Annotated in this window: 54 protein-coding genes (1 of these 54 only partly in view); 44 read left to right on the plus strand and 10 right to left on the minus strand. The window is 66.2% G+C overall.

Annotation, left to right across the window (positions count from 1 at the left end):
• The 16 genes from CS062_RS12255 to CS062_RS12275 all read left to right on the plus strand — a co-directional run.
• The coding region (locus CS062_RS12255; RefSeq protein WP_233218031.1) for a pre-toxin TG domain-containing protein at positions 1–1,442 on the plus strand (1,442 nt) is incomplete at its 5' end.
• Positions 1,442–1,684, plus strand: a complete 243-nt coding sequence (locus CS062_RS27370; RefSeq protein ID WP_368372854.1) for a DNA/RNA non-specific endonuclease — start codon at positions 1,442–1,444, stop codon at positions 1,682–1,684. The genes CS062_RS12255 and CS062_RS27370, both read left to right, overlap by 1 nt.
• An 8-nt stretch (positions 1,685–1,692) precedes the next feature.
• Entirely contained in the window at positions 1,693–2,559 is an 867-nt protein-coding gene (locus CS062_RS25810; RefSeq protein WP_143742326.1) for a DUF6882 domain-containing protein, read from the plus strand.
• A 369-nt stretch (positions 2,560–2,928) separates the two neighbouring features.
• A complete protein-coding gene (locus tag CS062_RS26180; protein WP_158238763.1) occupies positions 2,929–3,090 on the plus strand; it encodes a hypothetical protein in 162 nt (53 codons plus the stop codon).
• Between the two features lie 225 nt (positions 3,091–3,315).
• The gene (locus CS062_RS25815) at positions 3,316–3,873 is read left to right on the plus strand and encodes a hypothetical protein (RefSeq protein ID WP_143742327.1); all 558 of its coding nucleotides are present in this window, start codon (positions 3,316–3,318) and stop codon (positions 3,871–3,873) included.
• 275 nt (positions 3,874–4,148) lie between these two features.
• Positions 4,149–4,295 (plus strand): hypothetical protein, encoded by a 147-nt coding sequence (locus CS062_RS26185; RefSeq protein ID WP_158238764.1) that lies wholly within the window; start codon positions 4,149–4,151, stop codon positions 4,293–4,295.
• Between the two features lie 60 nt (positions 4,296–4,355).
• Positions 4,356–4,805 (plus strand): DUF6911 family protein, encoded by a 450-nt coding sequence (locus CS062_RS27425; protein WP_438270475.1) that lies wholly within the window; start codon positions 4,356–4,358, stop codon positions 4,803–4,805.
• A 198-nt stretch (positions 4,806–5,003) separates the two neighbouring features.
• Positions 5,004–5,867, plus strand: a complete 864-nt coding sequence (locus CS062_RS12265) for an Imm49 family immunity protein (RefSeq protein WP_099861914.1) — start codon at positions 5,004–5,006, stop codon at positions 5,865–5,867.
• A gap of 378 nt (positions 5,868–6,245) precedes the next feature.
• Entirely contained in the window at positions 6,246–6,695 is a 450-nt protein-coding gene (locus CS062_RS27470) for a DUF7919 family protein (RefSeq protein ID WP_497006788.1), read from the plus strand.
• A 694-nt stretch (positions 6,696–7,389) separates the two neighbouring features.
• Entirely contained in the window at positions 7,390–7,821 is a 432-nt protein-coding gene (locus CS062_RS25820) for a hypothetical protein (protein ID WP_143742328.1), read from the plus strand.
• 46 nt (positions 7,822–7,867) lie between these two features.
• Positions 7,868–8,368 (plus strand): hypothetical protein, encoded by a 501-nt coding sequence (locus CS062_RS25825; protein ID WP_143742329.1) that lies wholly within the window; start codon positions 7,868–7,870, stop codon positions 8,366–8,368.
• Between the two features lie 226 nt (positions 8,369–8,594).
• Positions 8,595–9,077, plus strand: a complete 483-nt coding sequence (locus tag CS062_RS25830; protein ID WP_143742330.1) for a hypothetical protein — start codon at positions 8,595–8,597, stop codon at positions 9,075–9,077.
• Positions 9,078–9,433: 356 nt separating this feature from the next.
• Entirely contained in the window at positions 9,434–9,871 is a 438-nt protein-coding gene (locus tag CS062_RS25835; RefSeq protein ID WP_143742331.1) for a hypothetical protein, read from the plus strand.
• Between the two features lie 181 nt (positions 9,872–10,052).
• On the plus strand, positions 10,053–10,280 hold the full coding sequence (locus tag CS062_RS25840; RefSeq protein WP_158238765.1) for a hypothetical protein: 228 nt from the start codon (positions 10,053–10,055) through the stop codon (positions 10,278–10,280).
• Between the two features lie 330 nt (positions 10,281–10,610).
• On the plus strand, positions 10,611–11,309 hold the full coding sequence (locus CS062_RS12270; RefSeq protein ID WP_158238766.1) for an Imm49 family immunity protein: 699 nt from the start codon (positions 10,611–10,613) through the stop codon (positions 11,307–11,309).
• Positions 11,310–11,487: 178 nt separating this feature from the next.
• Entirely contained in the window at positions 11,488–12,675 is a 1,188-nt protein-coding gene (locus CS062_RS12275; protein ID WP_099861915.1) for a DUF4382 domain-containing protein, read from the plus strand.
• A gap of 111 nt (positions 12,676–12,786) precedes the next feature.
• Here the strand turns inward: CS062_RS12275 and CS062_RS12280 are convergent, their stop codons facing one another.
• Entirely contained in the window at positions 12,787–13,785 is a 999-nt protein-coding gene (locus tag CS062_RS12280) for a hypothetical protein (protein WP_143742333.1), read from the minus strand.
• Entirely contained in the window at positions 13,782–14,279 is a 498-nt protein-coding gene (locus tag CS062_RS12285; RefSeq protein WP_199174232.1) for an RNA polymerase sigma factor, read from the minus strand. The genes CS062_RS12280 and CS062_RS12285 overlap by 4 nt, the downstream gene beginning before the upstream one ends.
• 71 nt (positions 14,280–14,350) lie before the next feature.
• On the opposite strand from CS062_RS12285, the gene CS062_RS12290 reads away from it, so the two are divergent.
• Both CS062_RS12290 and CS062_RS12295 read left to right on the plus strand, forming a co-directional pair.
• Positions 14,351–15,763 carry a S8 family serine peptidase gene (locus CS062_RS12290; RefSeq protein WP_099861918.1) on the plus strand — a complete coding sequence of 471 codons (1,413 nt, stop codon included), beginning with the start codon at positions 14,351–14,353 and terminating at the stop codon, positions 15,761–15,763.
• 102 nt (positions 15,764–15,865) lie between these two features.
• Positions 15,866–16,876, plus strand: coding sequence for a hypothetical protein (locus CS062_RS12295; protein ID WP_099861919.1), 1,011 nt, complete (start codon positions 15,866–15,868; stop codon positions 16,874–16,876).
• 12 nt (positions 16,877–16,888) lie between these two features.
• Here the strand turns inward: CS062_RS12295 and CS062_RS12300 are convergent, their stop codons facing one another.
• Both CS062_RS12300 and yqhD read right to left on the minus strand, forming a co-directional pair.
• Positions 16,889–17,794 (minus strand): AraC family transcriptional regulator, encoded by a 906-nt coding sequence (locus CS062_RS12300; protein ID WP_099861920.1) that lies wholly within the window; start codon positions 17,792–17,794, stop codon positions 16,889–16,891.
• Positions 17,795–17,876: 82 nt separating this feature from the next.
• Positions 17,877–19,040 (minus strand): alcohol dehydrogenase, encoded by a 1,164-nt coding sequence (gene yqhD / locus CS062_RS12305; RefSeq protein WP_099861921.1) that lies wholly within the window; start codon positions 19,038–19,040, stop codon positions 17,877–17,879.
• 252 nt (positions 19,041–19,292) lie between these two features.
• On the opposite strand from yqhD, the gene CS062_RS12310 reads away from it, so the two are divergent.
• The 5 genes from CS062_RS12310 to gtfA all read left to right on the plus strand — a co-directional run bounded on the left by CS062_RS12310 (position 19,293) and on the right by gtfA (position 26,784).
• Positions 19,293–20,339 carry a LacI family DNA-binding transcriptional regulator gene (locus CS062_RS12310; protein WP_233218032.1) on the plus strand — a complete coding sequence of 349 codons (1,047 nt, stop codon included), beginning with the start codon at positions 19,293–19,295 and terminating at the stop codon, positions 20,337–20,339.
• A gap of 290 nt (positions 20,340–20,629) precedes the next feature.
• The gene (locus tag CS062_RS12315; RefSeq protein ID WP_158238767.1) at positions 20,630–22,939 is read left to right on the plus strand and encodes a TonB-dependent receptor; all 2,310 of its coding nucleotides are present in this window, start codon (positions 20,630–20,632) and stop codon (positions 22,937–22,939) included.
• Between the two features lie 7 nt (positions 22,940–22,946).
• Positions 22,947–23,921 (plus strand): PfkB family carbohydrate kinase, encoded by a 975-nt coding sequence (locus CS062_RS12320; protein ID WP_099861923.1) that lies wholly within the window; start codon positions 22,947–22,949, stop codon positions 23,919–23,921.
• On the plus strand, positions 23,918–25,261 hold the full coding sequence (locus tag CS062_RS12325; protein ID WP_099861924.1) for an MFS transporter: 1,344 nt from the start codon (positions 23,918–23,920) through the stop codon (positions 25,259–25,261). The genes CS062_RS12320 and CS062_RS12325 overlap by 4 nt, the downstream gene beginning before the upstream one ends.
• A complete protein-coding gene (gene gtfA / locus CS062_RS12330; protein WP_099861925.1) occupies positions 25,258–26,784 on the plus strand; it encodes a sucrose phosphorylase in 1,527 nt (508 codons plus the stop codon). Before CS062_RS12325 ends, gtfA begins: the two co-directional genes overlap by 4 nt.
• 52 nt (positions 26,785–26,836) lie before the next feature.
• Here the strand turns inward: gtfA and CS062_RS12335 are convergent, their stop codons facing one another.
• Positions 26,837–27,769, minus strand: coding sequence for a carbohydrate kinase family protein (locus CS062_RS12335; RefSeq protein ID WP_099861926.1), 933 nt, complete (start codon positions 27,767–27,769; stop codon positions 26,837–26,839).
• The gene (locus tag CS062_RS12340; RefSeq protein WP_099861927.1) at positions 27,762–28,994 is read right to left on the minus strand and encodes an AGE family epimerase/isomerase; all 1,233 of its coding nucleotides are present in this window, start codon (positions 28,992–28,994) and stop codon (positions 27,762–27,764) included. The genes CS062_RS12335 and CS062_RS12340 overlap by 8 nt, the downstream gene beginning before the upstream one ends.
• A 235-nt stretch (positions 28,995–29,229) precedes the next feature.
• On the opposite strand from CS062_RS12340, the gene CS062_RS12345 reads away from it, so the two are divergent.
• Positions 29,230–29,955 carry a FadR/GntR family transcriptional regulator gene (locus CS062_RS12345; protein ID WP_099861928.1) on the plus strand — a complete coding sequence of 242 codons (726 nt, stop codon included), beginning with the start codon at positions 29,230–29,232 and terminating at the stop codon, positions 29,953–29,955.
• A 6-nt stretch (positions 29,956–29,961) separates the two neighbouring features.
• On the opposite strand, the gene CS062_RS12350 is transcribed toward CS062_RS12345, so the two are convergent.
• Positions 29,962–31,482 carry a tryptophan halogenase family protein gene (locus tag CS062_RS12350; RefSeq protein WP_099861929.1) on the minus strand — a complete coding sequence of 507 codons (1,521 nt, stop codon included), beginning with the start codon at positions 31,480–31,482 and terminating at the stop codon, positions 29,962–29,964.
• Between the two features lie 178 nt (positions 31,483–31,660).
• On the opposite strand from CS062_RS12350, the gene CS062_RS26190 reads away from it, so the two are divergent.
• The 3 genes from CS062_RS26190 (at position 31,661) to CS062_RS12360 (ending at position 38,469) form a co-directional block, all read left to right on the plus strand.
• Positions 31,661–33,187, plus strand: coding sequence for a hypothetical protein (locus tag CS062_RS26190; RefSeq protein WP_158238768.1), 1,527 nt, complete (start codon positions 31,661–31,663; stop codon positions 33,185–33,187).
• Between the two features lie 38 nt (positions 33,188–33,225).
• On the plus strand, positions 33,226–36,441 hold the full coding sequence (locus CS062_RS12355) for a TonB-dependent receptor (protein WP_158238769.1): 3,216 nt from the start codon (positions 33,226–33,228) through the stop codon (positions 36,439–36,441).
• 141 nt (positions 36,442–36,582) lie between these two features.
• Positions 36,583–38,469, plus strand: a complete 1,887-nt coding sequence (locus CS062_RS12360; RefSeq protein WP_143742334.1) for a hypothetical protein — start codon at positions 36,583–36,585, stop codon at positions 38,467–38,469.
• Here CS062_RS12360 and CS062_RS12365 read toward each other — a convergent pair.
• On the minus strand, positions 38,459–39,478 hold the full coding sequence (locus tag CS062_RS12365) for an aldo/keto reductase (RefSeq protein ID WP_099861932.1): 1,020 nt from the start codon (positions 39,476–39,478) through the stop codon (positions 38,459–38,461). The two genes, CS062_RS12360 and CS062_RS12365, sit on opposite strands and share 11 nt — an antisense overlap.
• Positions 39,479–39,637: 159 nt before the next feature.
• Between CS062_RS12365 and CS062_RS26195 the strand changes: the two genes are divergently transcribed.
• From CS062_RS26195 to CS062_RS12395, 6 genes are all read left to right on the plus strand, one after another.
• The gene (locus tag CS062_RS26195; protein WP_158238770.1) at positions 39,638–40,126 is read left to right on the plus strand and encodes a BLUF domain-containing protein; all 489 of its coding nucleotides are present in this window, start codon (positions 39,638–39,640) and stop codon (positions 40,124–40,126) included.
• Between the two features lie 67 nt (positions 40,127–40,193).
• On the plus strand, positions 40,194–40,685 hold the full coding sequence (locus CS062_RS12375) for a GFA family protein (protein ID WP_099861933.1): 492 nt from the start codon (positions 40,194–40,196) through the stop codon (positions 40,683–40,685).
• Between the two features lie 213 nt (positions 40,686–40,898).
• On the plus strand, positions 40,899–41,753 hold the full coding sequence (locus tag CS062_RS12380) for an alpha/beta hydrolase family protein (protein WP_099861934.1): 855 nt from the start codon (positions 40,899–40,901) through the stop codon (positions 41,751–41,753).
• A 23-nt stretch (positions 41,754–41,776) separates the two neighbouring features.
• Positions 41,777–42,517, plus strand: coding sequence for a lipase secretion chaperone (locus tag CS062_RS25845; protein WP_143742336.1), 741 nt, complete (start codon positions 41,777–41,779; stop codon positions 42,515–42,517).
• A gap of 31 nt (positions 42,518–42,548) precedes the next feature.
• Positions 42,549–43,370, plus strand: coding sequence for a helix-turn-helix domain-containing protein (locus tag CS062_RS12390; protein ID WP_158238771.1), 822 nt, complete (start codon positions 42,549–42,551; stop codon positions 43,368–43,370).
• Between the two features lie 28 nt (positions 43,371–43,398).
• A complete protein-coding gene (locus tag CS062_RS12395; RefSeq protein WP_099861937.1) occupies positions 43,399–43,740 on the plus strand; it encodes a YciI family protein in 342 nt (113 codons plus the stop codon).
• Positions 43,741–43,833: 93 nt separating this feature from the next.
• On the opposite strand, the gene CS062_RS12400 is transcribed toward CS062_RS12395, so the two are convergent.
• Positions 43,834–44,595 (minus strand): SDR family oxidoreductase, encoded by a 762-nt coding sequence (locus CS062_RS12400; protein WP_099861959.1) that lies wholly within the window; start codon positions 44,593–44,595, stop codon positions 43,834–43,836.
• Positions 44,596–44,679: 84 nt separating this feature from the next.
• Between CS062_RS12400 and CS062_RS12405 the strand changes: the two genes are divergently transcribed.
• Positions 44,680–45,564, plus strand: coding sequence for a YihY/virulence factor BrkB family protein (locus CS062_RS12405; protein WP_158238772.1), 885 nt, complete (start codon positions 44,680–44,682; stop codon positions 45,562–45,564).
• Positions 45,565–45,627: 63 nt separating this feature from the next.
• Here CS062_RS12405 and CS062_RS12410 read toward each other — a convergent pair whose 3' ends face one another.
• Positions 45,628–47,817 carry a copper-transporting P-type ATPase gene (locus CS062_RS12410; RefSeq protein WP_438270476.1) on the minus strand — a complete coding sequence of 730 codons (2,190 nt, stop codon included), beginning with the start codon at positions 47,815–47,817 and terminating at the stop codon, positions 45,628–45,630.
• Between the two features lie 337 nt (positions 47,818–48,154).
• Here CS062_RS12410 and CS062_RS12415 point away from each other — a divergent pair, with 337 nt between their 5' ends.
• The 10 genes from CS062_RS12415 to CS062_RS12460 all read left to right on the plus strand — a co-directional run.
• On the plus strand, positions 48,155–48,571 hold the full coding sequence (locus tag CS062_RS12415; RefSeq protein ID WP_099861939.1) for a DUF2946 family protein: 417 nt from the start codon (positions 48,155–48,157) through the stop codon (positions 48,569–48,571).
• A gap of 114 nt (positions 48,572–48,685) precedes the next feature.
• Positions 48,686–49,003: a hypothetical protein gene (locus tag CS062_RS12420; protein WP_099861940.1), complete on the plus strand. Its 318-nt coding sequence runs from the start codon at positions 48,686–48,688 to the stop codon at positions 49,001–49,003.
• Positions 49,000–50,397, plus strand: a complete 1,398-nt coding sequence (locus tag CS062_RS12425; RefSeq protein WP_099861941.1) for a TolC family protein — start codon at positions 49,000–49,002, stop codon at positions 50,395–50,397. Before CS062_RS12420 ends, CS062_RS12425 begins: the two co-directional genes overlap by 4 nt.
• A 10-nt stretch (positions 50,398–50,407) precedes the next feature.
• Positions 50,408–51,775, plus strand: a complete 1,368-nt coding sequence (locus CS062_RS12430) for a multicopper oxidase family protein (RefSeq protein WP_099861942.1) — start codon at positions 50,408–50,410, stop codon at positions 51,773–51,775.
• Between the two features lie 11 nt (positions 51,776–51,786).
• On the plus strand, positions 51,787–52,278 hold the full coding sequence (locus CS062_RS12435) for a cupredoxin domain-containing protein (RefSeq protein WP_099861943.1): 492 nt from the start codon (positions 51,787–51,789) through the stop codon (positions 52,276–52,278).
• A 48-nt stretch (positions 52,279–52,326) separates the two neighbouring features.
• Positions 52,327–52,668 carry a copper-binding protein gene (locus CS062_RS12440; protein ID WP_099861944.1) on the plus strand — a complete coding sequence of 114 codons (342 nt, stop codon included), beginning with the start codon at positions 52,327–52,329 and terminating at the stop codon, positions 52,666–52,668.
• 88 nt (positions 52,669–52,756) lie between these two features.
• Positions 52,757–53,140 (plus strand): hypothetical protein, encoded by a 384-nt coding sequence (locus CS062_RS12445; RefSeq protein ID WP_099861945.1) that lies wholly within the window; start codon positions 52,757–52,759, stop codon positions 53,138–53,140.
• 76 nt (positions 53,141–53,216) lie between these two features.
• On the plus strand, positions 53,217–54,449 hold the full coding sequence (locus CS062_RS12450; protein WP_099861946.1) for a TolC family protein: 1,233 nt from the start codon (positions 53,217–53,219) through the stop codon (positions 54,447–54,449).
• Entirely contained in the window at positions 54,446–55,933 is a 1,488-nt protein-coding gene (locus CS062_RS12455; protein WP_099861947.1) for an efflux RND transporter periplasmic adaptor subunit, read from the plus strand. The genes CS062_RS12450 and CS062_RS12455 overlap by 4 nt, the downstream gene beginning before the upstream one ends.
• Positions 55,930–57,174: the start of an efflux RND transporter permease subunit gene (locus CS062_RS12460; protein WP_099861948.1), read on the plus strand. Its footprint extends 1,920 nt past the window's final position; the window shows 1,245 of its 3,165 coding nt (coding positions 1–1,245); it begins with the start codon at positions 55,930–55,932; its stop codon lies off the right edge, out of view. The genes CS062_RS12455 and CS062_RS12460 overlap by 4 nt, the downstream gene beginning before the upstream one ends.

Consider the following 57,174-nt stretch of genomic DNA (forward strand, 5'->3'; position numbering starts at 1 on the left):
TCAGCGCCAGCGCCGTGACGGTGAGCGCGGGCACGAGCGGCGGCATGGCGGGCGCCTTCAAGGACAGCGGCGACGAGCGCAGCACCACGCGCAGCACGATCAGCGCGGGCAGCACGACGATCACCAGCGGCGATGCGGCGAGCCAGGCGGCGCTGGAGAAGCTGGACCGCGGCGCGACCAACGATGCGACGGCGGGCAAGCTGGCGCAGGGCTGGGATGGGCAGAAGCTCGCGCAGCAGGTGAAGGTGAATGCGCAGATCGTGGCGGAGTTCGGGGCGGAGGCCTCCTCACGGGTCGCAGAGTACGCGAAGGGCAAATTGATCGAAGCCGCTCGCCTTGAGGCCAAGGCAGACCAAGCGAAGGGGACGCCGGAGGGCGATGCGTTCGCGGCGGAGGCAGCGAAGCTGAAGGAGCAGTGGGACGTTGATGGCTCTCTGCGCATCGCCGCGCATGCGATTGTTGGAGGACTGACCGGCAACTTGCAGGGGGCACTCGGGGCAGCCGCAGGTACGGCCGCCGCGCCCAAGATTGGGGACGCGCTCATTGACGCAGGCCTCGATCCGGAATTGACGAAGAACCTGGTTGCGCTCGCCAGCGCCACTGTCGGCGCTGCAGCGGGCGGAGCCAGCGGAGCCGCCGCTGCATTCAATGAAGCCGAGAACAACTATCGGACGATGAGCCCGATCAGGGATGTGCGAAACGCCGTGAACAAGGCGGCCGCGCAGCTCTACGACAAGTGCGGCGCCAACTGCACTGCAGAAGACTACCGGCGGATGGATTACCAGCTGGCGAGGATCGAGAGCTCCTCCACGCTGCTCCACATTGTTGCCAATGGCGGAGGACTGACCGAGAAGCAGGCCGTCGAACTTGCGCAGACCGTCGGCGAGTTGCTGCCTGTCTTCGGCACGGCGGAATCCGTTGCACAAGCCCTCACCGGCAAGTCGATCCTGACGGGTGAAGAAACAAATCAGTACCTGGCAGCGGTCGGCGCCGTCCCGGTCCTGGGCTTCCTCTTCAAACGCATGCCCAAGGACATTCCAGGGCGCATTGCTTACCTCATGCAGGATGCGAAGGCCTACATGGGCGTTGACAACGCCGCGATGGCTGCTGAGAAGATCGCGGAGGCGGGCAAGCTCGCGGGTGTGCCGGTTGATGCGCAGGCCGTCGCAAAGAGACTCGGAGAGTTGTCCGAAGCCGGCGATATCAAGAAGATCAATATTGTTGATCCCGGCGCCAGGGGGGACTGGGGCAAAGCAATTAATGGCGAGTTGCAGAAGGATGCGGCGTACGTATTGACCAATGGGCATTCCTACGTAACGGACGCTGCGGGAAGAGTCAAGCAAGTCGCCGGCGAACTCAGTCTTGAAAAAATGGATCGGAATCTTTACGCCCAGCTGATAACCGGAAAGGCTGCGAGGCCGGCGACGAGGGCGGACATCTGATCGCGACGGTTTTAGGCGGGGCAGGCGATAGAATCAATATCGTTCCTCAGTCGTTTGCGCTGAATCGCGGCGCGTGGCGTGACATGGAGAAAGAGCTTCAAGGGCTGTTGAAGGATGGTAAATCAATTAGTATGAAAATTGATATTCCCTATCCTTCCAAAGGTGGCCCTCGTCCTAACGAATTTCTCGTCACAGCAATAGTCGATGGCATTCCTAAAACATTTCCGGTATTTAAGCAGTAGGAGAAGAGATGAAGGACCTTGAACCTCTGTACGTGCAACTCGCTCAAGTACTTGTCGGTTTGGCAGGTTCGGACTGGACGACAGCATGTATTTCGGCGCCGGTCCTTGGGGATCGCTGCGGTGGCATTGAACTCTCGTCGATAAGTGCCGCCGGTGAAAAGAAATGGCTGAAGCCGACGTTTCAGGCGATTACCGCAATTGACGAGACCTTCTTGAAGATCCGTGATGAACTCCGCGTGAGTTCCGGAACGAGGATTTGGTCAATTTGCTTTGATTTACAAAGAGACGGAAAGATGTCGGCAAAGTTCGGTTATGAGAAGCCTTCATGGTATGACGAGCGGGACGAATCTACTGAGATGCCGCAATCCGCTGAGATGCTCACCATGCCCGCTGTCGAACCGTTTAATTTGGAGGCGAGAGAAGCTGATGCTCTTAAATGGTTGCAGAAGGTGACTGCGATTAATGCTGAGAAGTGGGGGATAGGAAGCGAAGCACGCTGGGATCTCGACATGGCGCACGGCGAAATTCGCTGGATTTTCCCGGAGGGGCGTACGCTTGTAGGGGCGGTGCAGGTGCTTGGCACGCATCGAATTGACGGTCGCGATTTTCTTTGGTCTTGGGGTAATCCATCGATTCCGGAACAACTAAGCATGGCAGCATTGAAGCTGCGTAATGTGGGAAAGCAGCTTGGAATTCAAGAACTCACAGATCGTTCTGCGATTGCTGATGATCCTCGGGTGTGGGCTTGGGCCGGCATGGCTGCCAAGGAAAGCGAACTCGATGGCGTCTATCGAGTAAACTCGAATGGCACTTGGGTCTATTTGTTATATTCAAACATTCGGGCGCATGCTCAGTCGTTTGAAGGTGATGAATGAGAATTGAACGCCGCTAATGACAAAATTCGGTTCCATCAAGTGATGGAAAATCTTCAGCGAGATGACGGTCTAATGGCTTCCGCTGTGATCAACCAGAGGAATGATCGTTCCATATGTGGGAGCGCTTGGCGTCTCCGGAAGGCCCTTGTGAGATGCTTATGGAAGATGCCGTGTACATCGCCCTGGGGGATTATCGCCATCCGTTATGCGGGAAGTTCTTGAATTGGACGATTTCGACTACCGAGCGTGCACTGTCTGATCCCCGTTTCGAGATTGAATCTGAAAGCAGATTCAAGGGATGGAAGAATTCGGCCACCTTTCCTGGAAATCATGGAAGGGTGCTAGCGATTAGTGCGCTTGCAGCCGCAAATGAAGAATCAAGTAGACGTCGATCAGCACAAGATTCGTGAGGCGGCCGATCACCTTGCAACGTCTGCGCTGCTGGAAAAAGGCCGCAACTGGGCCGATTTCTCCCTTTCTGTGGAAGATGATGCGTATTATGCTTGGGCTGCCCCCAGGTTTGGGTCCTAGGCATCGCCGCTTGGCATCTATACGAAGGCGGAGTTCGTGAATCTTTCTGAAGATTGCTGTCGAAACTTTGTAATCGAACACCCGTAGCGAAGTGACGAGTTTCGTGAGGCGCTCGCCGCTAACGGCATGTCGCTAGTTCCGACCGCTGAGCGACCATAATTGGAAACAAGGGGTGGTTGCTTTGGCCCGGACGGAGGAAATCGCCCAAATTACATCTCGTGAGTCATGAAATTCACTCAGAATTACTACGCGCACTCTGCTGTGTTTTTCCGAATCGGTAAAGCAGGGCTTCAGGAATTCTACCAAGGCTTTATGGAGAACCTGCCGTATAGCCTCGATGAGCTTTTTGGAAAGATCTGGCGTACTCCAGGATTCTCGGAATGGAAAGCAAGCTTTCGTGAGGAGTCCTTGCTTCAGCTTGCTGATTGGATTCAGCTTTCCTTGGAACGAGTGCCCCTCTCCATCGGGGCCGGGAGCACACGGAATCAGCAGTCACCGCCATGGGATTTTACGGATGCTTCGCGAGAAATTATTGTGGCGACTGGCATGTATTACGGCGAAGTAATGATACGACAAAACCCAGGAGTGTCTTGGATCCATTTTCTTAAGGGTAAGAGCATGGCTGACTATGGACAGCCCGTTATAGGAGGGGCTGTCCATCGGGTAATTAATCCTGTTCGTGTGGCAACGTCGTTTGCCTTCGGTGTCATGGACGGGAGTGAGTCGCGGAATGGATTGCTGAGTGCCTACGAGTTCTGGAAGCAAAATATCCTAAAGAACTAGTGCTGGGTATTGCGCATGTTTCCTGCATTGCGGTCGAAGTGCTGGCAAGGCGAGAGAGTCATCCTGAATGAGCAGCGAATTGAGCATGCGAAAGATCGGCAAATGAAAGCTCCGAAACATGGGTCCCTGTAAAAGTGCGATATAACAGGAGGCGAAAGTGGCTCTTTAAACCACTTGGAAAAGTGGAGAGCGACTAATAGATGAGCGGTGGGGGCCGTCCTTGTTGCAATGGGTGACCGGGACGACTTTCTGGTGCCGACAAGGCTCAACCTCAATTGCCGTCCAACAACTCATTCAAGACAGCCCCGCGCTTCGCCAATTACCGCGAACGGTTCTCCAGCGACATCCTGCTGGAGCAGATGGCGCTCGGTCCCACCGTGACGCAGAAGCGCCTGGGTGACAACTTCACGAGCAGCGCCTAGCGCCACGCAGACGCGGTTCCAACAATCAATTGGTGGCGAAAAGAAATGAGCGAAGCGTGGATGGGAAGCGAGCGTGCCAGTGTGCAGCTTGAACTCTCTTGGCGGGCCCATGGGTCCAACTCGCCGTTTACGACCAGGAACGAGAGGGTCCAGTGGTCGGACGTAGATCTCGCCTTATCTACGGTCTTCGATGTGGGCGGGATGGTGAGACTTTCTGCCGTTCAGCCGGAAGAAACGTGGCTGATCCAATTGGCTCTCGATTGTGAGCCGGGCGCTTGCAGAATAATCGCTCGAGTCAATAGTGAAGATCAAAAAATGAGTCTGCTGGAATGGTGTCAGGGAGAGCGCTCGGACGTTCCAATAGTGATATCGGATCATGCTTGGGATGCACGAACGGTTTGTAAGAGCCTAGCGGTTGTCAAAGCAGTGTTTCAAGCAGCTTTTGATAATCCTGCAATTGAATGGAACGACCTCAAGGGATTCGAGTCGCCTTGGTTTCGCAGTCCGTGAGTGTTTCTCGGAGGATCTGCCACGACGCTGCGGCCACCGGCGACATAAGCTTGGTGGTCGCGAGTGGCATTAGTCGGGCCACATCGACAACTCGAGCATCGGACAAACAAGAATACTGGCACATTCGTGCGAAACGATTGGAAGTCTGAGGCGTCGGTTGTACTGGTCCCCTCGGTATTGCCCATTAATACTTAAGTAATGAATAGTTCATACTACAAGTCCAGCGTCAAGAAGGGCGTAGAGCATCTCGGAAATCACTGGGACCAAGAAGCTGTTGAACTTTTGAACGAAAATCGGGGTTCGCGACTGGGATGTTTGAATGTACTGTTCAGCGACTCAAAATCGCAAAGCTTGAGATCTTGGTTCGCCCTTGAGGATCTCCGTGGTCATAAACAATGGGCGTATATCGCCGCGAAGCTCCAAAGGATGATCTTTCAAGCGGAACCTTGGCGTTGGCTACCCGCGTTCGCTCATCTCTTCCCCTTACTCTCGGACAGTGAAGATGTCATCGATTGGTACAGTCGGCACCGTTTGCCATTCTTCGTTCAGGACGACGAGCGAGGTAACGAAGCTGTTAATAAGGATGATCCCAATCTAGTTACATTCCATAGCTATCAACTCCACCTTGCGCTACGACCAAAATGGGAGGAGTTATACAAACGATGCGAGCGGATTCTCGCAGCGCCAGAAACGCCTGAAGGGAAGGATTTCTTAATTGACCATCGCTTTTATCTGGCGTTGGCTGAGGGCAATAAACCAGAAATGGAGTTTGCCCTGAATCACTTGACAAGCCCCGACGTTGCGCGCATTCGCAACTTTGGTGTCGCTTTTGGTCTCACAGAGAACCTGATTGCCACGCATGCAACAATCTATGCCAAGGTGGCTTGGCGCCACGGCTACGAGGTTCAAATAAATTCACCATGGGTGCCGCGGAAATGGCTTCCGGTCGAGCCTCTCGCGAAGTATGAAGACCCGTGGCCATTCATGCAGACCTTTGACATCTGGCAACCCTTCGAAGGCGATTGGGAGGGGTGGTCGCCACAAAAGAATCAACTGCAATAGGTGATTTTTCCGAAGTCCGACCGTACCGGATTCAGTCACCTCTCGGCCGTCAATGCTGCCGACTGCCGGGGTGCCCGCCTTAAGGTGAGCACGTCGACGCTGAGATAAGTTCCGCACCGCTAGACCGCCCAAGCCGTCACTCCATAGCCCTGACTGGCAGCGAGAGCTGCCAAAAGCGGTTAAGCCCAACCTACCAAGAAGGAATTCAAGTCACAAAGGATACTCTGAGCCTCCGCCGCCCGACAGGGATATGTCCAATTGCGATTGGAATTGCTGGGTTATAGGCGCAGGCGATATGGAGTGTGAGTTCTCGGCACGTCTACACATAACTGGTCCAGTATATTTCAAGATGAGCGAGGTATGAGTGTTTACCCAGATATGAGCGTATACCATCATATGGTAGAGCCATATGTGTTTCCGAACGTGAGGAATGTCGGGTGGATTGATCTCATTCAATACAGTAAAGGTGAGGTGCCTGATGAAATTATTGAGAAAATCTCCTCGCTCGTGTTTGGAGACTTTCACCCCGGTTGTATTGTCGAGCCGGTGAGAGCCTTTCCGGTTTGCCCGGTATGCGGCCCTTTGACCGAGCAGCGGCATGGAAGGGCGCTCATGGAGTCAGAGTTGTGGATACCGGATGGTGATCGGGTTTTTGCATCTCCGATTCTGATAGCTCACTTTGTTGAGACTCACGGCTATCGCCCTCCTGAGGAATACTTGGAAGCGGTCGTTCGCCTGTCTCCGACTCATTCATTTGACGGGAATTCGTTCTACCGAGAGAAACTCAAAGCGAACGGATGGCTATCTGACGTGAACGGGCGCGGGTGAAGCGTCTTTTGGCGGACGAGCTTGATATATGGCCATGCCAAGCGCACGCCTCGTGAGACAAGCGGGCAAGCCTCCGCTCCGTTGCAATCTCCACCATGGGCCTATCAACTCGATCAGGAGAAGCTCTGCAACAGCGTGGTCAGACGGCGCATCGATCGGCTCACGCCGACATGGTGATTCTCGAAGAGTTGGACTATCTGCCCTTCAGCGCATTGGGCGGGCTGCTGATCTTCCCCTGCTGAGTAAACTCAGCGAGCGCACGATTTTCGTCCTCACGACGACCCGAGCTTCGGCGAATTCGAAAACTGAATGAAATCCTCTGCGCAGTTTGAGTTCAACGATAAGAATCTCTCCAAGAGTGGGGGGCGTAGGCCGGGTGCGACGTGCCGTTGCAGGCGACGCAGGTGAGGCAGGTGAGGCAGGTGAGGCAGGTGAGGCAGGGGCGGGGAACGGGCGCCGTTGCGAGTGCTGCAGGACGAGAACGCGCAGCTCAAGTGCATGTACGCAGGGTTGGCGCTGATGCACAGCGCGCTCAAGGACGTCATCGAGAGAAAGCTCTGCCCCGGCGCGTCGTGAGCAGGTCGTGTAAGCGCAGGCGGCGGACCACGGCTTGAGCAAACGTCGAACTTGTCGAGCCAGCGGGATCGCAGGATTCACGTTGCACTACAGGGCCGTGACTTTCGATGATTGCGGGTTGATCGAGTTCCTCGAACAGCACATCGCGGTGAAGCCGCGGCATGGCTTCGGCCTGATCTACGACAGTGCTCACCATCGAGGCAAGCCCTGGGGAAGACCGCGATGCGGCGTGTGTACTGTGATCTCAAGCTCAATCTGCGAGGCGCGGCAAGAATCGATTGCCGGCACGTATCAGGCGGCCATTGCACCGCTCGTGCGAACCGATCAGCACTGGAGCTGCGATTTCATAGTCGACGCGCTCTTGTCGCGACGGCGTTCCAGGACATTCAACGGCATCGACGAGTTCAATCGGGAAGCGCTGCGCGTCGAGGTCAACACGAGTCTCATGATCAGCTCCGCAGGAGTGCCGTTGGGAGCCGGGCTCACGTTGCTCTTGTATAACCAAGCGACGGAAGGCACTAAAGCGCCTTTTGGCCGTGAATTTGGATAAAAAGGGCACCAAGTTCCATCTAACTCAAGTTCCCAAAGGGGTGAAGATGAAGCAAGAAGTACTGGATTGGCTGGAACACTGGCTTGTGGACCATTTAACCTGCGATTCAGTCGCTCCTAGCTCTTTAGTGACGGGTACTTCTCTTGAAGAATTTGAGATTCGCCAAGTGGCCGTTGACTTTATTTATGCCGGGCTGGCTTCCGGAATGCTCGATCTTCTACCGCAAGGTGTTCTTTTTGGCGGCGGTGAACTCGGTTTCCATGGACCTCTTGACTATGCCCAAGAACTGATGAAATTTAATCCTTTTGAATTCGACGAACTGCTCGCCGGAAGAGCGGCTTGGGGTGGCCCGCAAATCGCGCTATCAAAAGCGGGAAGAGACCTGATGGAGAACGTGGGCCTGAAATTCTCGGAAACGTATGGAGAGGAAAAGGAGGAGGGGCGACAGCGGTTCTTAGCGGAAATAATTCAGCGCTTCGAGAGGATCGGTGTCCGGTTGGGTGATGTTTCCTATATTTCCGATCCGCATCTTGGGCAGGGCAGCTAAACGCTCGTATGCCTATTTAGTTGCCTTCAGACGGGAGTCAGTCAGATGATCGCGGAAGGCACCACTTTCCTCAAAGGTGGGGCGTTTCGGAGAACCTCAAGTTCCAGCGGAAGCCTTACCATGTCACCGAACAAGCATGTTGAACGGCAGCTTCGGGCGGTGAACCAAACCACCATATTCCACCTAAGCTAAAAATTCCCACGCTGAGTCGTCCTAGGAGCATTTGATGTTGCTTGAAAATCCGCGCCTAAAAGCTACAGCTGACGCGATATATGAGGAGTGCTCGGATTCTGTTAGGTATGAGGAGTTGACGCACTATTATTCCGAGCTGTATGGAATCTGGCACTTCCTTGAGGCTTGGGAGGGGTTTGGTCCGGAGGATCGTTCGGACCACGTTTGGTGGATGTTGAATGAGAATCTGGCGGGATTTTCTGACCCCAGTTGCCGACTTCCAATATTTTGGCTTGCCCTTGCCAAGCGACTTACTCTTCTAAATCACGTTCCACGTAATGTGGCCGACTTTTTGCTTGAGTTCCTTGGTTCATTGGATGTGGGTCGCTTTGCGTTGGTTAGAAACCTAAATGCTCAGCAAAGGGACGAGTTGGTCCATGACATCGACGACGTGGTTCAAACGATTAAGACGATGAAACGCGAAGCCAGGCTGGGTCCAGACATTCGGGACGAAGATTGGGGAGCAATGGACCAATAGCGAAGTGGGTCGCAGCTTCAAGTATTCGGATGACTAGACCGCCTGAGCTATTACTGCCATATCCCCTGAGACCGACAACGACAGCTACAGCTCCAAAGACGGCTAGGCTTAGCATGCCAAGAAGGAGCCACACTTGGCACAGCTGCCCCCAGTCCTAGCCGCCAGCGGTTCAACAAGGCGGGTCTAAGATTCGGTGGAACGACTGGATATGGATGCACGAGACTGAATGCGATCAGGATTTCAAGTAGGCGGCAAAACGGCTTGCATCATCGATAGTTTGCCTCCCAGAGTTCTGATTCCCATTAAGGCAGTCGGGATATGCGTGAATATAAACTCGCAGCCCCCGGTATGAAGAAATGAAAGCCTCGTACTTGCTCTCCGGGAAATTTTCATTTTCCGAACATGCCCCATTCGCGCTCGCCGTGATGCTTGTTATTACAGGCGGCGAGGGGTATTTTCGTCCGGGAGATGTGATGAGGCACATGACCCAATTGATCCAAGAGGGGGTGCCATTCGATTCTCAGCAATACACGGAAATCGGCCAATGGCGCAATCGCGCCAGTGATGTGATTTCTCCCACTCCCGTGGAAGATGATGCATATTATGCCTGGGCCGACCCCGGGTTTTGGTCTTATTTCTCCCCGCTTGGTATTTATACAAAGTCCGACTTCATCACCCTTTTTGAAGATTGCTGTCGAAATTTTGTAGTTGAACATCCAGAGCGACGTGACGAGTTTTATGAGGCGCTCTCTGCTAACGGCATGTCATTAATTCCGACCGCTGAACGACCATAAGCGGAAAATAAGGGGCGGCTGCTTTTGGTGTGATGGAGAAACTCGCATATTGCTTGGATGTGCGACGGGTGGCGGAAGGACATGTGGCGAATAGTTTTGCAAGTCAAAACAGCGGTGTGGCCGGCGAATACGAGGGGAGTCACGCCATGAAAGATGTTTCCTTCGTCATGCCAAATTGATCATGCTTCCCTTCTCTGAGGATGAAGCTGAACACTATGGTTATGATGCCCAACTGTTTTCGATGGATCTTACGAACGCGATTCATGCAGATGCAGCTATTGAAAAATGGCTGATGCGGCGGGCCACGGGCGACGTGAAAGAGCACGCCAGAAGTCTGCAAATATTCCAGATGCGAGTTTGGGAGCGCTTGTTTCGGGAGTCCTATCGTCCTTTGCCGCTTGAACTGTAAGGCTTCGAGTGATAAGGGCTTCGAACGGTTCCCCGATTCCCTGGATCTCTGGGCTACTCCCGAGTACTCGGAGTGGCCTCGGGGCCTTTAAGGTGGCGGCTTGACTGCCTTGCGAGTTTCTCCTTTGCAATCCCCGCCCTTCGGAACCTCCTGAACAACCCTAAAGAAAAGTACATGACAACTTCAAGTTACGAGAAGAGCATTGAACGAGGCGTTAAGCACGTAGGTCAACGTCCTGCGGATCGAGCCATAGAACTTCTTAATATAGGGAAGGGATCACGCGAAGGCTGCCTGAGCAGCGTGCTAATGCATGCAGAAGCACGGTCGCTCATGGCGTGGTTTGAACGAAAGGACCTCGATGAGCACAAGCAGTGGGCCTATGTTGCTGCGAAGATCCAAAGAATGATTCTTCAACTGGAACCCTGGCGTTGGTTCCCTGCCTATAAGCTGCTTTATGCGCTTCTGTCTGATCACGAAAATGTCTTGCATTGGTATGAAGGGCATCGTGTTGCATTTTTTATTCACGACGATGAGCGCGGTGATGAGTCGCTGAACAAGGAGAATCCCGCAACGGTGACCTTTCACAGCTACCAAGCTTTACTGGCTCTTCGGGGCGAGTGGGAAGAATTGGGGCAGCGCTGTGAGCTTATTCTCGGCCTTCCAAAAGCGGTGGGACAGGACTTTCTCGTAGACCACCGCTTCTATCTGGCTTTGGCGAACGGAGACCGGAGGGGTATGGAGGCGGCACTGAATTGCCTGACGAGTCCAGAGGTTGCAAAAATCAGAAACTACGGCGCAGCCTTTGGATTTACTGAGAGCCTCCTCGCCACGCATGCAACCCTCTACGCCAAGATTGCATGGCGTCACGGCTTTGAGATCGAGGTCGAATCTCCCTGGGTTCCTCGTGAATGGCTTCCGATAAAGCCTCTTCAGGACTACAAGGACCCGTGGCCCTTCATGCAGAGTTTCGATATTTGGCAACCATTCGAGGGCGAGTGGGCAACATGGTCCCCCGCTCAAAAGCCCTGATGCATGTCGCCCGAGGCGCCTTTCGTCTGGGATTCTTCGGTAGCAAGCGGTGGCTCGTTGCATCTCGTGATACTTCGCACCCCTTCGCATCACCTCTGCTGAGGCGCGAGGCGTACGCTCTCCGTACCCATCGGCCGAGACCCGCGTCCAGGCGGCAGCTGACTGGCAAGGAGCCATCATGAAATTCACTCGTCCCCTCGCGGCCGGTCTCGCGGCCGCAGTTCTCAGTCTGCTTTCCGCCTGCGGCGGAGGCTCCGGCGGCGATGACCCGCCCGCCGCCAACATGGGCACGCTCGGCCTTTCCCTGACCGACGCCCCGACCTGCGGCTTCGACCACGTCAACGTCGCCATCCAGAAGATCCGCGTCCATCAGAGCGCCACCGCCACCGACTCCGACGCCGGCTGGGCCGAGCTGAACTTCAGCACGCCCAAGCGCGTCGACTTGCTCACGCTGACCAACGGCGTCCTCGCCTCGCTGGGGCAGATTCCGCTGCAGGCCGGCCATTACACGCAGATGCGCCTCGTGCTCGCCGCCAACGGCGGTAGCAATCCCTTGCTGAATTCGATCGTTCCGACCGGCGGCAGCGAGGTCGCGCTCGACACGCCCAGCGCGATCCAGAGCGGCGTGAAGCTCAACGTCGACATCACCATCGCCGCCAACCAGCTCGCCGACTTCGTGCTGGACTTCGACGCCTGCAAGTCGGTGGTGACAGCCGGCAACTCCGGCAAGTACCTGCTCAAGCCGGTCGTTGCCGTCACGCCCAACTTCGTGTCGGGCGTCAGCGGCTATGTCGACAGCACCGTGGCCAATGGCGCGACGATGGTGTCGGTCCAGCAGGGCGGGGTGGTGGTCAAGGCGACCGCGCCCGATTCAACCGGCAAGTTCCTGCTGCAGCCGGTCGCGCCGGGCAGCTACACGCTCGTCATCACCGCGCCGGGGCGCACCACCGACGTGGTCACCGGGCTGACCGTCGCCGCCTCCACCGTCACCCTGCTGAACGGCGCCACCTCGCCGCTGAGCCTGGGTGTCTCGATGAGCGGCACCGCGGCCGGCACGGTCACGACCAGCCTGACACCGATCGACGCAAGCGTGCGCGCGACCCAATCGCTGCTCAGCGGCGAAAAGATCGAGGTCGCGACCCGCGGCGTCGATGCGACCACCGGCGCCTACAGCATGACCCTGCCGACCAGCGCCCCGATGGTGGCGGCCTATGTCGCACCGCTGGGGGCGCTGAGCTTCGCGGCGGATGCAGGCGCCGCGGCGAAGTACGGGCTGGAGGCCAGTTCCGGCCTTGCGACGAAGACGGCCGGCCCGCTGACGCTGACCGCCGGCGCGACGACGACCACCAACTTCACCTTCCCTTGAGGGATCCGTCATCGCGGCGTCCCGTCTGGGGCGCCGCATGACGGGCTGACCAGCGGCCGCCATGGCGGCCCGCGGCGCTTGAGGCTGAGCGCGCCAGGCGCCGCTCGGTGCTCAGCGCCGCCAGTGGCGACGCATCGCGTCCCGCTCGTCCGCGCTCGACAACGGATCGCCCTCCCGCAGCCGATCCATCTCGTCGAGCAGCGCCTGCGGCCACGGTGAGGCGGCCGTGCGGAATGCGTCCGATGCGGCCGGTATCGATGCGGTCGGGGAAGCCGATGCCGATCCCGATGCGATCGTCGCGAGTTGCCGCACCTGCCAGGTGTTCCCACCGCGGCAGGCCAGCCCCGCCGTCGCAGTGCCGGCCTCCGTCGCGCCGACGGTGAAGGCGCGGCAGTACTGACCGTCGCGCGACAGGAAGCTGAGACCCACCCGGGTGGCGGAGCCGGCGACCGGCGCGCCGGACAACTGCCCGTCCAGCGCCTGGGCGAGCGCACCGTCGGCGCGCCAGCCCCCATTGGCGGCGCGTTCGAGCTCACCGCGCGGCGCCAGCGCTGTCGCGCCGATCAGCACGCCCAGCGCCAGGCTTGCCGCCATGCCGCCCCAAGCCATCCATCCGCCGCGGCGGCGTCGACGCTCCTCGCCAAGATCGATGGGCTCGACGCTTGGCCTGGTGGAGGGGACGGGCCTCGGTTCGCTTGGGAGGTCGAGCGCAGGATCGAGCGCCGGTTCGGTGGTGGCCGTGCGGTCCGCGAAGAGGGCGCTCAGCCGCTCGGGCACCGGTTCATCGAGCACCGGGTCGAAGGCTTCGGCGAGCCGCGCCCGCAGGCGCCGTTCTCGCGCCACTGCGGCGTCCAGCGCCGCATCGTCCGCCAGCCGGGCCTCGAAGCGGGAGCGCTCCGGCGCGTCCATCTCGTCATCGACATACGCGGCGACACGGATCGCGTCATCCATCGCCTGTGCGGTGTCGAGAGACGCATCGCGGTCACCGCCGCGGTCCTGCTCGTGCTCCCGGTCATGGTCCCGACCCGCGTCGCGATCCCGATTGCCGTCCTGGCCGCGTTGGCGGCCCGAATCCATTGCGCCGTTCATGTCCTGTCCTTCGCCGCTCATGCGTCGATGTCGCCGTCGCCCAGCAGTTGCTGCAGCGTGTCCTTTGCCCGCGCCAACCGGCTGGTGACGGTGCCGATCGGCACCTCCAGCACCGCCGCGGCTTCCTTGTAGGGCAGCCCCTCGACCAGCACGAGGCTCACCACCAGGCGCTGCTCCTCGGGGAGCCTCGCCATCGCCGCCTGCACCGACAGGCGCGCGATGTGGCGGCCCGTCTCGGACACGCCGACCTGCTCACCGGCCTCCTCGGGCGCCAGCACCTCGGCACGCCGTCCGCGGGCGCGCTGTTCGTCGATCCAGGCGTTCTTCATGATCCTGAACATCCAGCTGTCGAGGCGCGTGCCGGGCTCGTACTGGTCCAAGGCCCGCAGCGCGCGTTCCACCGCCACCTGCACGAGGTCGTCCGCATCCTCGCGGTGATGCGTGAGGCTGCGGCCGAAGCGCCGCAGCCGCGGCAGCAGCGCGGCCAGGGCGGATTGCAACTCCAATATGCTCATGCGATGGGATGCCTGATGAATAGAACGACGGCGGCGCGGATTTTCTTCCGTGTTCCGGACGTTATCCGTCGATGAGCCTGAAATTGCTTCCGATCCTCGGTCTGGCCGCGGCCTTGATCACCGCGCTGCCGGTGTCGGCGCAGGTCCGTCTGCCCGGCTTGCCCGGTCTGCCCGGTGGCGGGCGCCCGTCTGGCAGCGAGCTGCTGCGCCGCACCGAGGCCCTGTTGACCTCGACCAGCCAAACGCTCGCGCCGGCGGATCCGCTGCGCTGGCGGGAGCGGTTGGCCGACCAGCTCCTCAAGCGCCATCCCGATCAGCTCCAGCGCAACGCGGTGGACGAACTGGTGTTCATCGGCGAGGTGCTCGCGCTGCCGTCGTCGGAGGCGGCTCGGCAGCGGCTGCTGGCGATGGACGGGTGGGAGCTGGTCGAGGAGACGCGGCTGGACGGACTGGATCTCGCCTGGCTGCGGCTGCGCGCGCCAGCGAGGACCTCGCCGGCAGCGCTGGGCGCACGCATCGCGCAGCTGCGCGCCGAGGATCCGGACGGCAGCTACGACTATCACCATGTCTACCTGGATGCCGGCGAGGCAACGCCGTTGGACGGCGCGCCGCCGTCGTCCGGTCGGGGCGCGGCCGCGGCCCAGCCAGCAAGCCCATCCGCAGGCATCGGCGCAGGCGCGACCGCGAGGGGCGGCACCGAAGGAGGCACCACCGGCGAGCGTCGCGTCGGCATGATCGACAGCGGCGTCGATGCCGCCCATCCCGCGCTGCGGCAGGTCGGGCTGACTCGCCAGGGCTGTGCGGGCCAGGCCCGTCCTGCGGCGCATGGCACGGCCGTGGCGTCGCTGCTGGTCGGTGATTCGGATGTTGGCTTCCGCGGTGCGCTGCCGCGTGGCCGGCTCTTTGCGATGGACGTGTATTGCGAGGGCGGGTCCCAGGCTGGCGGCGGCGTGCAGGCGATCGCCGAGGGCTTCGCCTGGCTGGCACGGATGCGGGTCGGCGTGGTCAACATCAGCCTGGTCGGACCGCCCAACGCGCTGCTGCGACGCGTGGTGGAGGCCGCGCAGGACAAGGGGCTGCTGATCGTCGCCCCGGTCGGCAACGACGGGCCTTCCGCGCCGCCGTTGTATCCAGCGGCGTGGCCCGGCGTGATCGCGGTGACCGGGGTCGACGCGCGCCGGCGCGTGCTCGTCGAAGCGGGGCGCGGACCGCATGTCGCCTTCGCCGCGCCGGGGAGCGACATGGTCGCCGCCGAGGCCGGCGGGCGCGGCTACCTGGCGGTGCGTGGCACTTCGTTCGCCGCGCCGCTGGTCGCGGGCCTGCTCGCCGCGCGCCTGTCGTCGCCCGATCGAGTCGCGTCATCGGCGGTCTTCAACGCGCTCGCGCGCGATGCGATCGATCTCGGCTCGCCGGGGCGTGACGACGTGTATGGCATCGGCCTGGTCGGCGCTTCGCTGCGGGTGAGCGCCGGCGACCTGCGCTGAAAACCATTGGTTGCAATTGGCCGGGAAGAAGCGCGCCGGCCGTGACGTTCTCCCTTTGCAGGCCTCGGAACGGTTCCGGGGCCCTCGAACCAGGAGATCGACATGAACGCAACTTCGAAGCACCCCCAACGTCTGTGGCCCGTCGTGGCGGGCACCCTGGTGGCCGTCCTCGGCGCGATGGCGCAGCCGGCGCAAGCGGGCCTGCTCGGCGGCGGTGGCGGCCTCTCGGGCGGCGCGAGCGGGCAGATCGGCGGCGGCCTGGGCGGGCTTGGCGGACTGGGTCAGCGACCCGACCTGAGCCGCGGCCGCGATGCGCTGCAGCACACGCGGGATCGCACGGACCAGGCGGCCGGCAAGGTGACCGATCGCGCGCAGCAGGCGACGGGCAAGGTCAGCGACGGCGTGGAGGATGCCCGCGGCAAGGTGACGGAGCGGGCGCAGGACGGTGTCGGCCGCGCACAGGACCTGGCGACGCGCGCGCAGGACAAGGCCGCTGGCGCCGCGACCTCGTTGAACGAACGCGCTGAGCACGGCGTCGCCCGCGTGGGCGGTGCGGCCAGCGCGGCTGGCGGCCAACTGGACCAGGCGGCGGGCCAGGCCCGTCAAGTGAGCGCGGAAGGTGCCGCCATGGCAACGGGGAGCGCGCAGCTGGCATCGTCGCGGTCGCCGTCGGAAGGCGGCGCCGACGCGATGCCTTCAGCGCCCAACAGCTCGTTGATCGGGAATGGCGCGACCTCGGGCAAGGGCTCCGCAGCCGGCGAGGGCGCCAGCACAGGCAACGGGTCGACGGCCGGCCATGGCGCTGGCATCGGCGCCGGCAGCCTGAGCGGCGGCAACAACGGCAACAACGGCAACGCCAATAACAACAGCAGCGGCAGCAGCGGCACCGGCACGAGCGGCACCGGCACGAGCGGGACTGGCACGAGCGGGACTGGCACGACCCCTGCGCCTGCCGCGTCGACATCGCCCAAGCGCACCCATGGCGCGCAGGCCAGCGGGAATGCGAAGGCCGCCGGCTCCGCGCAGGCGAGCCGGGACGGCCATCGCGTCGCCGGCCAGGGCAGCGTGAGCGCGTCGGCTGACGCCAAGGCGGGCAAGGCCGGCAGCCAGTGAGCGCCGCGCCGGCTACCTCGGCGCCCGCAGCCGGGCCACCTCGTCCAGCGGCGTGGCGCCGAAGTAGCGCTTGAACTCGCGGCTGAACTGCGACGGGCTCTCATACCCCACCCGCGTGGCGGCAACGCCGGCCTTCACGCCTTCGTTCAGCATGATCAGCCGCGCCTTGTGCAGCTTGTAGCTCTTCACGTACTGCAGCGGCGAGGTGTTGGTGACGGCCTTGAAGTTGTGATGGAAGGCCGACACGCTCATGTTCACCAGCCTGGCCAGCTGCTCGACGTTCAAGGGCTTGGCGTAGTTCGACTCGATGTGCTGCAGGGCCTTGGTCACCTGCGCGAAATGGGTATGCCGATGGGCCAGCGCCTGCAGCGCCGCGCCGCTCTCGCCGCAGAGCACGTGGTAGACGATCTCCTTGACGATCAGCCGGCCCAGCACCTTGGCGTCGCGCGGATGGTCCATCGCGTCGACCAGCCGCTCGAGCGCGCAGAGCACCTCCTCGGTGAAGCGCGCGCTGTTGACGCCCGGGCACTCGAGGCTGGCGGGCCGGTCGAAGTCCTCGTCCTCCAGGTCGATCAGCAGCTCCTGCAGCATCGCGGTGTCGATGTCGATCGACACGCCGACGAAGGGCTCCTTCCGGCTCGCGATCGTCTGGCACTCGAAGGGCAGGGGCACCGTCAGCAGCAGGTAGTTGTCCGCGTCGTAGCGGAAGGTCCGGTCGCCGACATGCCCGATCTTCGCCCCCTGCGCCACGATGACGATCGAGGGCTCGTAGAGCACCGGCGTGCGGGGATGCGGCGTCTCGGTGTAGAGCACGCGGACGCCGGCCACCGGCGAGGGCGTCGCGAAGGACCCGGTCGAGAAACGGGTCGCGGCGTCGATGATGCGCCGGCGGATGCTGTCGTTGAGGATGGTCGCCATGGCGCCTCGAAGGACCTCGGGCGCGGGAGACCCCAAGGGGCCACCCGCGCCGCGAGAGGGGATGGGCAGGAGGGGCGTCGGCTCAGCGGGCCGCTTCGAGGATGCGCTGGCTGTCCTCCAGGCGGATGTCCTGGTGCTCGCCCAGCGCCGTGCCGCCGTGTTCGCGCAGCTTGGCGATCATCGCCGGGATGGTGCTGCCGTCCAGGCCGTAGGCGGACAGGCGGGTCTTGACGCCGAGCTGCTCGAAGAAGCCGCGCGTCGCCGCGATCGCGCCGTCGATGCGCTCGGCCTCGGTGCCTTCGCGCAGGCCCCAGACGCGGTCCGCGTACTGCAGCAGCTTGGCGCGCTTCTGCTCCTTCTTGTAGGCCAGCACCGACGGCAGCACGATCGCCAGCGTCTGTGCGTGGTCCAGGCCATGCATCGCGGTGAGCTCGTGGCCGATCATGTGCGTCGCCCAGTCCTGCGGCACGCCGGCGCCGATCAGGCCGTTGAGCGCCTGCGTCGCGCTCCACATCACGTTGGCGCGGACGTCGTAGTTCTCCGGCTCGGCCAGCGCGCGCGGGCCTTCCTCGATCAGCGTCTGCAGGATGCCCTCGGCGAAGCGGTCCTGGATCCGGCCCTCGGCGGGGTAGGTCAGGTATTGCTCGACGGTGTGGACGAAGGCGTCGACGACGCCGTTGGCGACCTGGCGCGCCGGCAGCGAGTAGGTCGTCGCCGGATCGAGCACCGCGAACACCGGGTAGGTGAAGGGCGAGAAGAACGGCAGCTTGTCGCCGGTCTCGCGGCGGCTGATGACGGCGCCGTTGTTGGACTCCGAGCCGGTGGCCGGCAGCGTCAGCACGACGCCCATCTTCACCGCGTCGGCCACCTTCGCGCCGCGGGTCAGCAGGATCTCCCACGCATCGGGCGAGGCCTGGTAGCGCGCGGCCGCGGCGATGAACTTGGTCCCGTCCGCGACCGAGCCGCCACCGACGGCCAGCAGGAAATCGATGCGCTCGGCCTTGACCACCTCGACGGCCTTCATCAGCGTCTCGAAGGTCGGGTTGGGCTCGATCCCGGCGAACTCCAGCACCGTGCGGCCGGCCAGCGCCGCATGGACCTGGTCGAGCACGCCGTTCTTCTTGATGCTGCCGCCGCCGTAGGTGATCAGGATCCGGGCGTCGGCGGGAATCTCCTGTCCGAGCTGGGCGATCTGGCCCTGGCCGAAGAGGATCTTGGTGGGGGTGTTGAGGATGAAGTTGTTCATGGCTTTCGGCTCCGTGGCAGTGATCGAAGGATCGACTCGATGGGGCGGATTGTTCCGCCGCGGCCGAGGAACCGGCAAGGCACGAAACTGCTTTCGTCTTGCCCATTCCTGCTTCGGTGGGGATGAATGGGCAAGGAATGCGGACCGCTCCGCCTCCGCCGTCTGCGCGTCGCCGCCGGAGCGGCGCCCTGGCGCCATGCCCCCAGGGCCTTCTGCGAAACTCACCGCGATTCGCTCGAGAAGGTCGTGTTCATGAAATCGGATGAGAGGGAGGCCGCCGACCGGCGGCGCTTGCAGATGGCGGACATCGCGCGGATGGCCGGCGTGTCCGTCTCGACGGTGTCGCGCTGCCTCAACGGCAGTCCGCTGGTCAACGCGGAGACGCGTCGGCGGGTCGAGGAACTGGCCAAGTCGCTGAACTACACCATCAACCTCGGCGCCAAGAGCTTCCGGCTGCAGGAGAACCGCACCGTCGCCGTGGTCGTGCCCTACGACCGCGACTCGCGGCAGCACATCTCCGATCCCTTCTTCCTGACCATCGTCGGCGCCATCGCCGACGTGCTGACCGCGCGCGGCTTCGACATGCTGCTCTCGCGCGTCGATGCGGACCATCTGGACCAGGCGATGCGCGGCGTCGAGATGGGCAAGGCCTGCGGTCTGCTGCTGATCGGCCAGTGGCGCCACCACGACCAGCTCAACGAGTTGGCCGCGCGGCACATGCCGGTGGTGGTCTGGGGCGCGGAGCTGCCGCAGCAGCTGTACTGCACCGTCGGCGGCGACAACCACGCGGGCGGCCTGCTCGCCACGCGGCACCTGATCGAGGCCGGCCGTCGCCGCATCGCCTTCCTCGGCGATGCCCGTCTTCCGGAGGTGCTGCATCGCCGGCAGGGCTACTGGCAGGCGCTGCGCGACGCCGGCCTCGCGCCGGACCCCGCGCTGGAACTGCCGGTGTCCTTCGCGCCCGCGGCCGCGCGCGCGCCCATCGAAGCCTTCTTCGCCGCGCACCGGGAGGTCGACGCGGTGATGGCCTGCTCCGACCTGCTGGCCCTGGAGGCGGTGCGGGCGCTGCGCGCGGCAGGGCGCTCGGTGCCGGCGGAGGTGTCCGTCACCGGCTACGACGACATGGCGCTCGCCGCCTATGGCACGCCGGCGCTGACCACTGTCCACCAGCCGGTGGCCGAAGCCGCCGAAGCCCTGGTCGACGCGCTGATGCAGATGCTCGCCGGCGAGCGGGTCGCGCCGCTGACGCTGCCGGTCCACCTCGTCGTTCGCGACAGTTCACTGCGGGCGACGGGCTGAGGCCGTAGGGCCGACGGGGGTCGTCGCAATCGTCCTCCGGGTTCGATTGCAACCGATTGCATTTCCGGTTCGATTCTCCTGGGCTGCGTTGAACGGACGACCGGGCGTATTCCTTTGACGAAGCGTTGCTCGTTGAGTTGCGTGGTGTCGTCTTAGGGTTTTCGCTGCTTTGCAATCGATTGCAATGAATGGACGGGTCGACCACAATGCACTCAGGCCGCCGCCAGTGCGGCGAACCACGCGGCCCCGCGTCGAGGGCGGCGCGGCATAACGACCCGGAGACACCCGACATGCGTCCTTCCTCGCCCTTGCGCCGGCTGCCGCTGGCGATCGCCCTCTCGCTGGCCTTCCCCGCTGCCTGGAGCCAGACCGCCACGCCCGAGGCCTCGTCGCCGCCGTCTTCGGCCAGCGAGCCCGCCAGCGCAGCGGCGCCGCAGGACGCGCCGTCCGACGCGCTGTCGCTGAACCAGGTCGTCGTGACCGGCGCCTCGACCAAGACCAGCAAGATGAAGCAGAGCCTGTCCATCAGCTCGATGGGCAGCGAGCAGATCGCCAAGACCGGCGCGACCAGCGCGGCCGAGCTGTTGCGCGCGGTGCCGGGCCTGCGTTCCGAGTCCTCCGGCGGCGAGGGCAATGCCAACATCACCGTGCGCGGCGTGCCGCTGTCGGCCGGCGGATCGCGCTATGTGCAGATCCAGGAGGACGGCCTGCCGGTGCTGCTGTTCGGCGACATCGCCTTCGGCACCGCCGACCAGTTCCTGCGCGCCGACGTCAACATCGATCGGCTGGAGGTGGTGCGCGGCGGTTCGGCCTCGACGCTGGCCAGCAACTCGCCGGGCGGCCTGATCAACTTCATCAGCAAGACCGGCAAGGGCGAGCAGGGCGGATCGATGGCGCTGACCGGCGGCCTCGACCATCGCCTGTGGCGCCTGGAGGCCGACTACGGCGGCTCGCTGGGGCGCGGCACCAGCTTCCACATCGGCGGCTTCCAGCGCCAGGGCGAGGGCGGCCGCCCGACCGGCCGCACGCTGGAGCAGGGCGGCCAGATCAAGGCCAACCTGACCCAGACCTTCGATGCCGGCTACCTGCGGCTCCACGTCAAGGCGCTGGACGACCGCACGCCCTCGCTGATGCCGGTGCCGGTGCAGGTCGTCGACGGCCAGATCCGGACCGTCGCCGGTATCGACCCGCGCCAGGCCTTCTTCCTGACTTCCGGCCTGCCTGCCGATACCACCGTCGACAGGAACGGCAATGCCGTCACCACGAGCACCCGCGACGGACTGCGGGTCAAGAGCTTCGCCATCGGGCTGGAGACCAGCCTGGATCTGGGTCAAGGCTGGACGCTGGAGGATCGCTTCCGCCGCACCAGCAACTCGGGCCGCTTCATGGCGCTGTTCCCCGCGGACAACGGCAACAACGGCGCCAACGCCTTCTTCACCGGCACGCTGTTCAACACCTCGCTGGACGACCTGGGCAACACCTTCAACGACCTGAAGCTCAGCCGCAAGTTCGCGCTGGCCGGTGGCTCGGCGACGGTGCTCGGCGGCCTGTTCAACGGCGTGCAGCAGGTGGCGCAGACCTGGTTCTGGAACCAGTACAACCTGAGCTTCAGCAACAACAGCGCCCGCGTCGTCGATGCCGCCGGGCAGCCGTCGACGCTGCCCGTCAGCAGCGGCTGGGACACCTGGGGCGGTTGCTGCGCTCGGACCTTCGACGTGCAGTACACGCAGACCTCGCCCTACCTGGCGCTCGCCTGGGAGGGCGGGCCGGTCAATGTCGACCTGAGCGTGCGCCGCGACGGCCAGCGGGCCAGCGGCTACACGCTGGCCGGCAATGCCCAGACGCGGAGCTGGGATCCGGCCTCGCGCCAGGAGGTGGACTACAAGGTCTCCCACACCTCCTATTCGGGCGGCGTGAACTACACGGTCAGCAGCGACCTGGCGGTGTTCGGGCGCGTCAGCAACGGCGTGGCCTTCTCCGCCGATCGCCTGCTCTACGGCAATCCGCTGGACGGCTCGGTGCCGGTGGCGATCAACGAGATCGACCAGACCGAGCTCGGCCTGAAGTGGCGCGACAAGTCCGGCCTGAGCCTGTTCGTCACCGCCTTCGACGCCCGCACCAACGAGAGCAACTACGAGGTCACGACCCGGACCTTCACCGCCAACCGCTACCGTGCCCGCGGCCTGGAGCTGGAAGGCGCCTACACCAGTGGCCCCTGGCGGCTGACCGCCGGCGCGACCTGGACCCATGCCCGCATCCGCAGCGCCAACGACGCGACGCTGGTGGGCAACAAGCCGCGCCGCCAGGCGGCCCTGGTGTGGCAACTGGCGCCGTCGTACACGGTCGGCGACCTGGAGCTGGGCGCGGCGGTGGTGGGCTCGGGCAAGTCCTACGGCGACGACGCCAACACCATCACGATGAAGGCCTATGCGGTGGTCAATGCCTTCGTGAACTACGCGCTGACGGAGAAGGTGATGCTGGGCCTGTCGGCCAACAACCTCTTCGACAAGCTGGCCTACACCGAGATCGAGGGCGACGGCCACGCCGCCCGCGCGCTCAACGGCCGCACGCTGCGCGCCACGCTGAAGATCGACTTCTGAGGCCGGCATGCACGATCAGACACCGCAGGCCGAGCGGCCGGTGCTGCTGCTGGGCGAGGCCCTGGTCGACGATTTCGTCGACGGCCCGGTGGCCGGCGGCGCGCCGCTGAACGTGGCGCGCGGGCTGGCCGCACTGGCCCTGCCGGCGCACCTGGCCAGCCGCCTGAACCCGGGCGACGCGGCCGGCGAGATGCTCCTCGCCAGCATGGCCCGCTTTGGCCTGGACGACTCGGGCGTTCAGCGCGACGCCGCCCATGCCACCGGGCTGGTGACGGTGATCGAGGCCGGCGACGGCACGCACCGCTTCCACATCCATGAGGAGGCGGCCTGGGATCACCTCGAGGCGGGGCCGGTGCTGGACTGGATCGCGGCGCACCGGCCGCGGCTGGTGTACTTCGGCTCGCTGGCGCGGCGGCATCCGGCGTCGCGCGCGGCGATGCGCCGTATCCTCGACGCCTGCCCGCGCGGCGCGTCGATCCGGTACCTCGACCTCAACTTGCGTCCCGGCAGCGACAACGCCGAGCTGGCCGAGGAATGCCTGGCCGCGGCCGACTGGGTCAAGGTCAACGACGAGGAACTCGCGCGGCTGGCCGACTGGTTCGACCTGCCGCGCGATGCCGCGGACGAGACCACGTCGCTGATCCGGTCCGGCCGGGCGCTGATGCGCCGCTATCGACTCCAGCGGCTGGTAGTGACACGCGGTGCCAAGGGCTACCTGGGCTTCGAAGGCGCCGAGGAGGAGCGGCCGCCGATCCAGGGCGCGGCAGTCGCGCTGATCCGCTGCGTGGACACGGTGGGCGCGGGCGACGCCTTCAGCGCGATGCTGCTGGCGGCGCTGCTGCGGGGGCAGGGCTGGGCGAGGTCGCTGGCACTGGCCAACGGGATGGCCGCGGCGATGTGCGGCGAGCGCGGGCCGGTGCCGGCGCATGCCGCGTTCTTCGAACCTTGGCGGGCCGCGCTGGCCGTGCCGGAGCAGACATGAATGGCATCAAGCCGCGCCTGAGCCTGGCGCAGATCGTCAACATGAACGTCGGCTTCCTCGGGATCCAGTTCAGCTTCGGTCTGCAGCAGAGCAACATGAGCCCGATCTACAAGTACCTCGGCGCCGACGAGGCCACGCTGCCGCTGCTGTGGCTGGCCGGCCCGGTGACCGGGCTGCTGGTGCAGCCGCTGGTCGGCGCGGTCAGCGACCGCACGGTGACCCGCTGGGGCCGGCGCACGCCGTACTTCCTGTTCGGCGCGCTGCTGTGCAGCCTGGGGCTGCTGCTGATGCCGATGAGCCCGGCGCTGTGGTTTGCCGCGGGCCTGCTGTGGATCCTCGATGCGGCCAACAACATGACGATGGAGCCGTACCGCGCCTATGTCAGCGACCGGCTCGACGAGTCGCAGCACGTGCCCGGCTTCATGATCCAGAGCGCCTTCACCGGCCTGGCGCAGACGCTGGCCTACCTGACGCCGTCGCTGCTGGTGGCGATGGGGATGAGCCGCGACGCGGTCGGCGGCAACCACATCCCGCAGACGACGACGGTGGCCTTCGGGCTGGGGGCGCTGCTGTCGTTCACCACGGTGTGGTGGTCGGTGCGCCGCGTGCCGGAGCTGCCGATGACGCCGCGCGAGCTCGATGCGCTGCGCGCCCAGCCGCGCACGCCCGGCGCGATCGCCGGCGAGATCGTCTCGGCGCTGCGCGAGATGCCCGAGACGATGCGCCGGCTCTGGTGGATGAAGCTGTGCCAGTGGTACGCCATGATGTGCTACTGGATCTACATCGTGCCGAGCCTGGCGCGCTCGCTGTTCGGCACCAGCGACGCGTCCTCCGCCGGCTTCCGCGAGGCCGGCCTGCTCAACGGGCAGATCGGCGGCTTCTACAACTTCGTTGCCTTCCTCGCCGCCCTGGCCATGCTGCCGCTGACGCGACGCCTGGGCGCGCGACGGGTGCATGCGGCCTGCCTGGTGGCCGCCGGCATCGCGATGTGGAGCCTGCCGCTGGTGCGCGAGCGCGCCTGGCTGTTCCTGCCGATGCTGGGCATCGGCGTGGCCTGGGCCAGCATGATGGGCAACCCGTACGTGATGCTCGCCGGCTGCATTCCCCCGGAGCGGGCCGGCGTCTACATGGGCATCTTCAACATGTTCATCGTGATCCCGATGCTGCTGCAGATGCTCACCCTGCCGCTGCTCTACGACACGGTGCTGCACGGCGATCCCGCCAATGTGCTGCGCCTGGCCGGCACGCTGATGCTGCTGGCCGCGCTGGCCACGCTGCGGGTGAAGGCGCCCGCGCGCGCGGCCTCGCTCCCGCCCCCCGTCACCCTCGACCGTCCATGAAGAACCAAGTCCAACTCATCACCTATGTCGACCGCCTGGGCGGCGGGGACCTGCGCGCGCTGCAGGCGCTGCTGACGCAGGGCGAGGACAACCCGCTGCGCGGCCGCTTCGGCGGCGTGCACCTGCTGCCGTTCTTCCATCCGATCGACGGCGCCGACGCCGGCTTCGATCCGATCGATCACACGCGGGTGGATCCGCGCCTGGGCGACTGGTCCGACCTGGCGGCGCTGGCGGCGCCGGAGAGCGGCCTGGACGTGATGGCCGACGTGATCGTGAACCACATGTCCTCGCAGTCGCCGCAGTTCCTCGACTACCAGGCGCATGGCGAGGCCTCCGAGCATGCGGGCCTGTTCCTGACGCTGGACGCGGTCTTCCCCGACGGCGCGAACGAGGCCTTGCTGACCGCGGTCTACCGGCCGCGTCCCGGCCTGCCGCTGACGGTGCTGCCGGCGGGCGATGCGCGGCGCATCTTCTGGACCACCTTCACGCCGCAGCAGATCGACATCGACGTCGAGCATCCGAGCGGCGAGGCCTACCTGGAGGCGATCCTGCGGCGCTTCGCTTCGGTCGGCATCCGCAGCATCCGGCTGGATGCGGCGGGTTATGCGATCAAGCGGGCAGGGCGCTCGTGCTTCATGATGCCCGAGACCTTCGCCTTCATCGCCGCCTTCAGCGCGAAGGCCCGGGCGCTGGGCATCGAGGTGCTGGTCGAGGTGCACAGCTACTACCGCCGCCAGATCGAGATCGCGCGCCAGGTCGATTGGGTGTACGACTTCGCGCTGCCGCCGCTGGTGCTGCATGCCTTCGCCTTCGGCACCGCCGGGCCGCTGAAGCAGTGGGCGGAGATGCGGCCCCGTAATGCGCTGACGGTGCTCGACACGCATGACGGCATCGGCATCATCGACATCGGCGCGGACGCCGCCGACCGCGCGGGATCGCCGGGACTGGTGCCGCCGGAGGAGCTGGATGCGCTGGTCGAATGGATCCACCGCAACAGCCAGGGCGAGAGCCGCCTGGCCACCGGCGCGGCGGCCTCCAACCTCGACCTGTACCAGGTCAACTGCACCTTCTTCGACGCGCTGGGCGGCAACGAGCGCGACTACCTGCTGGCGCGCGCGATCCAGTTCTTCCTGCCGGGCATTCCGCAGGTGTACTACGTCGGCCTGCTGGCCGGACGCAACGACCTGGCGTTGCTGCAGCGCACCGGCGTCGGGCGGGACATCAACCGCCATCACTACACCCGCGCCGAGATCGACGAGCGCCTGCGCGCGGACGTGGTCCGGCAGCTGTTGCAGCTGATCGAGCTGCGCAACGCGCATCCGGCCTTCGGCGGCCAGTTCGAGTTGCTCGGCAGCGGCGACACCGAGCTTCGGCTCGCCTGGACCCACGGGGAGCATCGCGCGGAGCTGTGGGTCGACTTCAAGGATCCGGCGCGGCACGGCCTGCGCTTCTCCGAAGCCTCGGGCCGGGAGACGACCTTGCGCTTCGACGCCCTCGGATCCAGCGGATCACCGACACCCTGACCGAATAGCTGGCGGGTGGATGACCGCCCGAGCGGCCCCATCGCCAGTCGCCTCAGGCGCGCGTAGTCTCCCCGGCGCGCAAGTGCTGGTACAGGCGGTCGACCGCCTCCCGGCTGGGCGGCGTGGCACCGGCGTGCTGGCAGGCCGCCGAGCCGGCCGCCAGCGCCGCGTGCAGGTGATCGAGCAAGGCACGTTCCGGATGGCCGGTGAGGCTGTGCAGCAGGCCGGCCACGCTCGCATCGCCGGCGCCGACGGTGTCGACGACGTCCACCGGCGGCGCCTTCGCCTCGCAGCGCTGCTCGCCGCTCAGCAGGCTCGCACCAGCGCCGCCACGGGTGAACAGGACCAGCGCCGACGGATTCATCGCGCGGAGCTGATGCAGCGACTCGTCGACCGCCACGCCGGGGAACAGGCCCCGCAGGTCCTCGTCCGACACCTTGATCAGGTCGGCCAGCGCGACCATGCGCCGCAGCGTCGGCGTGTAGGCGGCGTCCATCAGGATGCGGAAGTTGGGGTCGTAGCTGATGGCCACGCCCTGGCGCTTCAGGCGCTCCGCCAGCGCGACCAGCCGGTCGGCCAACGGCTGGCGGGCCAGGCTGATGCCGCCGAAATGCGCCCAGCGCAGCGCCCGCGACCAGCCGGCGGGCAGCGCTTGATCGTCGAAGTGCAGATCGGCGCTGTCGTTGCCGATGAAGAAGTAGGACGGTGGCTCACCCCGCTCGACCACCGCGAGCAACGGCGCGCGATCGACGCGCTGCATCAGGCGCAGATCCAGGCCGGCCGCCTCGCTGGCCGTCCACAGCGCATCGCCGAAGTGGTCGCGGCTGACGGCCCCGGCAAAGGCGGTCGGCTCGCCCAGCGCCGCCAGCGCACGAGCCACGTTCCAGACCGAGCCGCCGACGCGGCTGACCCAGTGGTCCTCGCCCTGGTGCAGCAGGTCGGTCAGCGCCTCGCCGGCGCAGAGCATCCGCGGCGCGTCATGCATGAACGGCCTTTCCGATGGCCCGGACGATGTCGTAGCAGGCGCCCATCGTGTGGTAGTCGACCTTGCCCGCGGGACTCTTCTCATCGCCGAGCTTGCGGTTCTCGCGATCGAGGATGCGGTACCAGGCGCCGTGCTCGTGGTCGACGAAATGGGTCCAGCTGTAGGCCCAGAGCCGCTGGTACCAGTCCCAGTAGAAGGCCGCGTCGCCAGGGGTGCGGACCGCCAGCAGCGCCGCGGCGGCGGCGCTCTCGGCCTGCACCCAGAAATACTTGTCTGCGTCGCAGACGCTCAGGTCGGGCGCCAGCGAGTAGTGCAGGCCACCGTGCTCGCGGTCCCAGCCCTTGTCCATCGCGACCTTGAACAGGCGCTCGGCGGTGGGCCGCGCCCAGCCCAGGTCCGCCTCCAGCGCATCGCCGCGGGCCTCCAGCTGCAGCAGCAGCTTGGCCCACTCGGTCAGATGGCCGGGCTGATAGCCCCAGGGGCGGAACAGGTGGGCCGGGTTGTCGATGTTGAATTGCCAGTCCGGCTGCCACTGCGCGTCGTAGTGCTCCCAGATGAGGCCGCCGCAGCGCTGGGCCTGGCGCTGCGTGATGTTGCGGGCCAGCTCGTGGGCGCGCTCGAGGTAGTGGCGTTCGCCGGTCGCGTCGAAGGCGGCCAGCAGGGCCTCGCAGGCATGCATGTTGGCGTTCTGTCCGCGGTAGGGCGACAGCCGCGACCAATCGGCGCTGGCCTCGTCCGCGTAAAGGCCGGCCGGCGCATCCCAGAAGCGGCGCTCCATCAGATCGAAGGTCTCGGCGAGCCAGGGACGGACCTCGTCCAGCCCGGCCATCGCGGCATGGGCGTAAGCCAGCAGGACGAAGGCGTGCCCGTAGGCGTGGCGCGTCCCGTCGAGCACCTCGCGCCGATCGGCGTGGCAGTCCAGCAGCCAGTGGTAGCCGCCATGCGATGGGTCCCGGTGCGCCTCGCGCAGGAAACGCACCGCATGGTGCAGGCCGTCCAGATGGGCTGGATCGCCGAAGTGGCGGTACGCCATCGCATAGGTGAAGACGAATCGGGTGCTGCTGACCAGATGCCGCTGATGGGCGTCGTAGACGCTGCCGTCGTCCTTGAAGAAGTGGAACATCCCGCCGCTGGGATCGATGCAGCGCGGGTGATAGAAGGCCATGGTGTGCCGGACATGCGCGAGGAGCACGGCCGGCGACCGGAAGTCAGGGAGCTGGGGCATGGTGAGGAAGGCGTCCGAGGGGGCCGCCGGAGACGTTCCGACGGTGCCGAAAGGCCTGCGCGCCTTATAGGTGGCGCGCTCCGACGCGGTCAACCTCCCGGTGGGATAGGGTGACCTCTTTAGCGGCGTTTAGTAAACAAGCCGGATTCCTCCGGTCAGCCCTGACACTGCCGCACTGGTGATAACTTGGTTGCAATAGGATCCGGGCAGTCCAATCAGTCCAGGGAAGACGGCCATGCACAACCACCACCGCGCCGGCGAGCCACGTCGGCAATACCAGGTGGTCGCGGACCGGATCCGGACGCACATCGACAGCGAAGGACTGCGCGCCGGCGCGAGACTGCCGGCGGAACGGGAACTGGCCCTTCAGTTGGGCGTGTCCCGGCCGACCCTGCGAGAGGCGCTCATCGCCCTCGAGATGGAAGGACGCGTCGAGATTCGCGGCGGCTCCGGGGTCTATGTCTGTGCCGTCGCCGCCGACGAGGCCGGCGGGACTTCGTCCCTCGGTGAAAGCCCGGCGGAACTCATGGAGGCCCGCGTCGTGATCGAAAGCGCGGTCGTGACGCTGGCGGCTGCGCGCGTGACCGGCGCCGGCCTTCAGAAGCTCGAGCAGGCCCTGGACGTGATGCGCGAGGAGCATCACGCGGGCAAGTGGCCGGTGGAGGCCGATCGGCGATTCCACCTGAGCATCGCCGAGATGACCGGCAACTCCGTCCTGATGGACATCGCCGGCACGCTTTTCGATGGCCGCCACAGCCCCATCGCGGCGCGCATGAGCGGACGGGTCGAGTCGACCCGGACGTGGCAGACGGCGCTCGCGGAGCATGAGGCGATCTACCGGGCGCTCGAGGCGCGCAACCCGCAGGCCGCGGCGGCGGCGATGTGCAGTCACCTGCTGGGGTCGCTGGGACGCTGGGTCGAGGAGCCGGCCGAACCGGCCCTCGGGGGCGAGGGCGCCTGAGGCGGGTCAGCCGCCGCCGCTCATCCGGGCGAGGAACTCGCTGTGGGTCGGCATGGCCTGGACCGTGCGCTTGATCGCGTCGTGGACACCGTGCAGGTGCCGCCGCACGACGCGGGGGTCGACCAGGTCGACATAGGGATCGAGGCGCAGCGGGACGACCCCCAGGCCCAGGAGCAGTGACACCCAGGAGGACTCGCCGAAGCCCTCCGGCTCCAGGATGGCCACGCGGCCGGTGTCGCGGAACAGCTGAATCTGGTGGGCCAGGCCGTCCGGGATGCGCATCGCCGCGCATTGGCGCCAGAACTCGCTGTCGCTGCGCTCGCTCAGCTTGTAGTGAAGGATGATGAAGTCGCGCACCGACTCGTAGCGATACGCCATCTGCCGATTGAATTCGTCGGCGAGCGCCGGCGCGACGTCGCGATCCGGCAGCAGGGCCGTCAGGCGGCTGACGCCGTCCATGATCAGCTGGATGCTGGTCGATTCCAGCGGCTCCAGGAAACCCGACGACAGGCCGATGGCGACGACGTTCCTGACCCAGGCCCGCTTGCGCCGTCCGGTCACGAAACGCTGCGGGCGCGGCTCGGCCAGGGCCGGGCCATCGAGGTTGGCCAGCAGCAGCTCGTTGGCGGCCTCGTCGTCCAGGTGGGCGCTGCAATAGACCAGCCCATTGCCGGTGCGGTGCTGCAGCGGAATCCGCCATTGCCAGCCGGCACCGCGCGCGGTCGAGGAGGTGAAGGGCGTCATCGGCTCGGTGCGCGCGCAAGGAACGGCCAGGGCGCGATCACAGGGCAGCCAGTGGCTCCAGTCCTCATACGGCGAGTGCATCGCGCCATCGATCAGCAACGCGCGAAAGCCTGAGCAGTCGATGAAGAAGTCGCCCTCGATGCGACGCCCATCCCGCAAGTGCACCGCCGTGACGAAGCCGTTCTGCTCCGAGGTCTCGACGCGGACGATGGTGCCTTCGACGCGCTGCGCGCCGTGGCGCAACGCGTAGTCGCGCAGGTAGCCGCCGTACAGCGCCGCGTCGAAGTGGTAGGCGTAGTCGAAGGCGCTGGCGGGCGACGCTTCGCCCCGCCGGGGCGGCATGAACCGCAGACCGCGGGCCATCATCGTGGCGGTCGACCACTCCTCGTAGTCAGGCAGGGTCGGGTCCTGCTCCCGCAAGCGGAGCCAGTAGGCCCACAGCGGCCGGTTGTGGATGCCGGGGCCGAAACCACCGAAGCCGTGGAAGAAGCGATGGCCGAGCCGGCCCCAGTCGCGGAACTCGATGCCGAGCTTGTAGCTCGCCTGCGTCTGGCGGACGAAGTCCGCCTCGTCGATGCCCAGCAGCTGGTTATAGAACTGGATCGTCGGCAGCGTGGCCTCGCCGACGCCCACCGTGCCGATCTCGGCCGACTCCACCAGGGTCACCTCGCAATGGTCCGGCTGGCCCGGCCGGCACAGCATGCGCGCCAGCGGCGCCGCGGCGATCCATCCGGCGCTACCGCCGCCGACGATGACGATCTTGGTCAGAGCATGACTTCGCATGAGACGAAACCTAAAACGTGGGGGGAGCTGGTCAGACCGGGCGTTTGCCCTAGCCAAATTTGGTCAGGCCAAACATATGATTTAGCGGTGAATCTGGCTACTGTGGTCTAACCGGATAGGAGAGCCAGGCACAAGGCTTGGGCAGCGCTCCGGCCACCTACAAAAGAGGAGACACGACGTGACGAAGAAGGTGTTCAGACATAGGGCGAAGCTCTCCGTCCTGGCGGCGAGTGCCATGGTGGTGGCCTGCGGCGGCGGGGGCGGCGAGGGCGGCGGCAGCTCCGGGGCCTTCCAGGCCATCAGCTTCAACTACCCGGGCGGAGCGACGCTGTTCTCCGGACCGGTGACGCTCAAGGCCACCGCCGATTCCGGCCTCCCGGTGGCGTTTCGATCGGGAACGCCCGACATCTGCACGGTGTCCGGCGACCAGCTGACGCTGCTGGCCAAGGGCGAATGCAGCGTGACCGCCAGCCAGGCCGGCGGTGCCGGCGCCAATGGCAAGCAGTGGGCCGCCGCGGACGAGGTGGGGCAGCTGTTCAAGGTGCTCGGGGGAACCCAGAAGCCGGTCGTGCCGGTCGCGGTGATGCTGCGCGCCGCGACGGCGACCGTGGCCCTGTCCGCCACGACCGATGCGGGGCTGGCGGCGACCTACCAGACGACCACGCCCTCGACCTGCACGGTCAGCGGCACGACCTTGACGGTGATTGGCAGCGGGCTTTGCCAGTTGACGGTGACCGCGCCTGCCGACAGCCGCCACGAGGCCCTGGCCGGGACGGCGGTCATCGGGGTGTCGCCGATACCGCCGGCCATCGTGCAGAGTCTGGGCAAGACGCAGGTCGTCGCGCTGGCCACGATCGACGCGGACGGCAGTGCCCTGAGCTATGCGAGCACCTCGCCCAGCGTGTGCGCGGTGTCGGGCAGCGAGCTTCAGATCCTAGGCAAGGGCTCCTGCACCGTGACCTTGTCCAGCACCAGCGGTGCCACCGAGCAGCTCGGGGTGGTCGTCGATCCGCACTTCTTTGCCAGCGGCTTCAACCCGACGACCAATCGCACGCTGGAGTTCGGCGACATCAATACCGGCGCCGGCGTGCCGATCTCCGGTTGGTGCGGCGGCGCGGACCCGTCGTACTGCAACCTGACGGTGACCAGCTTCTCGTCGACCTTCGGCTTCGACATCAAGCAGAAGGCGGGCAGCGGCTGGGACGGCTCCACCACGGGATGGTGGGCCTACTACAACTACGAGATCGGCGCGCCCAGGACGCCCGGCGGCGACCGCCTGCCGTTCGACCTCAAGACCGAGGAATCGCTGTTCGTCACGCTCGGCCTGAATCAGACGCTGGTCGACGGCGGCGGCGGTCTGGCCGTCCGCATCCAGACGAACAACCTGCAGAAGCGGGCCAATGGCGACGAGTGCTACATCACCGCCTCCGCCAGCCTGCAGCCGACGTCCGCCGCGCTCACCGCCTACTTCATTCCGCTGAAGAACTTCTCGGTGACGGAGACCTGCGGCACGGACATTCCGCAGACCGCGGAAGCCGGGCTGGCGCAGATCCGGGCCTACGGCGTTCGCGCCCTGCAGTTCGCGCCGAGCATCAACCTGAGCCGGCCGACGCCCAACGCGGACGGCACGCTGCCGGCCCCCACCGACCCGGGCTACACGCTGAGCACGGACGTCACCGTCTTCGGCCCGATCACCTTCCAGTGATCGCCCGGCGCCGCACAACCGAACCAGAAAGAAAAACGATGAGACAGTTCCGCACCACCGCCGTCCATCGCGGCATGGTCCAGATGCTGCTGCTGACCGCCGGCAGCGCCGCCTGGGCCCAGACCCCGCCCAAGGAACCCGAGACGCCGGCCGCGCTGGGCACCGTGGTCGTCAAGGGCCAGCGCGCCGCCTTGCAGTCGGCGCAGAAGATCAAGCAGAACGCCGAGGAGATCGTCGATTCCGTCGTGGCGGAAGAGGCGGGCAAGCTGCCCGACAAGTCCATCACCGAGGTGCTGCAGCGCATCGTCGGCGTGACCGTCGAGCGCCTGCGCTCGACCAACAACGATCCCAAGCACTTCTCGGAAGGCAGCGACGACCGCATCAACGTGCGCGGCCTCTCCTGGGGATCATCCACGCTCAATGGCCGCGAGATGTTCTCGGCCGGCTGGCCGGGGCGCGACCTGAGCTGGAGCGCCATTCCCGCCGAACTGATGGCCGGCGTCGACGTCTACAAGAACCCGTCGGCGGAAAAGATCGAGGGCGGCGTCAGCGGACAGGTGGACCTGCGCACGGCGCTGCCGTTCGACTACGAGGGCACCAAGAGCGTCGTCTCCTTCGGCAGCAACTACGAGCAGCGGACGAAGAAGTTCTCGCCGACGCTGTCGGGGCTCTATTCGACCCGGTGGGAGAGCGATTCGGGTCGCTGGGGCGCGCTGGTCGACCTGGCGATGAACCACTCGACCTACGAGCAGCAGAAGCTGGAAGTCCAACCCTACTTCCCGCGCACCGACGTCGTGCCGGGTCGCACGGTGTGGGTCCCGGGCGCGGCGAACTGGGGGCAGAACCTCGGCGAGAGCGACCGCAAGGGCTTCTACGGCGCGCTGCAGTGGAAGAAGAACAACATGCAGTCGTCGCTGACGGCCTTCGTGTCGAAGTCGCGGGAGCAGAACACGGGCTCGAACATCTACCCGAGCTTCGGCGATCCCAACTTCAACATGTCGCCCTACAACGTGATGGTCGACAACCCGGTGGTCGACGATCGCGGGGTGGTGGTGTCGGGCCATTACACCTACCCGCTGCGCCTGCCTCGCGACGCCAACGGCAACGTCACGAACTTCAGCCAGGGCGGCAAGGGCGCGAATCAGTTCGCCGACGGCGGCATCATGATGGGCACCAGCCGGGCCTTCAACCAGCACCACACGAGCACCGGCGAGCTGGCCTGGAATTTCCAGTGGAACGTCAGCGACCGCTTTGCGTTGCAGAACGACCTGCAATGGGTGAAGTCCACCTTCCGCACCCGCGGCGAGGAAGTGCAGACGGCCACCTTCGTGCCCAGCATGGACATCACCACCTCCGGCAGCAAACCGGTGCAGATCGGCTTCGACGACCGGTCCCGCGCCTTCCTCGCCGACCCCGGCAACTACTTCTGGCTGTCGGCGATGCCCGGCCGCTACAAGGGCGATGCCAACCTGTATGCGTGGAAGGTCGATGGCAAGTACGTGCTGGACGACTCGATCCTCCGCGACCTGCGCTTCGGTTTCCGCACCACCTATCGGACCTCCAAGCGGGAAGCGGCCGTCTATGCGGGCGACCTGACCAGCGTGGGCTGGAAGTCGATCGCCGAACCCTGGTCGGTGCGCCAGACCAGCACGCCGGGCCAGTTGCCCAGCGCGTCGGACGACCAGGGCTGGCAGTCGCGGGCCAACTTCGCCTACCTCAGCGATCCGCGTTATGCGGCCGCCGCGCCGGTGGAGCTGTTCAACTACGCGGCCTTCGGCGGCAACAGGCCGCCCAGCGTGGTGTTCCCGACCTACGGCGCCCTCAAGGACTACAACACCTACAGCAAGTTGCTGGGCGACGTCCGCTACAACCAGTGCCTGGACTCGCAGGTCTGGGCGAGGGATCAGAACACGAAGAACCCGCAGAACCAGGTCAACGTTCCCACCTGCAATCCCACCGACTACAAGTACGACACGACGCTGTACTACGGGCTGAACCCGAACATGACCAGCAACGTCTCGGAGCGCACCCATGCCGTCTACGGCAGCCTGCGCTTCGGCTTCGATGACTGGAAGATTCCGGTGGAAGGCAACCTGGGCGTGCGTGTCGTCTACACCGGACGGTCGTCGCACGGGCACACCACCTTCGACGCGACCTACGACGACCGCACGCCACCCGACGTGCCGCGCTTCGGTCCGATCAACGAGGACCTGAACGTCAACGCGAGCCATGTCGACGTGCTGCCTTCGCTGAACCTGAAGTTCAACCTGACCGGGGACAACAAGCTGCTCGGGCGCATCGCGATGGCCCGGAGCGTGTACCGGCCGGGCTTCGACAAGCTGCAGGAGTCGGTCAAGCTCACCCAGAACATCGACACCGCCAACAACCGGGTCACCTACACCGGCGAGAACACCGGCAACGCCAAGCTGAAGCCGCTGACCGCCGACAACTTCGACGTGGGGCTCGAGTGGTATCCGCGCAGCGGCCAGATGGTGTCGGTCACGGCCTTCTACAAGGACGTGAAGGACGTGATCTACGACTCGACCTACACGCGCGACTACAACAGCCTGGCGGGCAACCCGCAGACCTTCCAGATCAAGGGACCGCGCAACGCGGCCCGGGCGTGGGTGCATGGCATCGAGATCAAGGCCGAGACCTACCTGGATCACTTCGACTTCCTGAAGGACAAGCTGCCCGACTGGGCCAAGGGCTTCGGTGTGTCCGCGGACTACACCTACCTGGGCAGCAGCCAGCGCTTCTATCGCGATGCCCAGGTGCAGTTCTGCCCGGCCAACGGCACGATCACCAGCGACGCGCTCAAGGTCTACGGCTGCGACACCAACGGCCTGCCGTTCGGCGCGCTGCCGGTGCCCGGCCTGGTGAAGAACGCCGCCAACTTCGCGCTGCGTTATGACCGCTACGGCTTCTCCGCCCGCCTGGCCTACAACTGGACCAGCCGCGTGCTCAAGAACGTCGGCGTCGACTTCAACGGCCAGAACGGCACCAGCGCCGATCCGGCGCGTGCCGGCGCGAAGGACACCTGGTGGGGACTGCCGCAGTACCAGGAAGCTTTCGGGCAGTGGGACGGTGGCGTGTCGTACAACTTCACCGAGAAGTTCGGGCTGTCGCTCAGCGTGACCAACCTGAACAACGTGAAGGTCCGCCGCACCTTCCAGCAGACGCCGGGCTTCCTGGGCTCGAGCTGGAACTTCCCGGGACGCAGCTACTACCTGACGGGCCGCTACGAGCTCTGAGGCCAGCGCGGGCGCAACCTGCCGTTCGGGGGACGGGGCTTTGTCGGCGACCTGGTGCTGCATCCGGGCCGCCCGGGCCTGAGCTAGGCACGGTGCGAGCGTGGCGGCGCCTACCGCCGGGACGGCCGCGAGCAGCGCTGGGTGCCGCTGCTCGGGCGCGCCCCCCGCTGCCAACACACGGCGGGGCTCGCCCCGCCCGCAAGGATTCGACGTCTCATGCACAACGCCTCCCAGGTCGCGGTCGCCGCGGCCCTCGTCCTGCTCTCGGCCGGCGTCGTCCGGGCCCAATCCGCCGGCGCGGCCAACCTGGAACGTGTCGAAGTGGTCGGCAGGAAGACGGAGGTCTCCCAGTGGTTCCGCGCCGAGAGCCCGCATTTCATCGTGTACTCCGACACGCGTGAGGAGGACGTCGCGCCCCTGCTGGACAACCTGGAGAAGCTGGATCGGCTGCTGCGAGCCTATACCCAGCCCGCCGGGGCCTCGGTGCCACAGGCATCGAAGCTGACGCTGTACTACCACGCCAGCCCGTCCGGCCTGCGCGCGTTCCCGGGCAGCGTCCCGGTCGATGCCATCGGCCTGTACAACAGTTGCGCCGACGGCGTGCAGGGCTTCGGCGTTCATCTCGAACGCATCACGGCGCTCGACGACGAGCAGCTGGAGAAAGCGCCGCTGAACGATTCGCTGACCTACGTCTTCGAGGCCTATGCGCGGCACTTCCTCTCGCGCCATACCGACATCCGCGCCCCGGCGTGGTTCGTCGACGGTTTCGCGCAGTACTTCTCCAGCGTGCGGTTCTCGACGCAGCAGACGGCCGTCGGGCGGGTGCCGAGGGACGTCGCCGGCTACCTGAGGTTCCTCGGCTCGGGACGCAGGTACCACCTCGAATGGGAGGACGTGCTGGCGCACCGGCTGGGCAATGCACACGGCCATGGCGGCGAGGCCGGCGCGCGACTCGAATTCCAGGCGAAGTCCTGGTTGCTGACGCATTACGCGCTGTCCTCGGACGACAACCGCAAACGGCTGAGCCGCTACCTGCGACTGGTCGGTGACGGCGCGTCGCCGATCGTGGCGTTCGAACGGGCCTTCGGGATGACGATCGCGGACCTGGGGCCGCTGATGTGGCGCTACGGTCTGCGCGGTCTGCAAGTCGTGCGAGGCGCGCCTCAGTCCGTTCCCACTGCGCCGATCAGCTTCCATGCGCTGACGCGCGGTACCGGGGAGTTCATGCTGGCGGACGCCGCCCTCCGTTCCTGCCCGGACCGGCGGGCCGGCGAGGCCTTGCTGAAGGAGGTCACCGCCCTGTCAGCCCGGTTTCCCGACGACCGGCTCGGGCAGCTCGCCTGGAGCCGGGCGCAGATCGACTGGGGAGATCCGCAGGCGGCACTCGCTCGGCTGGAGGCCGCATGGCGGGACGACGACACGGACTTCGAGGCCCGATACCTGGCGGGCAGGGCGCAGCTGAGTCTGGCCGGGCGCGCCGAAGGTGAGGCTCGGCAGGTCCATCTCCTGGCCGCGCGGCAGCACTTGCAGCGCGCGCGGGCGTTGAACCCCCGATCGGCGGAAGTCGCCCTTGCCTGGTTCAAGGCGGAAGTCGCCGCGGCGGACACGCCGGACGAGGCCGCGCTTCAGGACGTCATTGCCGTCTGGCAGACGGCGCGGGACGTGAACGCGCTGACCCGGTTCGCTGCACTGGCTTATGCGTTCACCGGCAAGGGGGACGACGCGTATGAGGCGCTGGGTTCGCTCGCGCAGAACGCGCAAGCCCCGGCCATGGCGCAATGGGCGCAGCAGTGGCAACGGCGACTCGAGACCGGCGTGATCCGCGGCGACCTCCTCGCCGAGATGCGCCGGACCGAAGTGGCGGACACGCCGGTCCAGGAATGGACCGTCAACAAGCGGCGGGTGTTGCAGAAGGTCGAACTCGGCGCCGGTCTGGAGGATGCGGGGCCTTTCCTCAAGGGCCAGCAGGACCCGCAGAATCAGGCGCCCGGCCGGAGCCCGGCCGGCGATGTGGGCGTCAGGCGATAGCGGCCAGCGCGTCGTCGATGCGCGCCAGTTCCTCGTCCGACAGCGGCTCTGCCGCGGCGGCCTCCACGGCGTCGACGATCTGTGCTTCGCGGCTGGCGCCGATCAGCACCGAGGTGACCGCCGGCTGGCGCAGCACCCAGGTCAGCGCCATTCGTGCGAGCGATTGGCCGCGGTCGCGGGCGATCGCGTCCAGCCGGTGCAGCAGCGCCAGCCGTTCCTCGGTGATGTCGGTCGGCTTCAGGAAAGCGCCGCGGGAGGCGCGGGAATCCGCGGGCACCGTGCCGCTCAGGTAGCGGTCGCTCAGCAGCCCTTGCGCCAGCGGAGAGAAGGGGATGCAGCCAATGCCTTCCTGTTGCAGCGTCGCGAGCAGACCGCTCGTTTCCGCCTTGCGGTCCAGCATGTTGTAGCGCGGCTGATGGATCACGCAGGGGGTGCCGTTGCGGCGGAGCAGCGCGGCGATGCTGCGTGTCAATTCGGGCGGGTAGTTGGACACGCCGACATAGAGCGCGCGGCCGCTCGTCACCGCATGCGACAGCGCGGCTGCCGTCTCCTCCAGCGGCGTGTGGGGGTCGGGCCGATGGTGGTAATAGATGTCCACGTAGTCCAGCCCCATCCGCTTCAGGCTCTGGTCCAGGCTGGCCAGCAGGTACTTGCGCGAGCCGCCGTCCCCGTACGGCCCGGGTCCCATCACATAGCCGGCCTTGGTGGAGATCACCAGCTCGTCGCGATAGGGCGCGAAATCGCTGCGCAGCAGGCGGCCGAGCGTCTCTTCGGCCGATCCCGGCGGCGGGCCGTAGTTGTTGGCGAGGTCGAAATGGACGATCCCGCGATCGAAGGCGCAGCGCAGCAGCGCCCGCGCATTCTCGATGCGGTCCACGCCGCCGAAGTTGTGCCACAGGCCCAGCGAGACCGCCGGCAGCTGCAGGCCGCTCACGCCACTGCGGCGGAACGGCTGGGTGGTGTAGCGGTCATCCGCGGCGACATAGGGGGTGAAAGGGCTGTCGGTCATCGATGGGCGCTTGAGAGGGGGAGTGAAGGCCGGAGCAGGGCGTCGGAAGTGAAATTCTGTCGCAACATCGCGACGCGATGTCATCGCGTCCCGCCGAGCCGCTCTTGTACGCAATCGCCGCACAGCAGCTTGGGCCGTTCACCGCTTCAAAAGAGGCCGGTGGCCGCCCAGAATGCGTCCCGGAACTCACGTCCCTGTGGGCACGAAGGACAAGCTTTGCTGAGACGAATCCTCTACATCAGCTGCGCCGCTGAAGGCACCACTGAACAGGCGCTGCGGCAGATCATCGCGACGGCACAGCTGAAGAACCGCCGTCGCGACCTGTCGGGCGTACTCGCGGTCGGGAAGGGCCTGTTCGCGCAGGTGCTCGAAGGATCTCAGGCCGACGTCGGTGAAACGCTGGCACGCATCTGCGGCGACAGCAGGCATGGCGACATCCGGCTGGTGCTGGACGTCCCCACGAGGACTCGGATCTTCGACCGTTGGAGCATGGCGCTGCTCGTCGAGGAAGCCGCGGGCGAGCTCGCCCATGCCGTGCGTGACGATCGGCGCGAAGCGACCGACCTGATCGATCATCTGCGTGACCTGCTGGCCCGCGACCCGCTGTACTGGTCGTCCGGCCTGAGGACGCTGGCGCTCGCGGCCTGACGTTGCGCATCGCCGGCCCCGGCGCGCGGATTGCTCCTCACCGTCGCCGCTTTCCGGAGCCACGACCATGCAGCCAACGACCGCCGAGTCCTCCCCCTCGTCCGCCACGAGCCCGTCCGCCTCGCCGCTGACGGGCCATTGCCTCTGTGGCGCCGTCACGATCACCGTGGCGGGACACCACGACCCGCGCGTCGGCGCTTGCCATTGCCGGATGTGCCAGCGATGGACCGGCGGTCTGTTCCTGTGCTTCACCGCCGATGTCTCTGCCGTCACCGTCACCGGCGAGGTCACGCGCTACCGCTCGTCCTCCTTCGCCGAGCGCGCCTTCTGCGCGCGTTGCGGCTCGCACCTGTGGTTCAACGACGTCGACGACAACGGCCAGCCCAAGTGCTACGAACTCATGCCGGGTCTCTTCGACGCGGCTCGCGCCTGGCCGCTCCGTTCCGAGATCTACGTCGATCGGGCGATGGCCTCGGTGCCGCTCGCGGGCGAGCATCGCCGCAAGACCCGCGCGGAGTACGAGGCCGACAATCCGTTCATCGAAGGCGACATCGAGTAGCGCGCTGGAGCGTCCGATCAAGGCGTGACCGTTGCAGCGCGGCGCGAATCGCGGACCGCTTCGCGCGGGTCGCCGGACCCTTCCGGGTTTTCCCTCAGTCATCCTAGGGGGGCGCTCCGCCGCTGCATACAAGGCGCCTCGCCGGTGTGCTTCCTAGACTGCGCCTCGCCCGATGCATGTTGCATCGCGGGCGCATCTACTCAGGGAGACACCATGACCCAGTCAGCTTCGTTGCGACGCGCCTTGCGCGCCCTGGTCCTGTGCGGCACCTTCGCGGCCGCCAGCGCCTCGGCCCAGATCGGTCCGGACCCCACCTCTTCCAGCCTCAACGCCACCTCCGGACCGTTCGCGGTCTCCACCAGCAACGTGGTGCTCGCCCGCGGCTTCGGCGGCGGCACGATCTACTACCCCACCACGACCGGGCGCTACGGCGTGGTGGCCATCAGCCCCGGCTTCACCGCCACCGAGTCCAGCGTCGCCTGGCTCGGCCGCCGCCTGGCCACGCACGGCCTGGTGGTCATCACCATCAACACCAACAGCACGCTCGACCAGCCCGCCAGCCGCGCCACGCAGCTGATGGCCGCGCTCAACCACGTCGTCAACAGCGCGAGCAGCACCGTGCGCAGCCGCGTGGACAGCACGCGCCTGGCGGTCGCGGGACATTCGATGGGTGGCGGCGGCGCCCTGATCGCCGCGGAGAACAACCCGACGCTCAAGGCCGCGCTGCCGCTGACGCCGTGGAACCTCAGCAGCAGCTTCACGCAGGTGCAGGTGCCGACACTGATCGTCGGCGCGGACGGCGACTCGGTCGCCTCGGTCGCCGTGCATGCGAGGCCGTTCTACGCGAGCCTGCCCGCCACGACCTTCAAGGCCTATGCGGAGCTCAACGGTGCGAGCCACTTCACGCCCAACAGCACCAACACGCCGATCGGCCGCTACGGGACCGCGTGGATGAAGCGCTTCGTCGACGCGGACAGCCGCTATTCCCCCTTCCTCTGCGGCGCGCCGCACGAGGCGTACGCCACCGCGCTGGTGTTCGATCGCTACAACCAGAACTGCCCGTACTGAGCCCGCAGCCGCAGGAGGACGCCATGTCGCACTCGTCCGATCGACACCGGGGCCGGCGCATCGCGTGGGCCCTTGCCGCCGGCCTCGGCTCGGCGATCCTCCTGGTCTGGCTGGCCGCCGCGGCCCGCGCCCCGGCGGCCGACGAGGAACCGGCCGCGGCATTCCCCTGGGCACGCGCCCCCGCTGCGGCGGCGTCGTCCGAATCGGGGACATCGCCCGGCACGTCTCATGCCCGCGCTGCGAACGACACATCGGCGTCACCGGAGTCCTCGCAAGGGTCGGCAGGGCCAGGACTTGCGAGCGCGTCCTCGGGCGTATTCCGCCTCGATGCGCAGGGCCGCCTGGTCGTCGACCAGCCGATGCGCCTGCGCGCCGAGGCGCTGCTGGCGCTCCATGAAGGCGACGCGCTGGCAGCGCGGCTGGACGCGGAGCTGGCGGGCCTTCCGCCGGCCGCCGCGGCGCGCGCCCGAGAGCTGGTCGCGCAGTTCGAGGCCTACCAGACGGCGCAGGCCGCCGCGTTCCCGCCGGGCCGGGCGCCATTGGTGCCCGAGGAGGGACTCGCGCAACTGCAAGCGATGCAGGCGCTGCGGGCCAGTCACTTCGGTGCCGACGCGGCGCGGCAGATGTTCGCGCAGGATGATGCCGTCGCACGCCGCATCCTGGAGCTGATGCGAGAGGACACCTCGACCACGCGCAGCATGGAGGAGAAGGCGATGCGGGCGCAGGTCCGCTATGACCTGGAGCGCGGCGCGGTTCCGCCTTGACGCCGCGGCGCGCGGCTCGGAGCATGCCGCCATGACCTCTGGCGACATCGTCGAGCCTCGCCTCGGCCTGCTGGGTGACAGCTTCATCTACGCCAGCGCGGCCTTGCGGTCGCGCGTCTGCCGACACTCCGCGACGCTGGCCTGCGCGCTGACGCCGCAGCCACTGAGCATCAGCGTCGACGGCCAGCAGTGGCAAGGTCACCTGATGGCGATCCGACCGTTTTCCTGGCGCGCCATCGACTCGGGCGGTCAGCCCGTCGTGCTGATCGACCTGGAGCCCACCCATCCGCGCTACAACACCTTCAGCCGCTGGCCCGACCGCGCGCCGGTGCGCGTGCTCGACGCGCACCGCTTCGCCGGCCTGCGGGATTGCGCGCGCGCCTTTGCCCATCGGGCCTTGAGCGGCCGGCGCCTGCAGGCCTCGGTGCAGATGCTGGTGGGCAGCGTCGCCGACAGCGTGGCGCCGCATCGGCCGCTGGAGGGCCGGGTGCGACAGATGATGGCCGCGCTGCGGCTGGATCCGTCCTTGGACCTGACGGCCCTGGGCACGGCAGTGGGACTGTCCGCGACGCAGGCATCGCGCGGCTTCGTGCGCTCGCTCGGCATCACGGCGCGGCAGTACGCGCTGGCCGCGAAGATCCAGCGTGCGGCAATGTTCTTCGGCAGCGGCCGCGCGTTAACCAGCATTGCGCAGGCGTCCGGGTTCACCGACTCCGCGCACCTGGCCAAGGTGTGGATGCGCTGCTACGGCGACTGTCCGTCGCGCTACTTCGCACAGCACGACAGCACGCAGGACGGGCGCGTCGATCACGCCTGGCGCCAGCGCGTCAGCCTGTCGGAGAAACTCGTCTGACGGTCTCCGTCCAGCAAAGGCACACACCATGGCCAAGTACCTGATCTCCTTCCCCAGCGCCGCGATGGTGGTGCCCGACGGCGATTGGGACGCCGTGGTGCGGGACTCGCATGCGGTCATCGATGAAGCCAAGACCGCCGGGGTGTATGTGTTCGGTGGCGGCATCGACGAGCAAGCCCCGCCGATGCTCGTGCAGGCCGACGGCTCGGTCTCCGAGGGCGGCTATCCGTGGGCGCCGCCGCTCGACGGCGGCTTCACCGTGTTGGAGCTGCCCTCGCGAGAGGACGCCATCGCCTGGGCTGCACGAATCGCGAAGGCCTGCCGCTGCGCCCAGGAGCTTCGGGTCTTTCAGTTCGATCCGCAGTCCTGAGAGGTCACTGGTCGGCCGCGCACGTCCCAGGGTCGGCGTCACGGCCGGAAAGCGTGTCCGCCAGGTGGCGCTGGCGCGGCGCGTGCACCCGCCTCAGGCGTGACGCGTCTCCGCTTGCGTCCGGAGCCACGCCTCCAGCGTGGTGTCCCCCACTTCCGCACCATCGCCGGTCACCAGCGACGCGTCATCCAGCACCGTGCCGAAGTACAGCGCCTGCGCATCCGCCACCACGGGGCGACCATCGCCCGCCGCCACGAGCGCCCGCTGCACCGCCTGACTCATCGGCAGCCGCTGCGGTCCACCGACTTCCAGCATTCCGTTGCGCGGATCTCGCACGGCGACCTCCGCCAGGCACTTCGCGACGTCGCCCGCCGCGATCGGCTGGAACAACGCGGAAGAGACGCGAGCCGCGTTGCCGTCCTTGCCGTCGCCGGCGATCGCGGTGAGGAACTCGAAGAACTGCGTCGCACGGACAATCGTGTAGGGCACGCGGCCCTCACGGAGGAGGGCTTCCTGCGCCACCTTCGCCCGCATGTAGCCGTTGTCCGGCAGCCGGTCTGCCCCGACGACGGACAGGGCCACATGGTGCCGGACACCGGCCTTTTCCTCGGCGGCAAGCAGGTTTGCCGTGGACGTCCGGAAGAAGTCCATCACCGCCTGCGCCTCGAAGGAGGGGGAATTGCTCACGTCCACCACCACGTCGGCGCCGGCCAGCGCCTGGCGCAGGCCTTCGCCGGTCAAGGTGTTGACGCCCTGCGAGGGCGAGGCCAGCACCACGCGGTGTCCGGCCCGTTCCAGCAAGGGCGCCAGGTTCCTGCCGATGAGGCCGCTGCCTCCGATGAGGGTCAGGTTCATGTCAAAGTCCTTCGATGGTGGGAAGAGGGCGCTGCGCGGGAATCGGCGGCGCTCTCCCTGCAAGACGAATTGGTGGAGCCTTTTGTGACACGCCCAACGCCCTGGCATCGACTCCGACATGCCGCCCTCCACACGCCGGGCCTGGGCGTGCTGCTGCTCGCCGTTCGCAACTACGTGCTGCACCAAAGCGCCAACCAGGCGGGCAGCATGGCCTTCTCGACGGTGCTGTCGATGTTCCCGCTGCTGGTGCTGCTGTCGGCGGGCGCGGCGTACATCGGCTCTCCCGGCGACGCCGCGGCCCTGGCGCGCCGTGTGGTCGAGTACGCGCCCCCGCTCGTGCGCGGCGCCTTGCAGCCGGTCGTCGACCAGGTGCTCGCCCAGCGCAGCCAGACGCTGCTGGCCATCGGCCTCTTCGTCACGCTGTGGACCGCGTCCTCCGGCATGCAGGCGGTGCGCACCGCCCTCAATCGGTCCTACGGCATCGAGCGCGGCCTGTCGTTCTGGCGAGCCCGCCTGAAGGTCACCTTGTTCACTGTCATCGTCGGCGGCGGCATCCTCGCCACCTTCAGCTCCGTCATCGTCATGCCCTACGTATGGGAGGCGGTGGAGCGCAGCACCGGCGTGGGCAAGGAGACGCTCTGGTTGCGCAACAGCGTACGCTACGGCCTGGCCTTTCCAGTGCTCACCGCGCTGTACGCGCTGCTGTACGGCTGGCTGCCCGACATCCGCCAGCGCCTGCGCACCGTGCTGCCTGGCGCCGTGGTCGGCGCGGCGCTGTGGGTGGCCTCGGCGGCGGTGCTCTCGTACTCGTTGCGCAGCGCTGGCAAGCTGGCGCTGCTGTACGGCAGCTTCGCTGGCGTGATCGCGACGCTGGTGTTCCTCTACATCAGCGCGGCGACGCTGATCTATGGCGCGGAAGTGAATGCGGTGATCCGGGGACGGCTGGCCGCGAGCGAAGAGGGGCCCTGAAGACGCCGAGCGTGATCCGCCTGCCCGACCGAGGGGCGAGACCCTCGCTCAGCGGGCTCACGTCTACTCCACGCCGGCAGCGCGCAGTCGCAGGGCATTCCCAACAACGCTCACCGACGAAAGCGCCATCGCGGCAGCTGCCACGACCGGCGACAGCAGCAGTCCGAAGAACGGGTAAAGCACGCCGGCCGCAAGCGGCACCCCGGCTAGGTTGTACGCAAAGCTCAGGAACAGGTTCTGGCGAATGTTGCGCATCGTGGCGCGCGACAGCGTGCGGGCACGAACGATGCCCATCAGGTCGCCCTGGAGCAGGGTGATGCCGGCGCTCTCCATGGCGACATCCGTGCCGGTGCCCATCGCGATACCCACCGTGGCTTGTGCAAGCGCCGGCGCGTCGTTGACTCCGTCACCGGCCATCGCGACCACTCGGCCTTCGCCCTGAAGGCGCTTGACGACCGCTGCCTTGTCTTCCGGCAGAACGTCCGCCACGACCTCATCGATGCCAAGCTGGCGACCCACTGCTTCAGCCGTCGTCCTGCCATCGCCGGTGAGCATGACCACGCGAAGACCGGCGGCCTTGAGCGCCTGCAGCGCCTGCGGCGTCGTCTCCTTGATCGGGTCCGCAATCGCAACGAAGCCGGCCAGCCTGCCTGCGATGCCCACGAAGATCACCGTTGCGGCCTTGCGCCGCTGCTCGTCGGCCAGCGCTTCGAGCGCAGAGCTGTCCATCGAGTGCTCGGCCAGGAACTTCGCGCTGCCGGACACGACCACCTGACCCTCTGCCGTTCCAACGACGCCCTTGCCGACGGGCGAATCGAAGTCGGTGACCGGCAACAGGGCCAGCCCGCGCTCCTGCGCATACATCACGATGGCCATGGCCAGCGGATGTTCACTGGCGCGTTCAACGCTGGCCAGCTTCTGCAGCACCGCGTCCGCAGCGAATCCTGACGACGCCTCGACGTGGACCACCGTTGGACGGCCTTCGGTGAGCGTACCGGTCTTGTCGACAACGACCGTGTCGACCTTCTCCATCTTCTCCAGCGCCTCCGCGTCACGGATGAGCACGCCGTGTTGCGCGCCCTTGCCGACGCCCACCATGATGGACATCGGCGTGGCCAGGCCCAGCGCGCAGGGACAGGCGATGATGAGCACGGCCACCGAGGTCACCAGCGCGTAGCTGAATGCAGGAGAGGGCCCCCAGACGAGCCAGGCGACGAAGGTCAGCACCGCCACCAGGATGACCACGGGGACGAACCATCCGGCAACCTGGTCGGCCATTCGCTGGATGGGTGCGCGGCTGCGCTGCGCGGCGGCCACCATGTGGACGATTTGGGAGAGCAGGGTGTCCGCGCCGACCTTCTCCGCGCGCATCACGAAGCCGCCGGTCTGGTTCAAGGTCCCGGCGGTCACCTTCGCGCCCACGGCCTTGGCCACAGGGATGGGCTCGCCGGTGATCATCGACTCGTCGACGTTGCCCTTGCCCTCGGTCAGTGCGCCGTCCACCGGCACCTTCTCCCCGGGGCGTACCCGCAGCAGATCGCCGACCTGGATGGCGTCCACGGGAACGGTCTCGTCACCCCCCTCGGCGTCGACCTTGACCGCAGTCCTGGGCGCCAGCCCCAGCAGTGCCTTGATGGCGCCCGAGGTCTTCTCCCGGGCGCGCAGTTCCAAGACCTGGCCGAGCAGCACCAGCACGGTGATCACGGCCGCCGCCTCGAAGTAGACGGCCACAGCGCCGTCTTTGCCTCTCAGCGCCGGCGGGAAGAGGTTGGGCAGCAGCGTCGCGACCGTGCTGTACAGCCATGCAGCACCCGTGCCGAGCGCGATGAGCGTGAACATGTTCAGGCTGCGGTTCTTCACCGAGGCGACCGCGCGAGTGAAAAACGGCCATCCGACCCAGACGACCACCGGCGTCGCCAGCAGCAGTTGAATCCAGTTCGAGGTCTGCTGGGCGACGAGAGGGTGGATGTCGAAGAGATGTCCGCCCATCTCCAGCGCGAACACCGGCAGAGTCAGCGCGCCTCCGATCCAGAACCGGCGCGTCATGTCGCGAAGCTCCGGGCTCTCGCCCTGGTCGGCCGTCGCCAGCATCGGCTCCAGCGCCATGCCGCAGATCGGGCAGCTTCCTGGTCCCCTCTGGCGCACCTGCGGGTGCATGGGGCAGGTGTACTCGACCTGGCTCTCGTCGCCCGTCGCTGCCGCCTTTGCCGTGGTCGGCGCATGCGCGGGGTGGCCATGGTCGTGCCCTTCCATCACTGTTCCGTCCGGCATCACGTGGCGGCCCGCGGGCGCCTCATGGTGGTCATGGACCGCGTGGTCATGACGCTGGTGACTGGAAGTCGGCATGTCGTTCTCCTGTTCTTGTTGGCAGTTTCAACCCTTACCTTGTCGGAAGGTCAAGGGATGCCGTGCCTTGTCGAGTGGTCAACCGGAAGCTACCGGCTCGCCCCGCCGCAGCTGGCGAGGAACATGACGCAGCCCGGCCGCATCGAACGTCACCAGGCACTTGACCTTCCCACAGAGGCAAGGTCTATGATGACAAGCTTGTCCTCTGGACATATGTCGTCACCCCTTTGATCGCCTGTTCCCTGTGAAGCTGCTGCGCATCTGGATCGTGGTTCTGCTGGCCGTGTTGCTGCCCATCCGTGGCGCAATGGCGGCTGTCATGCCGTGCGCGCCGTCCAGTGGCGTCAGCCAGGCGGAAATGCACGGTCAGGCGGATACCGACGAGGCAGACGGGCATCGGCACCACGCCGGACACGGCGACGCCGTGCAGGCGGGCGAGCACGCGGCTCACGACCACGACGACCCCTCCAGCCCGGATCACGACCACGCGAGCCAGAAGTGCAACATGTGCTCCGCGTCGTGCTCCGTGCCTCCGATGCCGGCCGCCTCTGCCGGCCTGATCGAGCCAACGGTGTTGACCGAGGCCTCGTACCCTGAGCTCGCCGCTCCCGCCCCGACGTTCCAGTCGGACGGCCAGGAGCGCCCACCCCGAACCCTCTGACCCAACAAGGCCTCTGCGGGAGGTCCGATGGGGCTCGTCCGTCCACTTGTGGGCCGGCACGAGCGTCTCCTGGCTATGGCAAGGCCAAGCCGACGACTCACATGGTTTCGAACAATGAAGAACATCCTCTCCGGGTTGGCGCTGTGCGTCCCCCTGGCGGCGCTCGCCCAGGCGCCTGCGCCTGCGGCAGCTCCCTCCACGGCCTCGGCGCCGGCGCTGCGCTACCAGTCCGTCTTCGCTGACTACAAGCCCTGGCAAGACATCAAACCGGGTGACTGGCGGCAGCTCAACGACAACGTCGCGCCGAAGGACGGCAAGGGCGGCGGACACGCCGGTCATGCGATGCCATCGGCGGCGTCCGCGCCAGCTCCCAGCGCGTCCAAGCCCATGCCGGGCCATGGGCCGCACCACATGCATGGAGGCAAGCGATGATGAAGTCGACCGCCGCGGCAACGGCGGCCCTGCTGCTGGCCGGCTGCGCTTCGTTCTCGCCAGACGGCGGCGCCGGCAGGGTCTCCGAGCTGACCCGGGAACGCACGGGCCAGAACGTGACCTTCCAGCGCTCGACAGCGGACGTTGACTCCGCCAGCACACGGGTCGCGGAACTGCTCAAGCAGCCGCTGACCGCCGACAGCGCCGTCGAGCTCGCGTTGCTCAACAACCGAGGGCTGCAAGCCAGCTTCTCCGAACTGGGCATCGCCGAGGCGGACCGGGTGCGAGCCGGCCGCCTGGCCAATCCCACCCTGTCCTTCGGGCGTCTCAGCGGCCACGGCGTGACGGAGATCGACCGCTCGGTGATGTTCAACCTGCTGGGACTGCTGACCCTGCCGGTCGCCAGCGAAGTGGCCCAGCGGCAGCTGGAGCAGGCGCAGTACCAGGCAGCGTTGGATGCCGTCGGCGTGGCGTCCGAGGCCCGCAAGGCCTTCTTCAGCGCCGTCGCCGCCCAGGGCCTGGTCGGTTACTACGAACAGGTCAAGGACGCAGCCGATGCTTCCAACGACCTGGCGCGTCGAATGCTGCTGGCAGGCAACTTCAGCAAGCTCGCCCAGATGCGCGAGCAGGCCTTCTATGCGGACGCGATGTCCAACCTGGCGCGGGCGCGTCACCGGGCGGTGGCCGAGCGGGAGAAGCTGGTCCGGGTCCTCGGGCTGTCTGGCGACCAGCTCGCCTTCAAGCTGCCCGAGCATCTCCCGGAGCTGCCGAAGGCGCCGATCGAGCCCAAGGACGCCGAGCAGATCGCCATCGAGAAACGCCTCGACGTCCTGATGGCCAGGCGCAGCACCGAGGCGACGGCGAAGTCGCTCGGGCTGACTCGCGGCACGCGCTTCATCAACGTCCTGGAGGCCGGCTACGCCAACAAGAGCCAGACGGGCGAGCCTCGGCAGAACGGCTTTGAAATCGAGCTCCAGCTCCCGCTGTTCGACTTCGGCTCTGCCCGCGCGGCACGGGCCGAGGCGACCTACATGCAGTCGGTCCACCGCACGGCCGAAGTCGCGGTCAACGCGCGTTCAGAGGTGCGCGAGTCCTACTCGGCGTACCGCACCGCCTTCGACCTGGCCAAGCACTACCGTGACGAGGTCGTGCCGCTGCGCAAGCGCATCTCCGAGGAGAACCTGCTTCGCTACAACGGGATGCTCTCCAGCGTCTTTGAGCTGCTCGCCGATGCGCGCGACCAGGTCGCGACAGTGACCGCCGCCATCGAAGCCCAGCGCGACTACTGGATGGCCGAGACCGACCTGCAGACCGCGCTGACCGGCCGCTCGCCGAGCGCAAGCCCGTCAATGGGCCCGGCCAAGGCCGCCGCCGCCGAGCAAGGCGACCACTGAAAGACTCACGATGAGCAACCGCAGAACCTTCTTCAAGACGGCCGGCGCCACCTTCCTCGGCGCCGCCGCGGTCAGCCGTGTCGGAGCGGCTTCGCTGCCCGAAGCCATCATCCAGACAGCGGCCACCACGCAGATTCCCCCGGCGCCACCCAACGGCCGCCCATTCAACCCGCTGGTCACGCTCAATGGCTGGTCGCTACCCTGGCGCATGAAGGACGGCGTCAAGGAGTTCCACCTGGTCGCCGAGCCGGTGGTCCGCGAGATCGCGCCCGGCATGAAGGCCAACCTCTGGGGCTACAACGGCTCCAGCCCCGGCCCGACCATCGAGGCGGTGGAGGGCGACCGGGTGCGCATCTTCGTCACCAACAAGCTGCCCGAGGTCACCAGCGTGCATTGGCACGGCGTCCTGCTGCCGTCGGGCATGGACGGCGTCACCGGCCTCACGCAGCCGCCGATCCAGGTCGGCAAGACCTTCATGTACGAGTTCGTGCTGCAGCGGCCCGGCACGCACATGTACCACCCGCACGCCGACGAGATGGTCCAGATGGCGATGGGGATGATGGGACTCTTCATCATCCACCCCAAGGATCCGAAGCAGTACCGCGTCGACCGGGACTTCGGCTTCATTCTCAACGCCTACGACATCGAGCCGGGCAGCGCTACGCCGCGCGTGAACACGATGCTCGACTTCAACCTGTGGACCTGGAACAGCCGCGCATTCCCGGGCATCGACCCCTTCGTCGCGCGTACCGGCGAGCGGGTGCGCATCCGGGTGGGCAACCTGACGATGACCAACCACCCCATCCACATGCACGGGCCGCACTTCGAGGTGACGGGCACGGACGGCGGCTGGGTTCCGAAAAGCGCCCGCTGGCCCGAGGTCACGACGGATGTGGCGGTCGGCCAGATGCGTGCCTTCGAATTCGACGCCGTCGCAGGCGACTGGGCCATTCACTGCCACAAGAGCCATCACACGATGAATGCGATGGGGCACGACGTGCCGACGATGATCGGTGTCGACCACCGCGATGTCGCAGCCAAGATCACGAAGCTGATCCCCGACTACATGGTCATGGGCGACAAGGGCATGCATGACATGGCCGAGATGGAGATGCCCATCCCGGACAACACGCTGCCGATGATGACCGGCACGGGCCCCTTCGGCCCGGTCGGCATGGGGGGCATGTTCAGCGTCGTCAAGGTCCGCGACGACGTCAAGCGCGGCGACTACGCCGACCCCGGTCCGTACAAGCACCCCGCGGGCACCCTCGCCAGCGAATACACCGCCGAGATGCCCGAGCCCGCCCGGGCGGCGGCTCCGGCCGGCGACGCAAAGACCCTCCAGGTTCGCAAGCCCAGCGGCCATCCCGGCCATTGAAGGAAGACCTCATGAAGAAACTCCACGCATTGACCCTGGCCGCGCTGGTCGCTGTTTCATCGGCGGCTGTGGCCCATGGCGACGAAGAGCACGCCAAGCCGCGCAAGTTCGATCCCTCCAAGGTCGAGGCGACCGATTGGGGGCAGGAGGGCAATCCGAAGAAGATCACCCGCACCATCGAGGTCGACATGGCCGACAACATGCGGTTCACGCCGTCGGACCTCACGATCAAGCGCGGCGAGACCGTCAAGTTCGTGGTGCACAACGGCGGTCAGGTCCTGCACGAGATGGTGCTTGGAACGAAGAAGGCCTTGGCCGAGCACGCCGCACTGATGAAGAAGTTTCCAGACATGGAGCACTCGGAACCGAGCATGGCCCATGTCAAGCCCGGCAAGAACGGCGAAATCGTCTGGCAGTTCACCCAGCCGGGCGAGTTCCAGTTCGCCTGCCTGCAGCCCGGTCACTTCGAGGCCGGCATGGTCGGCAAGCTGACCGTCAAGTGAAACGCAACACCAACTCCCGCTACCCCCAGTTCTAGAGAGAAGTCAAAGATGAAGCTCAACAACATCCTCCTCGCAGCCGCACTGGCCACCTCGTTCGGCGTCCATGCACAGACCACTCCGGCATCCGGCGCCGACCATGCCGCTCATCATCCGGCGTCGGCCGCCGCCCCCCAGAGCGACGGCGAAGTGCGAAAGATCGACAAGGAGCAGGGCAAGGTGACGCTTCGTCATGGTCCGCTGGAAAACCTGGGCATGCCCGCCATGACGATGGTGTTCAAGGTCGCCGATCCCAAGCTGCTGGACGGCCTCAAGGACGGCGACAAGGTGAAGTTCACCGCAGAAAAGGTCAATGGCGCCTACACCGTGACCGCTCTGCAAGCGGTCAAGTGACAGGCCTGCCGCGGGCACGGTCGACCGCTGTCGACAGCCCGCGATTTCCAGTACCGCGTCGCAAGCCGCGGCACTAAACTGCCCGCCCATGGTTCGCCGACGTCTCCACCGCTTCACCACCACGCTTTTCGTGGTGTTGTCGCTGCTGTTCTCACAGCTGGCGCTGGCGAACTATGTCTGCCCGCAACAGGCGGACGTCCAGGCGATGGCAGAGATGATGGCGTCTGGCATGCCCTGCGAGGGCATGGACCTGGACCAGCCAGCCCTGTGTGCCGAGCATTCCAAGGCAACCGCGCAATCGTTCGAGAGCATCAAGCTTCCGACGGTGTCGCTGCCCGCCTTGGTTCAAGTGCTCGAGCTGCCTCTGGCGCTTGAGACCGCGGCAGCACGTTCGGTGCCTCCGGCCGCGACTCCCGAGGCGCAGCCGCCTCCGGACCCACTCTTCCTTTCCACGCTCAGACTCCGCGTCTGACCCCTCCGTCGGCTGACCGGCGCTGGTGCGGCTTGCCCGCTCGCCAGCAACGCCTTCGTTCGTCCTCGGAGTTTTCATGCCAACCACATTCCTGCGCGCAGCCGCCTTGGCTGCCGCCGTCCTGCCAGCGCTCTGCTTGGCAGAACCGCTGTCCTTGGACCAGGCCCTGAGCCTGGCCGCCCAGCGCTCGGAAGCGGCCCGAGCCGGTCGCGCCTCCGCGGCCGGAGCCAACGAGTCCGCGCGAGCGGCTGGCCAATTGCCCGACCCGATGCTGCGTGCCGGTATCGACAACCTGCCGGTCAGTGGCGCCGACCGGCTCAGCACCACCCGCGAGTCGATGACGATGAAGCGCATTGGCATCAGCCAGGAGTGGTTGTCCGCGGACAAGCGAGCGGCTCGTGAGTCCGCCGCCCGGGCGATGGCCGACCGCGAAGCCGTGCAGATCGCCGTGGCCGAAGCCGATGCGAGGCTGCAGGTGGCGTTGGCCTATGTGGACGCCTGGTACGCCGGCGAGGCCCTCGCGCTCACCACCCGGACCGAACACCACCTTCGCGAAGCGCTGGAAGCGGCACGGGCACGCCTGGCTGCGGCCGCCGGAGGCAGTGCCGAGGTGCTCGAGCTCACTTCAATGCGGGGCATCGCCGAGGACGAGAGCGAGGAAGCGCGCCAGCAGCAGTCAGCGGCTCTGGTGAGTCTGCAGCGGTGGGTCGGCTTCCTTCCCGACGTGTTGACGGCAGCGCCCGCATTCACGGTCCCGTCCGAATCCGCCTATCTGGCCAGGCATCCGACGCTCACGGCACTCCAGCGAGACGTGGAAGTTGCCCGGCAAACGGCCTCCGTGGCTGCGAAAGAGCGGACGCCCAACTGGACCTGGGAGCTGTCCTACGGTCAGCGCACCGGCTATGCCGACATGGTGTCCGTGGGCGTCAGCATCCCCCTGCAGGTCGCACCGTCCCGGCGGCAGGACCGGGAAACGGCCGCCAAGCTGGCGCTGGTGGACAAGGCGGAAGCAGCACTGGCGGAAGCCACTCGAACCGCGGCAGCGGACTACCGAACGCTGACGAGCGATGCAGCGCGCCTGCAGGGACGCCTCGACCGCTATCGAGCGGCCGTCGTCACGCCAGCGCAGCAGCGCACGGCGGTGGCACTGGCCGCCTATCGCTCCAACCAGGCGCCGCTGACGGCGTTCTTCGAGGCGCGCCACGCCGAGGTGGATGCCCAGCGCAAGCTCCTGTCGCTGCAACGCGACCTCGCACGCGCGCAAGCCCAGCTCGCCTTCAAGCCGATATCCCAAGGAGGCGCCCCATGAAGCGCACCGCATTCATCGCCTCCCTGGTCGTCGCCGGCGCGATCCTGGCCGGCGGTGGCTTCTTGCTCGGCCGCACGACCAGCCTTGGTGATCCCTCGATGGCTGCGGCCGCTCCAGCATCAGCGGCCTCGTCCGCCGAGCGCAAGGTCCTTTACTGGCACGACCCGATGGTCCCGGGCCCGCGCTTCGACCAGCCCGGGAAGTCGCCGTTCATGGACATGCAATTGGTGCCGGTCTACGCGGACGAGCCCGGCGACGCCGGTGTCAAGGTCAGCCCAGCCCTCCAGCAGAACCTGGGCATCCGCACGGCAACGGTGAAGCGTGCCGACGTCAGCTCGTCTTTCGACGCCGTGGGGGCTGTGCAGTTCGACGAGCGGCTGAACGTCGCCGTCCAGACCAGGGTGGGCGGCTACGTCGAACGACTGGCGGTGCGCGCGCCGATGGAACAGGTCCGCAAGGGCCAGACCCTGGCCACCGTCTTCGCGCCTGACTGGCTGGCTCCGCAGAACGAGTGGCTGGCGCTGAAGCGCGCTGGTGTCGCCTCCGACATCGTGGCCGCAGCCCGCGAGCGCATGCGTGCGATGTCCATCCCCGAAGGCCTCATTCGCGAGAGCGAGGTGACCGGCACCGCACAGGCGAGGTTCAAGCTCACCGCACCCCACAGCGGCGTCGTCGCGGAGCTCGGCGTCCGGGAAGGCGCGCAGGTCGCGCCCGGCATGACGCTCTTCCGCATTGCCGGGCTGGAGAAAGTCTGGGCAGTGGCTGAGGTGCCGGAAGCTCAAGCCGTTCGGCTCGTCCGTGGCCAGAAGGTGAGGGCAGTGCTCCAGGCTGACGCCTCGCAGGCCTTCGATGGCGAGCTGAAGGAAATCCTTCCTCAAGTCAGCGCAAGCACCCGCACCCTGCAGGCTCGCTTCGAGGTCGACAACAAGGGAGGCAAGCTGGCACCAGGAATGCTGCTGCGTTTGCAAGTGGCGGGCGAATCGACATCACGACTGGTCGCGCCTGCGGAGGCGGTGATTCGTACCGGCACTCGCGCCGTGGCCATCGTCCGAAACGGCTCCGGAAACTTCGAGCCGCGAGAGCTCAAGCTCGGTGTCGACCTCGGCGACCAGGTCGAAGTGCTGGCAGGCCTGCATGAAGGTGAGGTCCTTGTCACGAGCGGCCAGTTCCTCATCGACTCCGAGGCTCGGCTGAAGTCCGTGCTCGGAGCCATGAGCGCGGCACAACCTGCGTCGGCAGCCGCTGCGCCCGGCGTGTACCGCGCCGAAGGGACGGTTGAGCGCGTCGATCCGGAAGGCTTGACCATCTCCCATGGGCCGGTTCCTGAACTCCAGTGGCCGGCGATGACGATGGGCTTTGGCAAGGCCGACCCACGGGCGTTCGCGGACCTGAAGCCCGGTGACCGCATCCGCTTCGATTTCCGCAAGGGCGGTCCGATGGACTGGGAGCTTGTCTCGGCTGAGAAGACCGGAGGCACCAAGTGATTGCCGCACTCATCCGTTGGTCCATCGGCAACCGGTTCCTGGTGCTCATTGCCACGGCCTTTCTGGTCGCAGCGGCGCTCTTCTCGGTGGCGCACACCCCGGTCGACGCATTGCCTGATGTGGGAGACACGCAGGTGGTCGTGCGCACGACATTCCCAGGCAAGCCGCCGCAGGTGGCTGAGGACCTCGTCACCTACCCGCTGACGGCGACGATGCTCAGCGTGCCGGGTGCAAAGACGGTGCGCGGCTATTCGTTCTTCGGGGATTCCTTTGTCTACGTCCTCTTTGACGACAGGACAGACCCGTACTGGGCTCGTTCCCGGGTCGTGGAATCCTTGAACCAGGTCCAGAGTCGGCTGCCTGCCGGCGCGGTGGCTGCGCTGGGGCCGGACGCGACTGGCGTGGGCTGGGTCTATGAATACGCGCTTGTCGACAGGACCGGCAACACCGACATCGGCCAGTTGCGCGCTCTCAACGACTGGTTCCTCAAGTTCGAATTGAAGACGGTGCCCGACGTGGCCGAAGTCGCCAGCATCGGAGGCATGGTGCGGCAATACCAGGTCGTGCTCGACCCCGATCGCATGCGCGGGCTCGGCGTCACCCAGGCCGCGGTGGTCGCGGCGCTGAAGAACGCCAATCAGTCCTCGGGCGGCTCGGTCGTGGAGATGGCCGAGACCGAGTACATGGTGCGTTCGCGCGGCTTCCTGAAGTCGCTCGACGAGATCCGGTCCATCCCGCTGTCCCTGAGCGGCTCGACCCCTGTGTTGCTGCGCGACGTGGCCACCGTCCAGATCGGCCCGGAGATGCGCCGGGGCATCGCGGAGCTGGACGGGCAGGGCGAGGTCACGGGCGGTGTCGTTGTCATGCGCTCCGGCAAAAACGCGCGCGTCACCATCGAGGCCGTGAAGGCCAGGCTGGAGATGCTCAAGCCGAGCCTGCCCGAGGGCACGGAAGTCGTGGAGACCTATGACCGCTCGAAGCTCATCGACCGCTCGATCGACAACCTCCGGGTCAAACTGACCGAAGAGTTCATCGCCGTGGCGCTGGTGTGCGCGGTGTTCCTCTTCCATCTGCGTTCGGCGCTCGTCGCGGTGGTCTCGCTGCCGATTGCAGTTGGCGTGGCATTCGTGGTCATGCGCTGGCAAGGACTCAACGCCAACGTCCTCAGCCTCGCGGGCATCGCCTTGGCGCTGGGCGCTGCCCTCGATGGGGTCGTGGTGCTCCTGGAGGCCGTCCACAAG

The organism is Roseateles chitinivorans (assembly GCF_002761755.1).
GTDB lineage: Bacteria > Pseudomonadota > Gammaproteobacteria > Burkholderiales > Burkholderiaceae_C > Roseateles > Roseateles chitinivorans.

Coding starts and splice junctions, on each gene's coding strand:
- CS062_RS25810 (WP_143742326.1), top strand. CDS start 1,693: ATGAAGGACCTTGAACCTCTGTACGTGCAACTCGCTCAAGTACTTGTC.
- CS062_RS26180 (WP_158238763.1), top strand. CDS start 2,929: ATGAAGAATCAAGTAGACGTCGATCAGCACAAGATTCGTGAGGCGGCC.
- CS062_RS25815 (WP_143742327.1), top strand. CDS start 3,316: ATGAAATTCACTCAGAATTACTACGCGCACTCTGCTGTGTTTTTCCGA.
- CS062_RS27425 (WP_438270475.1), top strand. CDS start 4,356: ATGGGAAGCGAGCGTGCCAGTGTGCAGCTTGAACTCTCTTGGCGGGCC.
- CS062_RS12265 (WP_099861914.1), top strand. CDS start 5,004: ATGAATAGTTCATACTACAAGTCCAGCGTCAAGAAGGGCGTAGAGCAT.
- CS062_RS27470 (WP_497006788.1), top strand. CDS start 6,246: ATGAGCGTATACCATCATATGGTAGAGCCATATGTGTTTCCGAACGTG.
- CS062_RS25825 (WP_143742329.1), top strand. CDS start 7,868: ATGAAGCAAGAAGTACTGGATTGGCTGGAACACTGGCTTGTGGACCAT.
- CS062_RS25830 (WP_143742330.1), top strand. CDS start 8,595: ATGTTGCTTGAAAATCCGCGCCTAAAAGCTACAGCTGACGCGATATAT.
- CS062_RS25835 (WP_143742331.1), top strand. CDS start 9,434: ATGAAAGCCTCGTACTTGCTCTCCGGGAAATTTTCATTTTCCGAACAT.
- CS062_RS25840 (WP_158238765.1), top strand. CDS start 10,053: ATGCTTCCCTTCTCTGAGGATGAAGCTGAACACTATGGTTATGATGCC.
- CS062_RS12270 (WP_158238766.1), top strand. CDS start 10,611: ATGGCGTGGTTTGAACGAAAGGACCTCGATGAGCACAAGCAGTGGGCC.
- CS062_RS12275 (WP_099861915.1), top strand. CDS start 11,488: ATGAAATTCACTCGTCCCCTCGCGGCCGGTCTCGCGGCCGCAGTTCTC.
- CS062_RS12280 (WP_143742333.1), bottom strand. CDS start 13,785: ATGAGCGGCGAAGGACAGGACATGAACGGCGCAATGGATTCGGGCCGC.
- CS062_RS12285 (WP_199174232.1), bottom strand. CDS start 14,279: ATGAGCATATTGGAGTTGCAATCCGCCCTGGCCGCGCTGCTGCCGCGG.
- CS062_RS12290 (WP_099861918.1), top strand. CDS start 14,351: ATGAGCCTGAAATTGCTTCCGATCCTCGGTCTGGCCGCGGCCTTGATC.
- CS062_RS12295 (WP_099861919.1), top strand. CDS start 15,866: ATGAACGCAACTTCGAAGCACCCCCAACGTCTGTGGCCCGTCGTGGCG.
- CS062_RS12300 (WP_099861920.1), bottom strand. CDS start 17,794: ATGGCGACCATCCTCAACGACAGCATCCGCCGGCGCATCATCGACGCC.
- yqhD (WP_099861921.1), bottom strand. CDS start 19,040: ATGAACAACTTCATCCTCAACACCCCCACCAAGATCCTCTTCGGCCAG.
- CS062_RS12310 (WP_233218032.1), top strand. CDS start 19,293: ATGAAATCGGATGAGAGGGAGGCCGCCGACCGGCGGCGCTTGCAGATG.
- CS062_RS12315 (WP_158238767.1), top strand. CDS start 20,630: ATGCGTCCTTCCTCGCCCTTGCGCCGGCTGCCGCTGGCGATCGCCCTC.
- CS062_RS12320 (WP_099861923.1), top strand. CDS start 22,947: ATGCACGATCAGACACCGCAGGCCGAGCGGCCGGTGCTGCTGCTGGGC.
- CS062_RS12325 (WP_099861924.1), top strand. CDS start 23,918: ATGAATGGCATCAAGCCGCGCCTGAGCCTGGCGCAGATCGTCAACATG.
- gtfA (WP_099861925.1), top strand. CDS start 25,258: ATGAAGAACCAAGTCCAACTCATCACCTATGTCGACCGCCTGGGCGGC.
- CS062_RS12335 (WP_099861926.1), bottom strand. CDS start 27,769: ATGCATGACGCGCCGCGGATGCTCTGCGCCGGCGAGGCGCTGACCGAC.
- CS062_RS12340 (WP_099861927.1), bottom strand. CDS start 28,994: ATGCCCCAGCTCCCTGACTTCCGGTCGCCGGCCGTGCTCCTCGCGCAT.
- CS062_RS12345 (WP_099861928.1), top strand. CDS start 29,230: ATGCACAACCACCACCGCGCCGGCGAGCCACGTCGGCAATACCAGGTG.
- CS062_RS12350 (WP_099861929.1), bottom strand. CDS start 31,482: ATGCGAAGTCATGCTCTGACCAAGATCGTCATCGTCGGCGGCGGTAGC.
- CS062_RS12355 (WP_158238769.1), top strand. CDS start 33,226: ATGAGACAGTTCCGCACCACCGCCGTCCATCGCGGCATGGTCCAGATG.
- CS062_RS12365 (WP_099861932.1), bottom strand. CDS start 39,478: ATGACCGACAGCCCTTTCACCCCCTATGTCGCCGCGGATGACCGCTAC.
- CS062_RS12375 (WP_099861933.1), top strand. CDS start 40,194: ATGCAGCCAACGACCGCCGAGTCCTCCCCCTCGTCCGCCACGAGCCCG.
- CS062_RS12380 (WP_099861934.1), top strand. CDS start 40,899: ATGACCCAGTCAGCTTCGTTGCGACGCGCCTTGCGCGCCCTGGTCCTG.
- CS062_RS25845 (WP_143742336.1), top strand. CDS start 41,777: ATGTCGCACTCGTCCGATCGACACCGGGGCCGGCGCATCGCGTGGGCC.
- CS062_RS12390 (WP_158238771.1), top strand. CDS start 42,549: ATGACCTCTGGCGACATCGTCGAGCCTCGCCTCGGCCTGCTGGGTGAC.
- CS062_RS12395 (WP_099861937.1), top strand. CDS start 43,399: ATGGCCAAGTACCTGATCTCCTTCCCCAGCGCCGCGATGGTGGTGCCC.
- CS062_RS12400 (WP_099861959.1), bottom strand. CDS start 44,595: ATGAACCTGACCCTCATCGGAGGCAGCGGCCTCATCGGCAGGAACCTG.
- CS062_RS12410 (WP_438270476.1), bottom strand. CDS start 47,817: ATGGAAGGGCACGACCATGGCCACCCCGCGCATGCGCCGACCACGGCA.
- CS062_RS12420 (WP_099861940.1), top strand. CDS start 48,686: ATGAAGAACATCCTCTCCGGGTTGGCGCTGTGCGTCCCCCTGGCGGCG.
- CS062_RS12425 (WP_099861941.1), top strand. CDS start 49,000: ATGATGAAGTCGACCGCCGCGGCAACGGCGGCCCTGCTGCTGGCCGGC.
- CS062_RS12430 (WP_099861942.1), top strand. CDS start 50,408: ATGAGCAACCGCAGAACCTTCTTCAAGACGGCCGGCGCCACCTTCCTC.
- CS062_RS12435 (WP_099861943.1), top strand. CDS start 51,787: ATGAAGAAACTCCACGCATTGACCCTGGCCGCGCTGGTCGCTGTTTCA.
- CS062_RS12440 (WP_099861944.1), top strand. CDS start 52,327: ATGAAGCTCAACAACATCCTCCTCGCAGCCGCACTGGCCACCTCGTTC.
- CS062_RS12445 (WP_099861945.1), top strand. CDS start 52,757: ATGGTTCGCCGACGTCTCCACCGCTTCACCACCACGCTTTTCGTGGTG.
- CS062_RS12450 (WP_099861946.1), top strand. CDS start 53,217: ATGCCAACCACATTCCTGCGCGCAGCCGCCTTGGCTGCCGCCGTCCTG.
- CS062_RS12455 (WP_099861947.1), top strand. CDS start 54,446: ATGAAGCGCACCGCATTCATCGCCTCCCTGGTCGTCGCCGGCGCGATC.